At 70.5% G+C, this 55,322-nt stretch carries 56 protein-coding genes (1 of these 56 running past the window's edge); 30 read left to right on the top strand and 26 right to left on the bottom strand.

The genetic code is table 11. The features are described from left to right. Positions 1-318: hypothetical protein (locus IEX18_RS16020; protein WP_229664648.1), on the bottom strand; the 318-nt coding region annotated here is incomplete at its 3' end. Positions 319-498: 180 nt separating this feature from the next. Between IEX18_RS16020 and IEX18_RS16025 the strand changes: the two genes are divergently transcribed. The 3 genes from IEX18_RS16025 to IEX18_RS16035 are packed head-to-tail and all read left to right on the top strand — an operon-like array spanning position 499 to position 4,930. Next, positions 499-2,043 (top strand): tryptophan halogenase family protein, encoded by a 1,545-nt coding sequence (locus tag IEX18_RS16025; RefSeq protein WP_308419355.1) that lies wholly within the window; start codon positions 499-501, stop codon positions 2,041-2,043. Further along, complete coding sequence (locus tag IEX18_RS16030) at positions 2,040-3,461, top strand: tryptophan 7-halogenase (protein ID WP_188660125.1); 1,422 nt, start codon at positions 2,040-2,042, stop codon at positions 3,459-3,461. The genes IEX18_RS16025 and IEX18_RS16030 overlap by 4 nt, the downstream gene beginning before the upstream one ends. Further along, positions 3,458-4,930 (top strand): tryptophan halogenase family protein, encoded by a 1,473-nt coding sequence (locus tag IEX18_RS16035; RefSeq protein ID WP_188660128.1) that lies wholly within the window; start codon positions 3,458-3,460, stop codon positions 4,928-4,930. Before IEX18_RS16030 ends, IEX18_RS16035 begins: the two co-directional genes overlap by 4 nt. Positions 4,931-4,939: 9 nt before the next feature. On the opposite strand, the gene IEX18_RS16040 is transcribed toward IEX18_RS16035, so the two are convergent. The 4 genes from IEX18_RS16040 to IEX18_RS16055 form a co-directional block, all read right to left on the bottom strand. Beyond that, the gene (locus tag IEX18_RS16040) at positions 4,940-5,170 is read right to left on the bottom strand and encodes a BrnA antitoxin family protein (protein ID WP_188660131.1); all 231 of its coding nucleotides are present in this window, start codon (positions 5,168-5,170) and stop codon (positions 4,940-4,942) included. Beyond that, positions 5,157-5,432 (bottom strand): BrnT family toxin, encoded by a 276-nt coding sequence (locus tag IEX18_RS16045; RefSeq protein WP_188660134.1) that lies wholly within the window; start codon positions 5,430-5,432, stop codon positions 5,157-5,159. The genes IEX18_RS16040 and IEX18_RS16045 overlap by 14 nt, the downstream gene beginning before the upstream one ends. Before the next feature lie 68 nt (positions 5,433-5,500). Next, on the bottom strand, positions 5,501-6,826 hold the full coding sequence (locus IEX18_RS16050; RefSeq protein WP_188660139.1) for a glycoside hydrolase 5 family protein: 1,326 nt from the start codon (positions 6,824-6,826) through the stop codon (positions 5,501-5,503). 2 nt (positions 6,827-6,828) lie between these two features. Then, positions 6,829-7,950 carry a glycosyl hydrolase gene (locus tag IEX18_RS16055; RefSeq protein ID WP_229664649.1) on the bottom strand — a complete coding sequence of 374 codons (1,122 nt, stop codon included), beginning with the start codon at positions 7,948-7,950 and terminating at the stop codon, positions 6,829-6,831. A gap of 96 nt (positions 7,951-8,046) precedes the next feature. On the opposite strand from IEX18_RS16055, the gene IEX18_RS16060 reads away from it, so the two are divergent. Continuing rightward, entirely contained in the window at positions 8,047-9,198 is a 1,152-nt protein-coding gene (locus IEX18_RS16060) for an SGNH/GDSL hydrolase family protein (protein ID WP_188660142.1), read from the top strand. Between the two features lie 19 nt (positions 9,199-9,217). Here the strand turns inward: IEX18_RS16060 and IEX18_RS16065 are convergent, their stop codons facing one another. Together IEX18_RS16065 and IEX18_RS16070 are read right to left on the bottom strand one after the other, a co-directional pair. Further along, positions 9,218-9,844 carry an SOS response-associated peptidase gene (locus tag IEX18_RS16065; RefSeq protein WP_188660145.1) on the bottom strand — a complete coding sequence of 209 codons (627 nt, stop codon included), beginning with the start codon at positions 9,842-9,844 and terminating at the stop codon, positions 9,218-9,220. Positions 9,845-9,856: 12 nt separating this feature from the next. Beyond that, positions 9,857-10,234 (bottom strand): hypothetical protein, encoded by a 378-nt coding sequence (locus tag IEX18_RS16070; RefSeq protein WP_188660148.1) that lies wholly within the window; start codon positions 10,232-10,234, stop codon positions 9,857-9,859. Positions 10,235-10,307: 73 nt separating this feature from the next. Here IEX18_RS16070 and IEX18_RS16075 point away from each other — a divergent pair, with 73 nt between their 5' ends. From IEX18_RS16075 to IEX18_RS16090, 4 genes are read left to right on the top strand one after another with little or no spacing between them, the layout of a single operon-like run. Continuing rightward, positions 10,308-11,072: an ImuA family protein gene (locus IEX18_RS16075; RefSeq protein ID WP_229664650.1), complete on the top strand. Its 765-nt coding sequence runs from the start codon at positions 10,308-10,310 to the stop codon at positions 11,070-11,072. Then, positions 10,990-12,774 carry a Y-family DNA polymerase gene (locus IEX18_RS16080; RefSeq protein ID WP_188660151.1) on the top strand — a complete coding sequence of 595 codons (1,785 nt, stop codon included), beginning with the start codon at positions 10,990-10,992 and terminating at the stop codon, positions 12,772-12,774. Before IEX18_RS16075 ends, IEX18_RS16080 begins: the two co-directional genes overlap by 83 nt. Continuing rightward, positions 12,774-16,037 (top strand): error-prone DNA polymerase, encoded by a 3,264-nt coding sequence (locus IEX18_RS16085; RefSeq protein WP_188660155.1) that lies wholly within the window; start codon positions 12,774-12,776, stop codon positions 16,035-16,037. The genes IEX18_RS16080 and IEX18_RS16085 overlap by 1 nt, the downstream gene beginning before the upstream one ends. A gap of 6 nt (positions 16,038-16,043) precedes the next feature. Beyond that, the gene (locus IEX18_RS16090) at positions 16,044-16,298 is read left to right on the top strand and encodes a hypothetical protein (RefSeq protein ID WP_188660158.1); all 255 of its coding nucleotides are present in this window, start codon (positions 16,044-16,046) and stop codon (positions 16,296-16,298) included. A 33-nt stretch (positions 16,299-16,331) separates the two neighbouring features. Here IEX18_RS16090 and IEX18_RS16095 read toward each other — a convergent pair whose 3' ends face one another. Continuing rightward, positions 16,332-17,441, bottom strand: coding sequence for an aldo/keto reductase (locus tag IEX18_RS16095; protein WP_188660161.1), 1,110 nt, complete (start codon positions 17,439-17,441; stop codon positions 16,332-16,334). Between the two features lie 94 nt (positions 17,442-17,535). Between IEX18_RS16095 and IEX18_RS16100 the strand changes: the two genes are divergently transcribed. Further along, positions 17,536-18,420 carry a LysR family transcriptional regulator gene (locus tag IEX18_RS16100; protein WP_188660163.1) on the top strand — a complete coding sequence of 295 codons (885 nt, stop codon included), beginning with the start codon at positions 17,536-17,538 and terminating at the stop codon, positions 18,418-18,420. 36 nt (positions 18,421-18,456) lie between these two features. Here IEX18_RS16100 and IEX18_RS16105 read toward each other — a convergent pair whose 3' ends face one another. The 6 genes from IEX18_RS16105 to IEX18_RS16130 form a co-directional block, all read right to left on the bottom strand. Next, positions 18,457-19,716 (bottom strand): chymotrypsin family serine protease, encoded by a 1,260-nt coding sequence (locus IEX18_RS16105; RefSeq protein WP_188660166.1) that lies wholly within the window; start codon positions 19,714-19,716, stop codon positions 18,457-18,459. Positions 19,717-19,763: 47 nt separating this feature from the next. Then, positions 19,764-20,378, bottom strand: a complete 615-nt coding sequence (locus tag IEX18_RS16110; protein ID WP_188660169.1) for a class I SAM-dependent methyltransferase — start codon at positions 20,376-20,378, stop codon at positions 19,764-19,766. Beyond that, complete coding sequence (locus IEX18_RS16115; RefSeq protein ID WP_188660172.1) at positions 20,375-21,028, bottom strand: PIG-L deacetylase family protein; 654 nt, start codon at positions 21,026-21,028, stop codon at positions 20,375-20,377. The genes IEX18_RS16110 and IEX18_RS16115 overlap by 4 nt, the downstream gene beginning before the upstream one ends. Then, the gene (locus IEX18_RS16120) at positions 21,025-21,999 is read right to left on the bottom strand and encodes an acyl-CoA dehydrogenase family protein (RefSeq protein WP_188660175.1); all 975 of its coding nucleotides are present in this window, start codon (positions 21,997-21,999) and stop codon (positions 21,025-21,027) included. The genes IEX18_RS16115 and IEX18_RS16120 overlap by 4 nt, the downstream gene beginning before the upstream one ends. After that, positions 21,996-23,015 carry a glycosyltransferase family 2 protein gene (locus tag IEX18_RS16125; RefSeq protein WP_229664651.1) on the bottom strand — a complete coding sequence of 340 codons (1,020 nt, stop codon included), beginning with the start codon at positions 23,013-23,015 and terminating at the stop codon, positions 21,996-21,998. Before IEX18_RS16125 ends, IEX18_RS16120 begins: the two co-directional genes overlap by 4 nt. A 64-nt stretch (positions 23,016-23,079) precedes the next feature. Beyond that, on the bottom strand, positions 23,080-23,694 hold the full coding sequence (locus tag IEX18_RS16130; RefSeq protein WP_188660192.1) for a phosphatase PAP2 family protein: 615 nt from the start codon (positions 23,692-23,694) through the stop codon (positions 23,080-23,082). Between the two features lie 97 nt (positions 23,695-23,791). Here IEX18_RS16130 and IEX18_RS16135 point away from each other — a divergent pair, with 97 nt between their 5' ends. The 6 genes from IEX18_RS16135 (at position 23,792) to IEX18_RS16160 (ending at position 30,242) form a co-directional block, all read left to right on the top strand. Further along, entirely contained in the window at positions 23,792-24,046 is a 255-nt protein-coding gene (locus IEX18_RS16135; RefSeq protein WP_188660194.1) for a hypothetical protein, read from the top strand. A 318-nt stretch (positions 24,047-24,364) separates the two neighbouring features. Further along, a complete protein-coding gene (locus tag IEX18_RS16140; RefSeq protein WP_188660196.1) occupies positions 24,365-24,676 on the top strand; it encodes a hypothetical protein in 312 nt (103 codons plus the stop codon). Between the two features lie 208 nt (positions 24,677-24,884). Then, entirely contained in the window at positions 24,885-26,363 is a 1,479-nt protein-coding gene (locus IEX18_RS16145; RefSeq protein ID WP_188660200.1) for an ATPase domain-containing protein, read from the top strand. Further along, positions 26,360-28,687, top strand: a complete 2,328-nt coding sequence (locus IEX18_RS16150; RefSeq protein WP_229664652.1) for an ATP-binding protein — start codon at positions 26,360-26,362, stop codon at positions 28,685-28,687. The genes IEX18_RS16145 and IEX18_RS16150 overlap by 4 nt, the downstream gene beginning before the upstream one ends. A gap of 8 nt (positions 28,688-28,695) precedes the next feature. Beyond that, the gene (locus IEX18_RS16155) at positions 28,696-29,868 is read left to right on the top strand and encodes a winged helix-turn-helix domain-containing protein (protein ID WP_188660201.1); all 1,173 of its coding nucleotides are present in this window, start codon (positions 28,696-28,698) and stop codon (positions 29,866-29,868) included. After that, positions 29,865-30,242 (top strand): hypothetical protein, encoded by a 378-nt coding sequence (locus IEX18_RS16160; RefSeq protein ID WP_229664653.1) that lies wholly within the window; start codon positions 29,865-29,867, stop codon positions 30,240-30,242. The genes IEX18_RS16155 and IEX18_RS16160 overlap by 4 nt, the downstream gene beginning before the upstream one ends. 90 nt (positions 30,243-30,332) lie before the next feature. Here the strand turns inward: IEX18_RS16160 and IEX18_RS16165 are convergent, their stop codons facing one another. Continuing rightward, positions 30,333-31,805: a PAS domain S-box protein gene (locus IEX18_RS16165; protein ID WP_188660204.1), complete on the bottom strand. Its 1,473-nt coding sequence runs from the start codon at positions 31,803-31,805 to the stop codon at positions 30,333-30,335. 161 nt (positions 31,806-31,966) lie between these two features. Here IEX18_RS16165 and IEX18_RS16170 point away from each other — a divergent pair, with 161 nt between their 5' ends. The 3 genes from IEX18_RS16170 (at position 31,967) to IEX18_RS16180 (ending at position 33,288) form a co-directional block, all read left to right on the top strand. Further along, entirely contained in the window at positions 31,967-32,236 is a 270-nt protein-coding gene (locus tag IEX18_RS16170) for a GlsB/YeaQ/YmgE family stress response membrane protein (RefSeq protein ID WP_188660207.1), read from the top strand. Between the two features lie 17 nt (positions 32,237-32,253). Continuing rightward, positions 32,254-32,787 carry a hypothetical protein gene (locus IEX18_RS16175; RefSeq protein ID WP_188660210.1) on the top strand — a complete coding sequence of 178 codons (534 nt, stop codon included), beginning with the start codon at positions 32,254-32,256 and terminating at the stop codon, positions 32,785-32,787. A gap of 138 nt (positions 32,788-32,925) precedes the next feature. Then, complete coding sequence (locus IEX18_RS16180; RefSeq protein WP_188660213.1) at positions 32,926-33,288, top strand: hypothetical protein; 363 nt, start codon at positions 32,926-32,928, stop codon at positions 33,286-33,288. Positions 33,289-33,313: 25 nt separating this feature from the next. Here IEX18_RS16180 and IEX18_RS16185 read toward each other — a convergent pair whose 3' ends face one another. Further along, entirely contained in the window at positions 33,314-34,807 is a 1,494-nt protein-coding gene (locus IEX18_RS16185) for a hypothetical protein (protein WP_188660216.1), read from the bottom strand. A gap of 117 nt (positions 34,808-34,924) precedes the next feature. Beyond that, positions 34,925-35,266 (bottom strand): hypothetical protein, encoded by a 342-nt coding sequence (locus IEX18_RS16190; protein ID WP_188660220.1) that lies wholly within the window; start codon positions 35,264-35,266, stop codon positions 34,925-34,927. Between the two features lie 148 nt (positions 35,267-35,414). Here IEX18_RS16190 and IEX18_RS16195 point away from each other — a divergent pair, with 148 nt between their 5' ends. From IEX18_RS16195 to IEX18_RS16220, 6 genes are all read left to right on the top strand, one after another. Beyond that, positions 35,415-36,353: a VOC family protein gene (locus tag IEX18_RS16195; RefSeq protein ID WP_188660223.1), complete on the top strand. Its 939-nt coding sequence runs from the start codon at positions 35,415-35,417 to the stop codon at positions 36,351-36,353. 69 nt (positions 36,354-36,422) lie between these two features. Then, a complete protein-coding gene (locus tag IEX18_RS16200) occupies positions 36,423-36,704 on the top strand; it encodes a DUF427 domain-containing protein (RefSeq protein ID WP_188660226.1) in 282 nt (93 codons plus the stop codon). Between the two features lie 197 nt (positions 36,705-36,901). After that, positions 36,902-38,029, top strand: a complete 1,128-nt coding sequence (locus tag IEX18_RS16205; RefSeq protein ID WP_188660229.1) for an HlyD family secretion protein — start codon at positions 36,902-36,904, stop codon at positions 38,027-38,029. Then, positions 38,026-39,543: a DHA2 family efflux MFS transporter permease subunit gene (locus tag IEX18_RS16210; RefSeq protein ID WP_188660233.1), complete on the top strand. Its 1,518-nt coding sequence runs from the start codon at positions 38,026-38,028 to the stop codon at positions 39,541-39,543. Before IEX18_RS16205 ends, IEX18_RS16210 begins: the two co-directional genes overlap by 4 nt. A 6-nt stretch (positions 39,544-39,549) precedes the next feature. Beyond that, entirely contained in the window at positions 39,550-41,043 is a 1,494-nt protein-coding gene (locus IEX18_RS16215; protein ID WP_188660236.1) for an efflux transporter outer membrane subunit, read from the top strand. Positions 41,044-41,070: 27 nt separating this feature from the next. Then, positions 41,071-41,379, top strand: coding sequence for a hypothetical protein (locus tag IEX18_RS16220; protein WP_188660239.1), 309 nt, complete (start codon positions 41,071-41,073; stop codon positions 41,377-41,379). 73 nt (positions 41,380-41,452) lie between these two features. Here IEX18_RS16220 and IEX18_RS16225 read toward each other — a convergent pair whose 3' ends face one another. Genes IEX18_RS16225 through IEX18_RS16235 form a run of 4 tightly spaced genes read right to left on the bottom strand, consistent with a single transcriptional unit; the run spans position 41,453 to position 45,124 of the window. Continuing rightward, entirely contained in the window at positions 41,453-42,256 is an 804-nt protein-coding gene (locus IEX18_RS16225; protein WP_188660242.1) for an SDR family NAD(P)-dependent oxidoreductase, read from the bottom strand. An 11-nt stretch (positions 42,257-42,267) separates the two neighbouring features. Then, positions 42,268-43,212, bottom strand: a complete 945-nt coding sequence (locus IEX18_RS16230) for a GMC oxidoreductase (protein WP_373284594.1) — start codon at positions 43,210-43,212, stop codon at positions 42,268-42,270. Beyond that, positions 43,095-43,793 (bottom strand): FAD-binding protein, encoded by a 699-nt coding sequence (locus tag IEX18_RS18880; RefSeq protein WP_373284588.1) that lies wholly within the window; start codon positions 43,791-43,793, stop codon positions 43,095-43,097. Before IEX18_RS18880 ends, IEX18_RS16230 begins: the two co-directional genes overlap by 118 nt. Next, positions 43,790-45,124, bottom strand: coding sequence for an alpha/beta hydrolase (locus IEX18_RS16235; protein ID WP_188660245.1), 1,335 nt, complete (start codon positions 45,122-45,124; stop codon positions 43,790-43,792). The genes IEX18_RS18880 and IEX18_RS16235 overlap by 4 nt, the downstream gene beginning before the upstream one ends. Positions 45,125-45,277: 153 nt before the next feature. Here IEX18_RS16235 and IEX18_RS16240 point away from each other — a divergent pair, with 153 nt between their 5' ends. Next, complete coding sequence (locus IEX18_RS16240) at positions 45,278-45,415, top strand: hypothetical protein (protein WP_188660248.1); 138 nt, start codon at positions 45,278-45,280, stop codon at positions 45,413-45,415. 58 nt (positions 45,416-45,473) lie between these two features. Here IEX18_RS16240 and IEX18_RS16245 read toward each other — a convergent pair whose 3' ends face one another. From IEX18_RS16245 to IEX18_RS16260, 4 genes are all read right to left on the bottom strand, one after another. Further along, complete coding sequence (locus IEX18_RS16245) at positions 45,474-47,195, bottom strand: GH39 family glycosyl hydrolase (RefSeq protein ID WP_188660252.1); 1,722 nt, start codon at positions 47,193-47,195, stop codon at positions 45,474-45,476. A gap of 79 nt (positions 47,196-47,274) precedes the next feature. Then, entirely contained in the window at positions 47,275-48,777 is a 1,503-nt protein-coding gene (locus IEX18_RS16250) for an efflux transporter outer membrane subunit (RefSeq protein ID WP_188660255.1), read from the bottom strand. After that, a complete protein-coding gene (locus IEX18_RS16255) occupies positions 48,777-50,438 on the bottom strand; it encodes a DHA2 family efflux MFS transporter permease subunit (protein ID WP_188660258.1) in 1,662 nt (553 codons plus the stop codon). Before IEX18_RS16255 ends, IEX18_RS16250 begins: the two co-directional genes overlap by 1 nt. 2 nt (positions 50,439-50,440) lie before the next feature. Continuing rightward, on the bottom strand, positions 50,441-51,640 hold the full coding sequence (locus tag IEX18_RS16260) for an HlyD family secretion protein (protein WP_188660261.1): 1,200 nt from the start codon (positions 51,638-51,640) through the stop codon (positions 50,441-50,443). Positions 51,641-51,874: 234 nt separating this feature from the next. On the opposite strand from IEX18_RS16260, the gene IEX18_RS16265 reads away from it, so the two are divergent. The 5 genes from IEX18_RS16265 (at position 51,875) to IEX18_RS16285 (ending at position 54,711) form a co-directional block, all read left to right on the top strand. Beyond that, positions 51,875-52,252, top strand: a complete 378-nt coding sequence (locus IEX18_RS16265; protein ID WP_229664655.1) for a hypothetical protein — start codon at positions 51,875-51,877, stop codon at positions 52,250-52,252. Positions 52,253-52,360: 108 nt separating this feature from the next. After that, the gene (locus tag IEX18_RS16270; RefSeq protein WP_188660264.1) at positions 52,361-53,128 is read left to right on the top strand and encodes an SDR family oxidoreductase; all 768 of its coding nucleotides are present in this window, start codon (positions 52,361-52,363) and stop codon (positions 53,126-53,128) included. Then, the gene (locus IEX18_RS16275) at positions 53,125-54,072 is read left to right on the top strand and encodes a glycoside hydrolase family 130 protein (protein WP_188660267.1); all 948 of its coding nucleotides are present in this window, start codon (positions 53,125-53,127) and stop codon (positions 54,070-54,072) included. The genes IEX18_RS16270 and IEX18_RS16275 overlap by 4 nt, the downstream gene beginning before the upstream one ends. Before the next feature lie 65 nt (positions 54,073-54,137). Then, positions 54,138-54,416 (top strand): type II toxin-antitoxin system RelE/ParE family toxin, encoded by a 279-nt coding sequence (locus IEX18_RS16280; protein ID WP_188660271.1) that lies wholly within the window; start codon positions 54,138-54,140, stop codon positions 54,414-54,416. 4 nt (positions 54,417-54,420) lie between these two features. Next, complete coding sequence (locus tag IEX18_RS16285; protein WP_188660274.1) at positions 54,421-54,711, top strand: HigA family addiction module antitoxin; 291 nt, start codon at positions 54,421-54,423, stop codon at positions 54,709-54,711. A gap of 15 nt (positions 54,712-54,726) precedes the next feature. Here IEX18_RS16285 and IEX18_RS16290 read toward each other — a convergent pair whose 3' ends face one another. Beyond that, positions 54,727-55,322: the 3' portion of a zinc-dependent alcohol dehydrogenase family protein gene (locus IEX18_RS16290; RefSeq protein WP_188660278.1), read on the bottom strand. The gene runs 547 nt beyond the window's last position; only the last 596 of its 1,143 coding nucleotides appear in the window; its start codon lies off the right edge, out of view; the stop codon is at positions 54,727-54,729.

The raw sequence follows: 55,322 nt of genomic DNA on the forward strand, positions 1-55,322 counted from the left end.
CTGGCGCACGCCCGTCACCACGATCTCGTCGCGATCGGTGTCGGGCGGCGTGACCGCGGCCTCTTGCGAGGCGCCCGAGGTGCCGGTGGTGGCGGCGGCCTGGTCGTTCGCGGTCGGCGCGGTCCCCGCCTCCACGGCGGGGGTGCCCGAGCTCGTGCCCTGCGATCCTTCGGTCACCGGCTTGGTCGGGGTCGCGGCATCCTGCGCCAGGGCGGGCGTCGCGCAGAGGAGCGCCAGCGCGGAGACGCCGATGCTCAGGTCCGCCAGCGGGGTACGGCCGGCGGTGCGGCTCGCATGGCTCATGGCACGAACGATCATGTCTTCCCCTTTCAGTCCTCATCCCGAAACCGCCTTCCGGTGCGAGGCCGGAAGGTCTGGTGTGGCAGGCGCGTTCATTCCCTGTTGACCGCGCTGCACCGGACTATCGCGTCAAATTTCCGACGACAAGCGAAATATCGCAACTTGATATAAGTATTCTGACGACTAATCGTTTGGGCAATGGATCGCGATGCGGCATGCAGCGGCCGGACCGTTGCGGAGGGGATGGTGTCGGAGGACCTGAAGGTCAGGGTAGTCGTGCTCGGCGGCGGCACCGCCGGCTGGATGACCGCTGCGGCGCTCGTCACGCTGATCCCGCGCGCTGCCGAAGTCCATCTGATCGAGTCGGAGGAGATCGGCATCGTCGGCGTCGGCGAGGCGACGCTGCCCCATCTGCGTGCCTTCATTACCCGGCTGGGGATCGACGAGGCAGCGTTCATGGCGCAGACCCATGCGACCTTCAAACTGGGGATCGAGTTTCGCGACTTCGGCGCGATCGGCGACCGCTATATCCATCCCTTCGGCACCTATGGCCGCCCGTTGAAGGGCGTCGGCTTCCATCACTACTGGCTACGCCGACACCATGAAGGCGCGGTCCGGCCGATCGGTGACTATTCCACCGGCGTGGTCGCGGCGGAGGCGCGGCGCTTCGTCCGGCCGGCCGGCGACGCCGACGACATCGCCCAGGCCTATGGCTATGCCTATCAATTCGATGCGACCCGCTTCGCGCCCTTCCTGCGCACCCATGCAGAGGCGCGGGGGGTCAAGCGCAGCGAGGGGAAGGTGGTCGCGGTCGAACGGGACGCGCAGACCGGCGACGTCACCGCGCTGCGCCTCGAGGATGGCAGCCGCGTGGAAGGCGACCTGTTCGTCGACTGTTCGGGGTTCCGGGCGCTGCTGATCGGCGGCGCGATGGAGGAGGCGTGGGAGGACTGGTCGCACTGGCTGCCCTGCGACCGCGCGGTCGCCGCGCCCTGCGCCTCGCCGCCCGGCGGGATCGAGCCCTATACGCGGGCGACCGCGATGGCGGCCGGATGGCGCTGGCGCATCCCCCTCACCCACCGGGTCGGCAATGGCTATGTCTATTCCAGCGCCCATGTCTCGGATGCGGCAGCGGCGGACGCCTTCGTCGCCGCCCTCGAAGGCCCGCCTCTGGCCGAGCCGCGCCTCCTCCGCTTCCGCGCCGGACGGCGGCGGCGCAGCTGGGTGGGCAATGTCCTGTCGGTCGGGCTCGCCTCCGGATTTCTCGAGCCGCTGGAGTCCACCAGCCTCTATCTGGCGCAAATGGCGATCACCCAGCTGATCGAGCATTTTCCCGGCCGCCGGGTGACCGATGCCGATCGCGACGGGTTCAACGCGCTGGTCGACATGGAATATGACCGGATCCGCGACTTCCTGATCCTGCACTATCACGCCACGACCCGCGACGATTCGCCCTTCTGGGATCATGTCCGCACCATGGCCGTCCCCGACAGCCTGGCTGCCAAGATGGCGCTGTGGCGGCAGACCGCGCAGGTTTCCCACTATCGGCACGGGCTGTTCCTCGAGCCCAGCTGGATCGCGGTCTATCTGGGACAGGGTATCGTGCCGCAGGGCTGGGATCCGCGCGCCGACCTGCCCGACGCCGCCGCACTCGACGCCGCGCTCGCCGGGCTGCACGAGCGGATCGCGGCGGCGGTCGCCGCGATGCCCGATCACGCCGCCGGGCTGGCCGCGGCGGCATGAATCCGCGCACCGCGCCCGAGCGGATCCTCGTCATCGGCAGCGGCATCACCGCGCTCTGCGCCGCGCTCGCCTTCGCCCGCGCCCTGCCGCGCGCGCGCGTCACGCTGGTCGCCACACCGTTACGACCCGATGCGCTCGCCGACCGGCTGCCCGCGCTCGACACGCGCGCGCTGGCGCTCCTCGCGCGGTTCGGGGTCGACGAGCGGGTGCTGCTCGCCGCCGCCGCGGCGACGCACCGTGTCGGCCAGCGCTTCGCCTGGGGCGGCGCGCCCTTCACGGTCGAGGAAGGCGACGGGCTACCGCTGCTCGCCGGCGCATCGCTCCACCAGCTGTGGCGCGCGCACGGCGATGGGCCGCTCCATGCGCTGGTGCCGGGCGCTGCGCTCGCCGCGGCGGAGCGCTTCGTGCATCCGGACGAGGAGATCGGCGCGCTGCGCGCCCGCTTCGACTATGCGCTGCGCCTCGATCCGGGAGAGGCGCCTGCGCTGCTCGCCGCCGTCGCGCACGCGGCGGGCGTTCACATGGTCAGCGCCGGCCGGGCCGTGCCTGCGCCCGATGGCGGCGCGACGATCGACGGCGAACACGTCACCGCCGACCTGGTGGTCGATGCCGCAGGCCCCCGGGAGAGCGACGACTGGATCGACTGGCGCGAGACCCTCCCCGCGGACCGCCTGCTCCTCGCCGCCGGCCCGCCCGCGCCGTCGCCGACCGATCACTATCAGGCGGTGGCCGATGGCTGGACCGCACGCTGGCCGCTCGCCCGGCGCACGCTGACGGGCTTCGCCTATGCCGGAGCGATCACCGACGATGCCCGGGCGCGACGTGCGTTCGGCACCGGCGCGGAGGGTGTCGCGATCCGGCCGGGACGGCGCGCGACCCCGCTGACGGGCCGGTTGCTGGCGCTCGGCGACGCCGCGGCCGCGCCGGGCCCGCTCGGCTGGCACGGACTGCCGCTTGCGCTCGCCCAGCTCGAACTCGCGCTCGACCTGATGCCCGCCCGCAACGATGCGCCCGACATCGCCGCCGAATATAACCGGCGCGCAGGCACGATGGCCGAACGCGTCCATGCCTATGCCGCCGCCTTCTATCTGGCGGGCGAGGCGCGCAAGGGCGCCTTCTGGCATGCGCTGCGCGACCGGGCCGCGCCGCCGGAGCTGGCGACCGCGCGCGCGCAATTCGGGCGGCGCGGCACGCTGCCGCCGATCGAGGATGCGATGATCGCCCGCGGGAGCTGGCAACAGGCGCTGACCGGACTCGGCATCCGGCCCGAGATCGCCGACCCCTTGGCCGTGTCGGTGCCGCGGACCAGCGCGGTCGCGGCCCTGACCCAACTGCGGCAGGCGGTGGCGGCGCTGGCAGGTGCCCTGCCCCCCTATCCCGATATGCTCGCAGCGATGCGGCGGGATGAGCGGCGATGAGCGGCGAACCGATCGGGCGGGTGGTGATCGTCGGCGGCGGCACCGCCGGCTGGATGGCGGCGGCCGCCGCCGCGCGTTTCCTCGACGACGGGCAGCGCACGATCACGCTGGTGGAGTCCGACGCGATCGGCACGGTCGGGGTGGGCGAGGCGACCATCCCGCCGATCCGCGGCTTCAACGCCCGGCTCGGCCTCGACGAAGCGGAGTTCCTGCGCGCCACCGGCGGCACGCCCAAGCTCGGCATCGAGTTCGTCGGCTGGACCGATGGCACCGACCGCTACTTCCATCCCTTCGGCACCCATGGCCGCGACATCGAGGGGCTGAACTTCCACCAGCTCTGGCTGAAGCTGCGCGACCGCGAGGGGATCGGCCCGATCGACGACTATGCCATGTCCGCCGTCGCGGCGCGGGCCGGCCGCTTCGCCCCTCCGTCGCCGGACCCGCGATCGCCCCTGGCGGGGCTCGAATATGCCTATCATTTCGACGCCGGCCTCTATGCCGCCCTGCTGCGTCGCCATGCCGAGGCGCAGGGCGCGCGGCGGATCGAAGGCCGGATCGTCGGCGTCGAGCGCGATGCGCGCGGCCATGTCGCGGCGGTACGGCTGGAAGGCGACCGGCGCGTCGCGGGGGACCTGTTCCTCGACTGTTCGGGCTTTCGCTCGCTCCTTCTCGGCGAGGCGATGGGCGTGCCGTTCGACGACTGGTCGCACTGGTTGCCCTGCGATCGCGCCATCGCCGTTCCGACCGAACGGCGCGACCCGCTGCTGCCGATGACCCGCGCCACCGCCCATGACGCGGGATGGCAATGGCGGATCCCGCTCCGCCATCGCACCGGCAACGGCCATGTCTATGCCAGCGCCTTTGTCGGGCAGGACGAGGCGGAGCGGGTACTGATGGCGCATTGCGACGCGCCGCCCACCGGCCCGGCGCGCCACCTGTCCTTCACCGCGGGGCGGCGGCAGCGGCTCTGGGCGGGCAACGTCGTGGCGCTCGGCCTGTCCGGCGGCTTTCTGGAGCCGCTCGAATCGACCAGCATCCATTTGATCCAGATGGGCATATCGAAGCTGTTCGGGCTGTTCCCCGACCTGCGCTTCAGCGATGTCGAGCGCGACGAATACAACCGCCTGATGGGCGACCAATATGCGTCGATCCGCGACTTCATCATCCTGCACTATGCCGCGACCCGGCGCGACGACACGCCCTTCTGGCGCTACGTCCGCACCATGGCTTTGCCCGAAACGCTCCGCCGCAAGCTCGCGCTGTTCCGCGAGAAGGGGCGGATCTTCCGCTATGATGACGAGCTGTTCGCGATTCCCAGCTGGGTCGCGGTGATGCTGGGCCAGGGCATCATGCCCGACGGCTACGACCCGGTCGTGGACGCTCTGGACGAGGGCCGCCTCCTCACCGCGCTGCACCAGATCCGCGCCGGCAACGCCGCCATGGCGCAGCAGATGCCGGCGCTGTCGTAGGGGGCAGCCTCAGATCCGTCCGGCCGCGACCAGATCGGCGAGCGCGGCATTGACCCGTGTCTGCCAGCCGGGCCCACTGCCCCGCAGATGGTCTACCGTCGCCGCATCGAGGCGGATCTTCACCTCAACCTTCGGGGCTTCCAGCCTTGGACGCCCCCGCCGCGACGGCTTCATGCCCGCCATGAAGTCCGCATCTATCGCCGGATTGTCATCGTGGAGTTCCGGATCAAAGACTGGCATGATAATATCTCGCCTCGTGCTTCTCGGCTCTTCGCAGAGAGATCGCCCGGATGGCATCCTCATGCGAGCCCTCCGTGAAGACCAGTACGTGAAGCTGCCCATCGATCGGGCCCAGCGCCACGAACCGAACCTCGCCATAATCGAAGCGGTCGTCTTCGCGCTCCAGCGTCACGTTCCAATCGAGCCTGGCTGCGTCTGCCAATGATCGGCCGTGCTTGGCGCGATTGGCGACCTCCTTGGCAGGATCGAACTCGATCTGCATGATTTATCGTGCACCCGTTTATCGGGGTTGTCAAACCCGATGCGGTCTGCGCGATGACCCGACCCCCGCTATCGCAATCGCGCGATCGCGGCGGCGTGTTGCGCGATCAGCCGCACCGTCGAGTCGCCGGTGAAGACGCCGTACCAACCCTGCGGCTCGTGCGGGGGATCGCCCATATAGGCATGGTCGCCGGCGCGGAAGCGGAAGTCGGGATGCTGCGCGCGCGCCTCGCCGTTCCACGCCCAGAAGTTGGTGCCCGCGATCGGGCCGCCTTCGGCCATGTCGCGCTCCGCCGCCGCATAGATCAGCCCGTAGAAGCGGTCGCGATAGACGGTCGTCGCCGCGGGATCGTTGCTGCCGCCGTCGCGCGGATAGCCGAACTCCTCGATGATCAGCGGCTTGCCGAGCTGGCGCGCGAAGCCGACATGCTGGGCCAGATACGCGCCGCTCAGTGCCTCGCCGCGCTGGAAGGTGCCGGGCAGATCCGCCTGCCGCACCCAGTCCCAGTTGTTGGGCCAGATATGCGCGGTGAGATAGTCGATCTCGGCGATGCCATGTTCGGCCAGCACGATATCGGCCTGCTCCAGCGACCCCTTCAGCCCTTCCGATCCGGTACAGATCAGATGGTTGGGATCGAGCGACCGGATCAGCCGCGCGCTGTCGCGCACCCAGGCGTAGAAGGCCGGCAGGTCGGCATGCGCCGCGTCGCCCGCGGGCCGCGGCTCGTTGGCGAGCTGCCACGCCATGATCGTCGGATCGTCGGCATAGCGCAGGCCCGTGACCGTATTGGTGCGCGTCACCGTCGCGCGGATCCAGTCGTGATAGAGACCGATCGCGGCGGGGTTGCGGTAGAAGGCGGCGTTGGCGTTGGCGAAGGCGGGCCAGGGATGCGCCGGATCGTTCATGTCGATGTAGCGGCCGCCATCGACATAGGAGAGATAGGTCATCATCCCGCCCGACCATTCCCAGAAATTGGTCAGGTACAAGACGGCGCGCATGCCCCGCCGCCCGATCTCCGCCAGCGCATGGTCGAGCCCGCCGAGCAGCGTCTGGTTATAATCGCGCCCCGGACCGCGAAAGCCCGGGCGGATCGCGTTGCGCAGCGGTCCCTCCTCCGCCGAGGCCAGGATACGCAGATTGGTCACCCCCATGGCCTTGAGCGCATCGAGCTCCCGGCCCAGCCGGGCGCGATCGCCATAGGGGGCATCCGCGCCGAGATAGGCGGCGTACCAGATGTTCGCGCCGGCGAAGCGATAGGGCTCGCGGCCCGCCATCAGCCGCATGCCGTCGCGCCGCACGAAGAGACGCGGCGCGCTGCCGGGCGCGCCTCCCAGCGTCGCGCACCCGGCGAGCAGCGCGGTGGAGCCCAGCAGGGTGCGGCGGTCGAAGTTCATGGTCATCGTCCTGTCCGGGCGCCCCGCCGGCCGGACCCCGGACGGTCGGCGACCGCGTCCAGCGTCAGGTAGCGGGGAGCGTTGTAGGCGGCCCGCAGGGTCTCGGGCGTGTTCTGATTGCCGCCGGTCAACCAGCGCGTGTGCCAGGTCATGAACCAGAGCCACTCGGAATCGGGGCCGAGCGTCGCGGGATCGGGGATCGGCCCGTTCTCGTGCAGGCAGATCGGCACGGTCCCGCCGACGATCCGCTTCACCGCGGCGAACATCGGCGCCAGATTGCCATGGTCGGCGGCATAGATGTCGGCGCCGGCGATATCGACAGTCTCGCGGCCGGGATAGTAGCGCGGATCGACGTTCTGACCCGCCCAGCCCAGCACCCAGATCAGATTGTCCAGCCGGTGGCGTACGGTGAAGCGCGTGAACATCGTCGTCCAGAGCGCGCGGAAAGCGTCCGGGCCGTGCTTGCCCCACCAGAACCAGTCGCCGCTGAACTCGTGGTAGGGCCGCCACAGCACCGGCACGCCGTGGTCGCGCAGCCAGGCGAGTTCGCCCGCCACCGCGTCCATCTGCTCGACCATCGCGCGGTTCTCCGCCGTTCCCTCGCGCAGCGCCGCATCCACGTCGAAGTCGCGCTTTGAATTCTCATAGCCGGTGCCGATGGTCGGCACGCCCCAGTGCCAGCAGAGCGTCACCACGCCGCCGCGCCGGTGCCAGTCCAGCGCCCGCTCGCGCACGCCGGTCCAATCGGCGGGATGGATGTAATCGAGCCCGAGCAGCGCCGGCTGTCGCCCCGTCACCCGCGCGATATAGGCCAGCTCGTCGCGCGGCGGACCCGGATTCTCCTGCTGCCCGGTCAGCGTGCGGCGTCCATATTGGGACCATAGCCACGCATAGAGCGCCCGCGCCGCCGCACTTGCCTGCGGCACGGCGAGCCGGCGCGACGGGTCCGGCCCAGCGAGGGCGGCGGCGGGCGTCAACGAACAGGCGGCGGCCGCCGCAAGGGCCTGGCGGCGGGTCCATGCCGCGGCACCGCTTCCGGCCATGCTCCGCTCACCCGTCATCATCGCCTCTCCCGCCGCTTCGTTGCGCGGAACGTGGCAGTGCCGAGGATAAAAGAAAATCATTTTCTTTGTAATTGCCCTAAGCACCGCAAGGCTTTACCCGCCGGACCGAGCGGCTAGTCTGTACGGGCGGCGGTCGGTTGCCGGGAGGAGGCTGCGATGCCGGGCTATCATGCGACGATCAGGCTGGCGCTGGTGCCCTGTGCGGCCCTGATGCTGGCGGCGGGCGATGCACCGCCCGCGCGGGTGCGGATCACGCCGGTGCCGCAATCGGCCGACGAACGCGGCGGCACCTGGCTCGACCTGCATCGCGGCGGTCGCCAGGTCGTGGACGCGGCCAGTCCCCATGGCGCCTTGCGGCAATGGCCCGGCAGCTATGTCGAGGGTCGGTTCCGCGGCCCTGCGGTCGATCTTGCCATCGGACCCGGCGAAGTGGCGCTGCACGTCAGCATCGACGGAGCACCCCCGGTGGCGCTCGTCCGACCCGCACCGGGTCGCTACCGCGTCGCCGCCGGCTCAGGCACGGAAGTCCATCGCATCCGGGTCGACGTGGTCAGCGAGAGCCAGTCCGGGCCGACCCGTTTCGACGGTATCCTCGCTCCCGCCGGCACCAGGGCGCTGCCGCCCCCGGCCCCGCGCTCGCGGCAGATCGAGTTCATCGGCGATTCGCACACCGTCGGCTATGGCAACACCTCGCCGGTGCAGGACTGCACGCCCGACGCGGTCTGGCGCACCACCGATACCGCCGCCGGTCCGGCGGGGCAGCTCGCCGGCCGCTACGCCGCCGACTATCGGGTCAACGCGATCTCGGGGCGCGGCGTGGTGCGCAACTATGGCGGCTTCGACGCGCCCACCCTGCCCCGCGCCTATCCCTTCGCGCTGCTCGACGGCACCACGCCGGACCGGTCGCCGGGCTGGCACCCGCAGGTGATCGTGATCGGACTGGGCACCAACGACTTCTCGACCGCGCTCAAGCCCGGGGAGCGCTGGCCCGACCGCGCGGCGTTGCATGCCGACTATGAGCAACGCTACGCGGACTTCATCGCGTCGCTCCGCCGCCGCGACCGGCAGGCGCTGATCGTGATCTGGGCGACCGACATCGCGGAGGGCGAGGTTGCCACGGAGGCCGCGCGCGTCGTCGCCCGCCGCAACGCCGACGGCGATCGCCGGGTGGTCTTCGTCCGGGTCCCCGGCCTGGGGTTCCAGGGCTGTCACGGCCATCCCGACCTGGCCGACGATCGCGCCATCGCCCATGCGCTGGCCGGCGCGATCGACGCGCGCGCCGATACATGGACACGCGGCCGGCGGTGATCCCCGAGGGCCCGGACGGTCAGCGGACCGCCATCAGCTGCGACGGATAGGGTTGCAGCAGCGCTACGGCCTCGTCGATCGGTGCGGTCAGCCATCGGTCCTGATCCTCGGCGAGCAGGATGACGGGCATCGCCTTGGGATGCCTGGGCGCGACCAGGGGATTGGGCTCGGTGGTGCAGAAGGCGTAGACGCGGTCATGGTCCTGGTCGAACTTCCACAGGCCGGCGAAACACGGCGTCTCCTGGTCGGCGACCGTGAACCACCAGTTGGTGTCGCCGGGACCCTGCCGGTCGACGGCGGCCTTGGGCTCGGCGAAGCGGGTGAAGGGCACGAGGCAGCGGTGCTCGGCTTTCAGCAGCCATGGCTTCCACATGTTGCTCTGCATGTTCCGGGCGTTGGTCCACCAGTCGTAGAGAAAGGGCATTTCCCCCTCCCGCGCCGGGCGCTTGCGCGGCTTGCGGGTCGGGAAGCCCCAGCGCATCGTGCTGAGCACGCGGCTCCCGGCCTCCTGCCGCACGACGAAGCCGGGCTTGCCGGGGGCGGCATAATCCTTGTCCACGGTAAGGCTGTTGGCTTGGTCCTCCACCGCCGCGAGCGCGTCGAAATAGCCGCGCGGATCGGTCTTGATGCTGTAAAGATTGCACATTCTGCCGTTCGATCATGAGCGGTAGCGCGACACAAGCTTCTTCCAGCTGGCCGCGTCCGGATAGGGAAACTGCGCGCCGGTCGGCGGGTCCCGCCCGACCGTAAGCCGTGGGCGGACGGCCGCGCCGCCGCGCCCGCCGCAGGACGAACAGCGCAGGCGGCCGATGACGGCGGGCAGCGCATCGTCCCATCCGCGCCGCTGGAACAGCCACCAGAGCGGCACCGCGTCGAGGATGCGGACATGGCGGCAGCGCGGGCAGGTCAGCCGCAGCGTCCGCTTGTGCAACGCGCATTGCTCCAGTGTCCGGAGGCGCCGGCCGACATGGTCGTGCTCCGCATCGGCGGTGCGCGCCGACAGGGCTTGGCGACCATCCTCATCCGCTCGGTTCATCGATTCGACTCCGCAACGCCTTGACCCCTTGATCGAATCTCTGGAACATAAAGCGAACAGATGAGTCGCTGCAATGATGTCCGCCACCGCTCGCCGCCATGAAGCCGAGGCGCTCCTGAGGGAGAGCGGCGGCGACTCGCGCGCCGGCGCAGCGGGGGTGCTGCCGTTCGGAATCGCGGCGGTGGACGACCGGCTCGCCGCCGGCGGACTGGCGCTGGACGGGCTGCACGAGGTGTCGCCAGCGACCCCGACGCTGAGCGACGATGCGGCGGCGACGCTGTTCGCGGTCGGGATCGCCGCGCGGGCGGCGGCGGCGCAGGGCCGGCGGGTGCTCTGGGCGCTGACCCGCTTCGACCTCTATGCGCCCGGCCTCGAACAGGCGGGGCTCGACCCGGCGACGCTGCTGTTCGTCGAGGCGCGCGAGGACAAGGACGTGCTTGCCGTCATGGAAGACGGGCTGCGCCATGGCGGGCTCGCCGCGGTGGTCGGCGAGGTGAAGCGCGCCGACATGGTCGCCACCCGCCGGCTGCAGCTCGCCGCGATGACCGGCGGGATCCCGGCGCTGCTCTCCCGCCGCTGGCGCAAGGCGGGCGTCTGCCCCTTGGGCGAACTGTCGGCGGCGATGACGCGCTGGCGGATCGTCTGTGCGCCCTCGGCGCGGCTGCCCGCACAGGGCGTCGGCCGGCCGCGCTGGACCGTCGAGCTCGCCCGCCAGCGCGGCGGGCCGGGCTTCACCCTGGAACTGGAGGCTTGCGATGCCACGGGTCGCCTCGCTCTACCTGCCGCACCTCGCGATCGAGCGGTTGCGGCGGCTGGAGCGGCCGCGCGCGCTGCCTGACGCGCCCGCGCTGCCGCTGCTGCCGGTCGACGACGATCCCGGCGCCTGTTCGGTGCCACGGGGCGGCGGCTGGCGGCCGGGCGCGCGCTGGGCGCAGGCGGAGGGCGCACGCGCCGCGATCGCCGAGGAGGCGGCGGCGCTGCCGCTCCACCAGCAGCCGACGATGCGCGAACTCGGCCGCCGGTCGGAGGCGGCGGAGCATCCGTTCAAGCGGGCACCCGTCGCTGTCGCCCGCCAGCCGGTGCCGGCGGCGCCAGTTGTTCACGCGGTGCCGCTGATCCTCGCCGAGGCGATCGGCCAGCGGCAGCTGATCGCCGCCGCCTGCCCGGCGGCGCTGGCGCTGGGGCTCGTGCCCGGCATGGCGATCACTCAGGCGCGCGCGCTGGTGCCCGATCTCGACATCCGCCCCGCTGATCCAGCGGCGGACGGGGCGGTGCTCGACGGCCTGACCCTCCACGCCATGCGCTACTGGACCCCGACCGCCGCGCCGAGCGGGGCGGACGGGCTGTGGCTCGACCTGACCGGCGCGGCGCATCTCCATGGCGGCGAGGCGCGCTTCTGTGCGGGGCTGGTCCGCTTCTGTCGGCGCTTCGGCTATACCGCGCGGGTCGCGGTCGCGGGGACGCCGGGCGCGGCCCATGCGCTGGCGCGCTACGGGCGCGAGGCGGTGACGCTGGTCCCGGCCGGCGGCGAGGCGCAGGCGATCAGCGCGCTGCCCCCCGCCGCCTTGCGCCTGACCTCCGACGCGATCACGGCGGCGCAGCGGTTCGGCTTCGACCGGATCGCCGACCTCCTGCCGCTGCCCCGCGGGCCGCTGGCGCGGCGGCTGGGCCTCGCCAGCGTCACCCGGCTCGACGCGGCGCTCGGCCGGGTGGCGGAGCCGATCGTGCCGGTCGTGCCCGAGGAGACGCCGGTCGCGAAACGCCGCCTGCTCGAACCGATCGGAACCGCCGAGGCGATCGAGCAGGTGATCGCCGACCTGCTCGCCGACATGATGCTGCTGTTGCAGGCGCGCGGGCGCGGCGTGCGCACTTTGGTGCTGCTGCTCGAGCGGATCGACGGCAGCGAGCAGCGCCTCGCGATCGGCACCGCGCGCGCGACCCGCGACGCCGCGCATCTCGCCCGCCTCTTCCACCTGCGCATCGAGCGGATCGAGCCGGGCGACGGCATCGAGACGATGCGCCTCGCCGCGACCCGCACCGATCCGCTGGGGGCGACCGCGGTGGCGGGCGATCTGACCGGCGAGGCGGCGGTGCCCGACGTCGCGACGCTCGTCGACCAGATCGCCGGCCGGGTCGGCGAGGCGGCGCTGTTCACCGCCGCGCCGGTCGAGAGCGACGTGCCCGAACGTGCGGTGCGCCGCGCGCCCCCGCTCGCCGCGCCGACCGGCTGGCCGGCCTGGCGACGGCCGGTGCGGCTGCTCGGCCGGCCCGAGCCGCTGACCGGCGTGCTCGCGCTCCTCCCCGATGCGCCGCCGCGCCGCTTCACCTGGCGGGGGCAGGTCCATGCCGTGGTCGCGGGCGACGGGCCGGAGCGGATCCATGGCGAATGGTGGCGGCGCGACGGCGAGGTCTGGGCGGTGCGCGACTATTTTCGCGTCGAGGACGAAAGCGGCGCGCGCTTCTGGCTGTTCCGCCGCGGCGACGGCGTCGAGCCTGCGACCGGCGATCTCAGCTGGTATCTCCACGGGCTGTTCGGCTGATGGGCACTTACGTCGAACTTCAGGTGACGAGCCATTTCTCGTTCCTGCGCGGTGCTTCGTCCCCTGACGAGCTGTTCGCCGCCGCCGCGTTGCAAGGCCACACCGCGCTCGGCATCGTCGATCGCGGCAGCGTCGCCGGGCTGGTGCGCGCGTGGGAGGCGCAGAAGGCGACGGGCGTGCGGATGATCGCGGGGGCGCGGGTCGATCTCGACGACGGCCGCGCGCTGCTGCTCTACCCGACCGACAAGCCCGCCTGGTCGCGGCTGACCCGGCTGCTGACCCTTGGCAAGTCGCGCGCCGGCAAGGGCGGCTGCACGCTCGGCTGGTCGGACGTCGTTGCTTGGAGCGACGGGCTGGTTGCAATCCTGCTGCCGGATGAGGCGGATGCGGTGACCACGGCGCGCCTCGCCGAATTGCGCACGACCTTCGGCGCACGCGGCTATTGCGGTCTTACCTTCCGCCGCCGGCCCGACGATGCGCTGCGCCTGCACGACCTCGCCGCACTGGCCGGAGGGGCGGGCGTCCGCGCTGTCGCCCTTGGTGACATCCTCTATCACGCCCCTGAGGCGCGGCTGTTGCAGGACGTCGTCACCGCGATCCGCGAGAAGTGTACGGTCGATACGCTCGGCTACCGACGCGAACGCCATGCCGACCGGCACCTCAAATCCCCGGCCGAGATGGAACGGCGCTTCGCCGCCTTCCCCGATGCGATCGCCGCCACCGCCGCGATCGCGCGTGCCTGCACCTTCGACCTCGGCGAACTCAGCTACCAATATCCGCACGAGCGGGTGGTCGAGGGGCTGACCGCGCAGGGCGCGCTCGAACAGCTGACCGAGACCGCGGCGGCGCGGATGTTCCCCGACGGCGTGCCGCAAGCCTATCGCGACCAGATCGCGCACGAGCTGAAGCTGATCGGCGAGCTCGGCTATGCGCCCTATTTTCTCACCGTGAACAGCATCGTCGCCGAGAGCCGGCGCCGCGGCATCCTCTGCCAGGGCCGCGGCTCGGCGGCGAACAGCTGCGTCTGCTTTGTGCTCGGCATCACCAGCATCGATCCGATCCAGCACGAACTCCTCTTCGAGCGCTTCGTCTCCGGCGAGCGCCGCGAGCCGCCCGATATCGACGTCGATTTCGAGCATGAGCGGCGCGAGGAGATCATCCAGTGGATCTATGAGACCTATGGCCGCAACCATGCCGCGCTGACCGCCGTCGTCACCCGCTATCGCGCGCGCGGCGCGGTGCGCGAGGTCGGCAAGGCCCTGGGTCTGCCCGAGGATCTGACCAAGGCGCTCGCCGGCCTCGTCTGGGGCTGGAGCCAGGAGGGCGTCGGCGAGAAACAGGTCGCGCAGCTCAACCTCAACATGAACGACCGGCGGCTGCGCCTGGCCTTGCAGCTCTCCCGCCAGCTGATCGGCGTGCCCCGCCACCTGTCGCAGCATCCCGGCGGCTTCGTGCTGACCCACGACCGGCTCGACGATCTCGTCCCCATCGAACCCGCCGCAATGATCGACCGGCAGGTGATCGAATGGGACAAGGACGATATCGACGCGCTGAAATTCATGAAGGTCGATGTGCTCGGCCTCGGCATGCTCGGCTGCATGAACCGCGCCTTCAACCTGCTGGAGGAAGCCAAAGGCATCCGGGTCAGCATGGCCGACCTGCAGGACGACGACCCGGACGTCTATGCGATGATCCAGAAGGCCGACACGCTCGGCACCTTCCAGATCGAGAGCCGCGCGCAGATGTCGATGCTGCCGCGGATGAAGCCCGCTCGCTTCTATGACCTCGTCATCGAGGTCGCGATCGTCCGTCCCGGCCCGATCCAGGGCGACATGGTCCACCCCTATCTGCGCCGCCGCGAGGGGCGCGAGAAGCCGGACTATCCCCGCCCCGAGCTACGCGCCGTGCTGGAGAAGACGCTGGGCGTGCCGCTGTTCCAGGAACAGGCGATGAAGGTCGCGATCGTCGGCGCGGGCTTCACCGCGGTCGAGGCCGACCAGCTGCGCCGCGCCATGGCGACCTTCAAGTTCACCGGCGGGGTCAGCCATTTCTACGACAAGCTGGTCGAGGGGATGGTGTCGCGAGGCTACCCCCGCGATTTCGCCGAGCGGACCTTCAAGCAGATCGAGGGCTTCGGCTCCTATGGCTTTCCCGAGAGCCACGCCGCCTCCTTCGCCAAGATTGCGTACGCCAGCTGCTGGATGAAGCATCATCATCCCGACGTCTTCTGCGCCGCGCTCCTCAACGCGCAGCCGATGGGCTTCTACGCCCCGGCGCAGGTCGTCCGTGACGCACGCGAGCACGGCGTCGAGGTGCGCCCCGCCTGCATCAATGCCAGCCGCTGGGACTGCACGCTGGAGCCGGCCAAGGGCCGCTATCGCGCCGTCCGGCTGGGGCTGCGGCAGGTGCGCGGGCTCGCCAATGCGCATGGCGCGGCGATCGTCGCGGCACGGGGAGTCGCGCCCTTCCATTCGGTCGAGGAGGTCTGGCGGCGTGCCGGCGTGCCCCGCGCCGCGATCGAACGGCTCGCCGAGGCCGATGTCTTCCACACGCTCGGCGAGGACCGCCGGCAGGGCTTGTGGAAGGTGAAGGGGCTGGGCGAGGCCCCCCTGCCGCTCTTCGCCGCCGCCGATGCGCAGGCCGCGGTGTTCAGCCCTGAGGGGCTGGAGCCAGACGTGCCGCTACGCCCGCTGACCGAGGGCCGCGAGGTGGTGGAAGATTATCGCGCGCTCCAGCTCTCGCTCCGCGCGCATCCGCTCGCCTTCCTGCGGCAGGAGTTCACCCGCCGCGGCATCACCCGCTGCGCCGACCTCGCCCACATCAGGGACGGCCGCCATGTCGAGGTCGCCGGCATCATCCTCGTCCGCCAGAAGCCGGGCAGCGCCAAGGGCGTCCTCTTCATCACCATCGAGGACGAGACCGGCATCGCCAACGGCATCCTCTGGCCCGACCGGTTCGAGGCGCAGCGCCGCACCGTCATGTCGGCGGCGATGATCGGGATGAAGGGGCGGGTGCAGAAGGAGGGGCAGGTGATCCACGTCATTTGCGACCGGATCATCGACCATGGCCCGCTCCTCGCCCAGGTCGGCCAGATGGACTTCCCGCACGCGACCGGCCGTGGCGACGGCGCGCGCCATGCCGGCAGCCCCGACCGCGGCGACGCCGGCTGGCGCCCCGGCCCTCGCGACAGCTATTGGCCGCCCCACGCCAACGGCATGGATCCGGAGGCGGTCGTGCGGATCAAGTCCCGCGACTTTCACTGATCCCGCGTGTCACGCCACCATCGGATCATCATCGAGCTCTCCCTCCACATCCTGCGCGCCGCCGCCGCCCGCTCGGGAAAGGGCAAGGTCGACACGATCGAGGTCCGCCTCGCGCTGCGCTGCCTGATCGCGCATTGCCCGGAGCGCTGGCCGCTCGACATGTTCTGGAACTCGGCCGGCACCGATCACGATATCGGCCGCGCGCAAGGCTGCACCGCAGCCCTCAACGGCATCGTCCGGCAGCTGCGTCCCGGATCCTGATCCCTTGGAGTGTCTGACGGCACAGGCTCATCCTCATGCCGGTCCGCGCTCACGCCAGGGCTCGACGGCAGTCCCGCCGAAGATCTGCGCGCGCGGCAGGTCGAAGATGAAATAGGGGTTCAGCGAAGGCGGTGCGCCCGCAGCGTCCAGCCGTTGGCGTTGCTCGGGGGACAGCAGGATATCGAGCGACGCGACATTCTCGCGCAGCTGCTCCGGCCGGCTCGCCCCGACCAGCACCGACGCGATGCCCGGCCTGCCGGCCACCCATGCGAGCGCGACCTGCGCCATGGGCCGGCCGACCTCCTCCGACACGCCGCGCAGAACGTCCACGATGGTGAAGTTCGCTTCGGTGAACAACATGCCGCCATAGGGATTGTCGCCGTTGAGCCGACCGTCCCGGCCGCCCGCCCCGGTGTCGCGCGTGTTCGGCAGGCTCCCGGCCGGGCCGAATTCGGCCAGCTTCTCGCGGCCGTACTTGCCCGTCAGCATCCCGAAGGCGAGCGGGCTCCAGGCTACCAGCCCGAGCCCCAGCGCCTGCCCGGCGGGCAGCACGTCCAGTTCGACCCCGCGATCGATCAGCGAATAGCTGTACTGCAAACCGACCGGCTCCGGCAGGCCATGCGCGCGCGCCAGCGTCGCGATCTGCGAAGCATACCAGGCGGGAGCGTTGGAAAAGCCGTAATAGAGGATGTCGCCCCGGCGCACCGCATCGGTCATCGCGCGCAGCACCTCCTCGGGCGGGGTCGTGCGATCCCAGACATGCGTCCAGTACATGTCGATATGGGAGGTGCCGAGCCGCCGCAGCGATCCTTCCAGCCCATCGCGGATGTTGCGCGCCGAATTGCCGCCCGCGAGCGGATTGCCCCCGCCGCGGGGAAAGCCCGACTTGGTCGCGACCACCAGCCGGTCGCGGCCGCCCCGTTCGCGCAGGAAGCGGCCGATCATTGCCTCGCTTTCGCCTCCGGAATAGACATCGGCGGTATCGATGAAGTTGCCGCCACCTTCGACATAGGCGTCGAAGATCGCACGCGAGCCGGCCTCGTCGGCGCCCCAGCGGCCCGCCCCGAAGGTCATGGTGCCGAGCGCGAGCGGGCTGACGGCGAGGCCAGAGCGGCCCAATGTGCGGTAGTTCGTCATGTCCACGGCAAGTCACTCCTGTTCGCACCGGGACCTAAGGCCTGCCGGCGCGCGCGATTAGCCGTTGCGAGCCGCAAGGGCTTGTGAGCATGATGCAACAATGCGCCGCGGCGACCTCGACGATCTCGCGGCGTTCGCCATCGTCGCCCGCCAGCGCAGCTTCACCCGCGCCGCAGCCGAGCTGGGGCTGTCGCCGTCCGCGCTCAGCCATGCGATGAAGGCGCTGGAACAGCGGCTGGGGGTCCGGCTGCTCGCGCGCACCACGCGGTCTGTCGCGCCGACGGCGGCCGGCGAGCAGTTGCTGCAGTCGCTCGATCCGGCGCTGGCACAGCTGAGCCAGGGCCTCGCCTCGCTCGCCGACTGGCGGGATACGCCCTCAGGCACCGTGCGGCTGACGACCTTCGGCTATGCGGCGCGTACCATCCTGGCGCCCAGGCTTCCGCGGTTCCTGCTCGACCATCCGGACGTCGCGGTCGAGGTGATCGTCGAAGACCGGCTGATCGATCTCGTGGCGGGCGGATTCGATGCCGGCATCCGCCTGGGCGAGTCGGTCGAGAAGGACATGGTGACCGTGAAGGTCGGCGACGACCTGCGCACCGTCGTGGTCGGCACCCCCGCCTATTTCGCGCGCCACCCGCAGCCCGAGACGCCGGCCGACCTCGATCATCACGTCTGCGTCAACTATCGCCTGCTCGGCGGCGGCGGCCTCCTGCCCTGGGAGTTCGAGGAGGCGGGTCGCGACCTGCGTCTGCGCGTATCGGGGCAGCTCATCGTCAATGACGAGGTGCTGGCGGCGGCGGCGGTCCGCGCGGGCGCGGGGCTCGGCTATATGATGGAGCATGACGTCGCCGCGGAGATCGCCGACGGGCGACTGGTGCAGGTGCTGGCGCCCTGGTGCCCCCGCTACCCCGGATGCCGCCTCTATTATCCCGACCGGCGGGTCACGCCGGCGCTGCGCGCCCTGATCGGCGCGCTGCGGGTCTGACCGGATCCGCGACGCGACCCCAGGCGCTCCGCCGTCCTAATGGCGGGGCAAGGCCGGATCGCCGGTCGCCGGATCGGGCGGCAGCGCCGCCATGCTTTCGGCGGTGAGCAGGCGCCAGGGCGCCGGCAGATAGTCGGTCGACATGTAGAAATAGAAGGCGCAGCTGCCGTCCGGCCGGTAGCTGCCCCCCTTGACCAGACCGAGGGCGACCGTTCCCAGGAACACCGGGCCGCCGCTGTCGCCGCCCTTGCAGGCGGGCCCCGCGACCGTCGTCCAGGTCGGCAGGCACGCGCCGCCGCACAGGTCGCCCGCTGGCGCGAAATCGGTCAGCTCGACGAGCGAGCAGCTATATCCCGTCCGCTCCCCGCGATGGCAGACGACGTCGCCCGCCCTGATGCTCGCACGCGACCGCGCCCCGGTGACGGGGCGCAGGATCGATCGATCGGCATCGCCGGCGAAAAACGGTGCGAGCGGCGCGGGACTGAGGTTGATCTGGACGTCCTGGTTTCCCCAGCCCCACTGGCCTTCGAACGGCAGGTCCTCGACGATCCCGGCCGCGTCGCGGACTTGCAGCGTGTCCGGGCAATGGGCTGCGGTCGCGAGCGCGCGGCGCGCACCGTCGGTCACGACGAAGCCGGCGGTACAGACATAGCGGCGCGGGTCGCCCGGCACGCCGCCCATCATCCGCATGCCGCCGACGACACCTTCGCCCTGGCCGCCGAAATCGAGTGCCGGTTCCTCGACGACCCGCAGGCGCACCGGCACCCCGGTCATCACCGACAGACGATCGCGCAACGCCTGCTGCCCCTCGCGGGCGACATCCGCGCGCGACACGACCGCCACGATCTCGCCGCTCCGCTGGTCGATGCCGAGCCCGGGGGGGCTGATCAGGCTCGCGCGGATCGCGGCCTGCTGGGTGGAGATCGCCTCCACCATCGCCGCATGGCTCACGCTCGCGCCCACGACATACACCAGGTCGATCCGCTGCCCCTCGAGCTCGACCTGCTCCGTCGCGACCGGCTCGGTACCGGTCAGCCGCACGACGATCCGAAAGGCCGGGACATGCTCGACTGCAATCCCGACAAGCCGATCCGCGAACCGCGCCGCGACGGCATCGGTGATCGGAACGCTGGCCTCCTGCAGGCGCAGCTGGCGCAGCGCCACCGCAGGCGCGATGCCGAGCCGCATGGCGATGGTTTCGGCGTCGCGATCGAGTCCCGGCTCGACCGGCGGCGCCGCTGGCACCGGCGGCGCGTCGGCACGCTGCGCGAACGCCGGCACCGCCGCTATCAACATGGTCGCTGCGGCCGCCGCAGCTTTCAGCCACCCACTCACCCCTCGGATCATAGCGAGGCGCGGTGGATGCGAGGTGAACGACCGAATGCGATGGGGCGGCAGGCGATCACGCTCCAGCGCCCGGTACGCCGCACCACGCGCACCTGCCAGCGGCCGCGCGTCGCCCGCAGGAAGGATCGGTGCAGATGCGCGGCGTGCTGCGCGAAATCGGGATAGTCCACGCGGTGATGCGCCAGCACCAGCACGCCGCCCGGCCGCAGCGCCGCGGCGACGTCGCGGGCGCACCGCGCCATGGCGCGGGCGTCGAGATAGTAGAGAAGCTCCGCCACCAGCGCGCTGTCATAGCGCGGGCGCGGCAATCGCGCAGGCACGACCAGCCGCAGCGCCCGTGCGCGCCTGCGCCCTTCCAGCGCCCGGGTGACGAGCGCAACGCCACTCGCCGTCGCCTCGGTGGCGTCGAGCCGCCGTGCGCGCGGCGCGATCGCGGCGCTGTTCGAACCATTGCCGGCGGCGATCTCGAGGATGCGCCCCCAGGGACCGGCTCCCATCGCATGCAGGATGGCGCGCCGCTTCAGCGCTTCGTCGCGATCGGTGAAGGTCGACCAGGGGTCGGCGTTGTCGGCGAACTTGCGCTCGAACCCGGCAAGGGTGATCGGCCTCACGGGCGCACCTCGAGGAACAGCTCGCGCGGGCGGGTAAAGGCAGCGATCTGCGCGCGCGTCATCGCGAAGCCGCGGGGATCGTCGGTGATCCGTCCCGATTGGGTGCGATAGCTGCGCACCGCAAAGCGCTTCGCGAGCCGCTCCTGCGCGGTCAGGCAGAGCGCCCGGGCACCCGCCAGCGGTCGGCCTGCGGGCCAGACGGGATAGGCCAGCCTGCGCAGGCCGGGCCGGCGCAAGGCCACGATGCAGGCTGCGACGGTGCGATGATCCCGATGGTCGTCACGATCGAAGGGGGCGACGACCAGCATCGCACCGTTATGACCGAGCACGCGCGCGAGGCTTCGCCGTGCCGCACCGCTATGAAGGTGGAGTCCCCCGTCCGGCAGGCCGAGAAAGGTCACCGCGCCCGCCGCCACGCCGACCCGGCGCAGGACGCGACGGCTCTCGCGCTGCCGCTCCGCCACCAGCCGCGCGCGCGGCCAGCGCGGACTGGACGGATGGGAGGCTGCGCCGTCGGTCACCACCACCACCCGCACCGGAACCCCGCGCCGCCGCGCGCGGCTGATCAGGCCATAGGCGCCGATCGCCTCGTCGTCCGGATGCGGCGCGACGACGAGGAGACGCGGCGCCGTCGTGAAACCCCGCGTCACAGGCCGGCGGTCAGCAGGCCCGACGCGACCGCCGCGCCCACGTGCATGCGCTGCGCGTCGGGCGCAGGCTGGCGCAGGTACATCGACAGGTCGGCGATCGTGGCGGCAAGCGGGTGCGCCGCGAACAACGACTGGACGCCCACCGCCTGCTCGGCGAGCTCGATCGCCGGTCCGCCCGCCGCATAGACGGCGGCGCGGGCGGCGGCGACCAGCGGCAGGCGCGCGGCCTCGTCGCCGAACCAGCCTGCCGCGGCGGTGCGGATCGCGCCTGCGGCCGCCTCTGCCAGGCCGTACAGGGCGGCGAGGCGGCCGGCCTGGTGCGGATCCCCGGCGCGTCCGGCCGCGACCAGATGCGCGGCACTATGATCGAGCAGGGCGGCGATGCCCCCCGCCTGCACCGCCGCGAAGCGCAGCGCGCCGCCGCTGAACCACGGCTCGCGCACATAGTCGCCGGGCGCGCCGATCAGGTCGTCCTCGGCGACGGGCGCGTCCCGCCACCGCACGACATGCGTTTCCGACCGCTGCATCCCGGTGACCCGCCAGAAGGCGCGGTCGATCGACGGCGGCGTGCGCGCAAGGTCGAGCAGCAGCAGCTGTCGTCCCCCCACGCCGTCGATGCCGATCAGCGCGTGGGACAGCAGGCCCGCGCCACTGGCAAAACTCTTGCCGCCGGTGAGCCGCATCCCGGTCAGGCCGAGCGGCTCGCCCGCCAGGTCGGCATTCCACACCCCGAACGCCGCTCCGTCCGCCACGGCCGCGGCCACCCGCTCCCGCTGCGCCGCCGTCCCGTAGCGCAACACGATCTGCACGGCATCGACATGGCCTTCGAACAGGCGGCCGAGCGGCAGGTCGGCGCGACCGGTTTCGAACAGGAGCCGAAGCAACTGCAAGAGCGCATCCCGGTCGACGGGATCGCCCAGCCCCGGCAGCAACGTCGATCGGGCGGCGATGGCGCGGCGCAGGTCGATCATGCCGCCCGCCGCCCGGCGGCCATGCTCGCCAATGCGGCCTCGGCCTCCGCGAGCGTCACCTGCCGCATCCCGGCTGGCGGGGTCGGGACGACGCACATGGCGAAGGCCTCGGCATTGGCGCAGTCCCGCGCCACGCCGCGAACATGGTCGGTAGTGAGACCGATCGCCGCGGCGAGCGATGGATAGTCGCCGCCCGCAAAGGCGTGGCGGGCCTCGGCGTGGCGGCGATACTGCCAGGCGACGTCCTCGGGATGAGCGACCGCGATCGCGTCGCTGTCGCGATCGAGCGCCCGCAGCGCACCGGCGAGGCCCTGCGCGACGCGGCCGAGGCGGCGGTCGGAGGTGTGGACGACGCTGGCGGCGTCGCGCCGCACGCGCAGCCCCGCCCGCGCCGCATCGTCGACCAGCCGCGCATCCTCGCCGTGCGACAGCGGCAGGAACCCTCCGAGCGTGCGATAGGCGGCGGTCGGAAGGCCGAGATTCGCGCCGCTCGCATGGTGGTGGCTGGTCGTCGCCTCCCAGGCGACGGGATCGAGCACGCGCCGGATTGCGTGGAGTGCCTCGTAATAGCGTTCGATGCGATCCTGGAGCGGGTTCGGCCGGGTGACGGTGCGCACTACCTTGCCCGCGACGATATCGGCACGGCGCGCGCCCGCCACCATCGCCTGCAACCAGTCGGGAGCGGGGGTGCTGTCGGCATCGGTGCTGAGCAGCAGACCCTCTCCCCCCAGTGCCGAGAGGCCGAGGAGCATGGCCGCATGTCGCGCCCGGCCGGCATTGGCACCGGGCTGGACCATGTGTTCGACCATGACCGGCAGCGATGCGCGCGCGCCATAATCGCGCACGACGTCCGCGCTCGCATCCTCGCAACTGTCGAGCAACAGACAGAGCACCGGTGAGACATCCCGCCGGTCGAGCAGCTCCAGCGCCGCGAACAGGCCGGGAAGCGATGCCGCCTCGTCGCGGGCGGGCACGCAGATGGCGACCGGAACCACGCCCGCGCGCGATTCCGTCACCACTTCAAACCTGTTTGCATAAACTATGTGTAGCGGAGTGTCGCGCCGGCGACGTTGATGCGGATCAAGCTGCCGATGGCGGGGCCATGATCTCCCGTGTCGCGGCCGTCCTGCCGATCCGGCGCTCCGCGAACCGGATGGCGCCGTCGCTCAGCCGTTCGGCGACGACGCCAATGGCGATCCCGGCCAGGACGTCGCCGGCATAGTGGGTGCCGCGCGGAACCTGCACGATCGATACCGCCAGCGCCGCGCCGCGCGCGGCCGTCCGCCGGTCGGGATAGGCCCGGGCGAAGGCCTCGCCGACGGCCATGGCCCCCGCGCTATGGCCGGAGGGGAAGGAATTGTCCTCGTGCCGGTCGCTCCGCCCCGGCCGCATGTGCGGATCATCGCCGCTCTCGGGGCGGGTGCGGTCGATCGTCGCCTTGATCCGGCTCTTGACCCAGGTGGCGAGGCTGTGCGCCGCCAGCATCTTCAGCCCCGTCGCGGCAAGCCGCCGATCGCGCTGCACCATGCCGACCAGGGTCGTGGCGACGCAGACCGCGCGCATCTGGGGCTGGTCGCCGATCTCGCTCGCTACTCCGAGCACCCGGATCGGCCAGCTGTCGCTGCGGGTGTTGACCCTGTCCGTGATCCGGTGATCGGTCTGCTCGACGGCGGTGACCGTGCGTTTGGCGCTCATGGCGGATCAAACACCTGCATCATAGCTTTGGCTCCGCCGGAGCTAGCGATCGTCGCGCCCACTCCCCTGCGCTCCGCCGTTGCGCTATCGCCGGGCGATGGCGAGGAAGAAGCGCTACCTCACGGCGACCATGGCCGACGGTTATGTGAAGACGATCGGCCCCACCACCGCGCCCTTCACCCACTATTGGCGGATCGTCGCCCACCTCCACGACGGCCGGACCGAGGTCTTCTGGGGCCACGCCACGTCGGCGAGGGAGGCCGCTGGCAAGGCGGCGCTGACCGAGCAGGCGGCGCGGCGCCATGGATGGAAGCGCTTCGACTTCGAGTTCGTCCCGCTGGCTGAGCATTGACCCCGCGGACCCGCCACAAGGGCGGTCGCCATCGTCGTCACTTGGCCCTATGTACCCTTCACCGCTGCCGAACCGACCGTAGGCCGCAGCGGCTGAGAGACCATCGCGCTCCCGCTTACGACCGGGAGCAGCGCTATCGAGTACGAACCCGCGCATCCTTGCGCCCCATCGTCCCGGTACCGGCTCTCGGACGCGCCGTCCGATGATCGGCCCGGCCTCTCGTCCATCGCAACTCCGCGGCCGGCCCGGGACGCACTGCTGCGCGGCGCCGCCTTCGTCCGGACGCGCTATCCGGGTGATCAGGCCGGGCCGAGCGCGATGATGGTCTTCAACATCCTGCGCGAACTGGACGTCCTGTTCGGATTGGCGATCAGCGAAGCCGTCGCCGACCGGGGTCTGCCGCCAGTCGAATCCGGGTCGAATGTGGCCCGTCTCGAGTGGCTGCAACCGCACGTCCGGCTCGCACCGCAGGAGCGCTCGGCGTTGCGCAGGCTCGACGGCCGCCGGAAGTGGATGGAGCGGCACGCGTCCGATGCTTCGGCGGCGGCACGGCAGATCCACTTCGCCGCCGACCAGTTGGCGCCGGCTGCCCGGCTCTATTCCGGCCTCGCCGAAAGATTATGCGGTTAGCGCCGCCCAGCAACGGAAAGTTTTGCATCAGCTTTGCCTGCATCAACCAAGCTCGCTCGAAACGCGGCTATGCTCCTGAAACCGAGGGGACGGTGGACGAGGAACGTCCGCCCGATTTGTGCTGGCCTCGCTCCTCGGTGTCTTTATTGAGATCGCTGTCCGTCCTCACGGTCGAACAGCGGCGCGGCAGGTGCGGGAGTGGGTCTTGATGGTTTCGAATGACGCGCGCACGGGCATTGCGGGCCTCGACAATGTGCTTCGGGGCGGCTTCGACCGGTCGCGCTCCTTCCTGCTGGAGGGCAGTCCGGGCACGGGGAAGACGACGGTCGCGCTCCAGTTCCTGCTCGCGGGCGTCGCAGAGGGCGAACGCTGCCTCTACGTCACGCTGTCGGAAACCGAGGACGAGCTGCGCGCCTCCGCGGCCTCGCATGGCTGGGACCTTGCCGGCATCGACCTTTACGAGCTGATCCCGCCCGAAAACCTGCTTGACGAGCATCAGCAGCAGAGCCTCCTCTATTCGTCGGACCTGGAACTCGGCGAGACGACGAAGCGCATCTTCGAGGTCTTCGAGCGCGTTCGGCCCGATCGCGTGGTGCTCGACAGCCTCTCCGAGATCCGGCTGCTGGCGCAAAGCTCGCTCCGCTACCGGCGGCAGATCCTCGCCCTCAAACATTATTTCGCGAAGAGCAGCGCGACGGTGCTGATGCTCGACGACCTCACCACCGACACCAACGACAAGACCGTTCATTCGGTCGCCCATGGCGTGATCCGCATCGAGGAACTGACGCCCGAATATGGTGCCGAGCGCCGCCGCATCCGCGTCATCAAGTACCGCGGACGACGGTTTCGCGGCGGCTTCCATGATGCGACGATCCAGGAAGGCGGCTTCCGCGTTTTCCCGCGCCTGGTGTCGGCCGAGCACAGGGCTGATTTCGCCCGCGATCTCGTGATCACCGACAAGCCGGAATTCAACGCGCTGCTGGGCGGCGGCATAGAACGCGGGTCGAGCGTCCTGGTGCTTGGGCCGGCCGGTACCGGCAAGAGCTCCGTCAGCCTGACCTTTGTCCGGACGGCGATCGAACGGGGCGAGCGCGCCGCCATGTTCGTGTTCGACGAGGAAATAAGTCTGCTCGTCCAGCGTGCGCGCGGCATCGGCATCGATTTGCAGGTGATGATCGACGCCGGCGCGCTCCATTTGGAGCAGGTCGACGCGGCCGAGCTCTCGCCCGGCGAGTTCGCCGCGCGGGTGCGGGACTGTGTCGAGACGCGCGGCGCTCGGACTGTCGTCATCGACAGCCTCAACGGCTACCAGGCGGCGATGCCGGGCGAGCAGGCCCTGGTGCTCCACCTGCACGAGATCCTCCAATATCTGAATCGGCAGGGCGTCACGACCTTCCTGACCGTCGCCCAGCACGGGCTGGTCGGCGACATGCAGACGCCGGTCGACGTCACCTATCTGGCCGACACCGTCATCCTGCTCCGCTATTTCGAGGCGCTGGGCCAGGTCCGCCGGGCGATCTCGATCGTCAAGAAGCGAACCGGCCCGCACGAGAACACGATCCGCGAATATCGGATCGATCAGAAGGGCATCACGCTCGGCGCACCGTTGACGAAGTTCCAGGGCGTGTTGCGCGGCGTGCCGGTCATGCTCGGCGAGGATGGATTGCTGGAGGGCGACGGCGCGTGAAGCGGACGACCGTTTCCGAACGGGCACTGGTCCTCGCCCCGGTCGGGCGCGACGCGGCGATCGCGACCGGCATCCTGCGGGAAGCGGGACTCGAGAACGAGGCCTGCGACACGCTGCCGCTGCTCGTGACGCGGCTGGACCATGGCGCCGGCCTCGTCGTGATGACCGAGGAGGCGATCACCACGGCCGATCTTGCACCCTTCGCGCGCTGGATCGCCGAGCAGCCGGAATGGTCCGACCTCCCGATCATCCTGCTGACCAGCCGCGGCGGCGGACTCGAGCGCAATCCCGCGGCCGCGCGGCATCTCGAGATCCTCGGTAACGTCACCTTCCTCGAACGCCCCTTCCACCCGACGACGCTCGTCAGCCTCGTGCGCGCGGCGATCCGGGCGCGGCGGCGCCAATATGATGCGCGCGCACGCCTGCTGGCGCTCCAGGACAGCGAAACGCGCTACCGCACCCTGTTCGAGAATATCGAAGTCGGCTTCTGCATCATCGAGATGCTGTACGATGCCGAGGGGCGTCCGGTCGACTATCGCTTTCTCGAGGCGAACCCCGCCTTCGAGCGTCAGGCGGGCTTCGACCCAAGGGGGCGGCGCGTGCGCGAGGTCGTGCCCGAACACGAGCAATTCTGGTTCGACCTCTACGGCCGCGTCGCGGCGACCCGCGTGGCCGATCGCTGCGAGCAGGGTTCCGCCACGCTCGGCCGCTGGTGGGACGTTCATGCCTTCGCCGTCGGCGATCCCGGCCAGAACCGCGTCGCGGTGCTGTTCAGCGACATCACCGCGCGCCGGAACGCGGAATTGCGGCTGCAGGAAATGAACGAGACGCTGGCGACGCTGGTCGCCACCCGGTCCGCGGAGCGCGACCGATTGTGGAACCTGTCGCAGGACATGCTGGCGCGGGCGAGCTACTCCGGGATGATGTCGGCGGTCAGTCCGGCCTGGGAATGGGTGCTCGGCTGGAGCCCGGAAGAGCTGCTCTCGCGCGGCTATGCCAGTTTCATGCACCCGGACGATGCCGGACCGACGCTGGCCGCGATCCAGCGCATGTCGGAGACCGGGCAGCCCACCCGCTTCGAGAACCGCATCGCCATGCGCGACGGGGGATGGAAGTCGATCGAATGGACGGTCGCGCCCGAGGCGGACAATCTCAACTTCATCGCGATCGGCCGCGACCTCAGCCATATGAAGGCGCGCGAGATCGAACTCGAAGCCGCGCAGGAGGCCCTGCGCCAGAGCCAGAAGATGGAGGCCATGGGCAGCCTGACCGGCGGCGTCGCGCATGACTTCAACAACCTGCTCACCCCCATCATCGGCTCGCTCGACATGCTCCACCGCAAGGGGCTGGGCACGGATCGGGAGAGAAGGCTGATCGACGGCGCGCTCCAGTCGGCGGAGCGGGCCAAGACGCTGGTCCAGCGGCTGCTCGCCTTCGCGCGCCGGCAGCCGCTCCAGCCGACTGCGGTCGATCTGGCCGAGCTGGTCGGCGGCATGACCGGCCTGATCGGATCGACGCTGGGGCCCGCGATCGACGTTCGCGTCGCGCTGGATCCCGACCTGCCGCCGGCGCAGGCCGATCCCAACCAGCTCGAGATGGCACTGCTCAATCTGGCCGTGAACGCGCGCGACGCGATGGACGGCAGCGGCACCCTGACCATCGCCGCCTCGCAGGTCAGCACGCGGGAGGCGACCGCCACCCTTCCCCGCGGCCGTTTCGTGCGGCTCAGCGTGATCGACACCGGCAAAGGCATGGACGAGGCCACCCGCCAGCGCGCGATCGAGCCCTTCTTCTCGACCAAGGGGATCGGCAAGGGGACGGGTCTGGGCCTGTCGATGGTGCACGGCCTTGCCGCCCAGCTCGGCGGGGCGCTGACGATCGCCAGCGAGCTCGGCAAGGGCACGAGCATCGAATTGTGGCTGCCCGTCAGCACCGGAACGGTGGCGGCCGATCCCGAACTCGCCGAGCGCGAGACCACCCACAAGGGCAACGGGGTCGCATTGCTGGTCGACGACGAGGATCTCGTGCGGATGAGCACCGCGCACATGCTGGGCGATCTGGGCTACAAGGTCGTCGAGGCGCGCTCGGCCGAAGAGGCCTTGCAGATGCTCCGCGACGGCTTCGAACCCGATGTGGTCGTGACCGATCACCTGATGCCCGGCCTGACCGGCGCCGAGCTGGTCCACATCCTGCACGACGAACACCCCGCATTGAGGACGCTGATCGTCTCCGGCTATGCGGAAGCCGACGGCATCGACCCGGACATGCCGCGCCTCACCAAGCCCTTCCGTAGCGCCGACCTGGCGATGAGCCTGTCTGGCTGACAGCCCGGATGAGCCTCTCGCTGGCCGAGGCGCGACGCATCGCGCTTGCGGCGCAGGGCTTCGGCCGCCGCATGCCGGCGCTGGCCACGGAGGCGCAGGTGCGCGCGGCGGTCCGGCGCGTCGGGCTGCTCCAGATCGACAGCGTCAACGTCCTGGCCCGGGCGCACTATCTGCCGCTCTTCTCCCGCCTCGGCGACTATGACCGGTCGATCCTGGAGCGCGCCGCCTGGGGTGTGCGGCCGCAGCGGCGCTATTTCGAATATTGGGCGCACGAGGCCTCGCTGCTGCCGCTCGCGGACCATCCGCTGCTGCGGTGGCGGATGGACCGGGCCGCGCGAGGCGAGATCGGCTATCACGCGCTCCGCCGCTACGCGACCGAGCACCGGCGCGAGGCGGAGGCGGTTCTCGCCCGGATCGCCGCCGACGGTCCGCTGACCGCCGCCGACTTCGAGAACGGCGCGAGCCGCAGCGGCTGGTGGGAGTGGAGCGCCGTCAAGCACGCGCTTGAATGGCTGTTCTGGTCGGGCCGGATCACCACGGCGACGCGGCGCGGCAGCTTCGCACGCGTCTACGACCTGCCCGAGCGGGTCCTGCCGCCCGCCATCCTCGCCATGCCCACGCCCGCAGCCGCCGGCGCGCAGCGGGCGCTGGTCGAGCGGAGCGCGCGGGCCCTGGGTATCGCGACCGCCGCAGACCTGCGCGACTATTACCGGTTGAAGCCCGAGGAGGCGGACCATGCCATCGCCACGTTGGCCGAAGATGGAACCCTCGCGCCGGTGCGCGTCGAAGGCTGGAGACAACAGGCCTGGCTGCACTGCGAGGCGCCCCCGCCTCGCCGGGTCGGCGGGGCGGCCTTGCTGGCGCCGTTCGACCCGCTGATCTGGGAGCGCGGGCGCACCGAGCGGCTGTTCGGCTTCCGCTACCGCATCGAGATCTATGTGCCGCAGCCGCTGCGGACCCATGGCTATTACGTGCTGCCCTTCCTGCTGGACGAGGCGCTGGTCGCGCGGGTCGACCTGAAGGCGGACCGGCAGGCCGGCAGGCTCCTCGCCCACCGGATCGCGATCGAGCCGGGCGCACCACAGGATACGCTGCCCCGCCTGCGGATCGAGCTGGACCGCATGGCCCGATGGCTCGGCCTTTCGGATGTCCACATCGGCGGGATCGTCGATCCCGAATGATCCGGCGCGCGGCGGCCGCCGTGCAACGTCCTGCCCGACGTGCGTCGGGCTACCATGCCACCACCGCGCGCGCGGCGCGTTCGGCAGCCATGCCCAGCGGAAAGAACAGCGCCGTCACCGAAGATTACGCCCGCGGCCGACGCGACGGGCTCAGGCTGGCGCTCGCCGTGCTGGCCGCGGAGGAGGCGAAATGGGCCGCGCTCCTCGGCGAGAGCCGCTCGTGGCGCACCAATGCGACGCGCGAGGTGCGCCACAAGGCGTTGCAGGTCGCGCAGACCCGGGTCCGCACCGTCCTGAACCGGATGTCGCCGAAGGCGGAAAGCCCGGCACTCGACGCAGAACTGGAAGATGCGCTCGAGGCGATCGGCCTGTAGAGCATCGAGACCCCTCTTATCGCCTGCCCCGGGGCCCAGTCGAAAGGCTCGGGACCCACCTCTGCCTTGACGTCGCCCAGCGCGAACGGGTCAGTCCAGTTTCGAACCCATGCCCCGCTCGCGGCCCCAGATCACCGCCCCGCTGCGGCGGTTGGTGCCGGTCTTGGCATAGATGCTGGCGACGTGATTGCGCACGGTATTGCGCGAGATCGTCAGGCGCGCGGCGATCGCCGCGTCGTCCAGATCGTCGCAGATCAGCTCCAGTATCTCGCGCTCGCGCGGACTGAGCTCGACGGGCGCCGCATGCGGGGCGGGGCTGCGAAGCGTCGCCAGCCGGTCGAGGATCGAGCGACTGAGCCAGCTCGCATCCTTCAACGCCTCCTCGATCGCGCTGCCCAGCTCCGCATCGCCGCGGCGCCGTTCGGTGACATCCTGGAACACCCACAGCCCGCAGGCGTCGCCCTGCACGCGGATCGTCTCGGCGGAGACGAGGCAATCGACCACGGCGCCCGAACGCGACACGATCCGCGCGTCGCGATTGCGCAGCCCTCCTTCCCGCGCCAGGTCCGCCGCCCATTGGCGATGGAGCTCCGGTGCATCCCACAGGCCGATCGCGCTTGCCTCGCGGTCGATCAGCGAGCCGGCATCATAGTCGGTCAGCGCGCAGAAGGCGGCGTTGACGCTGGTCATGCGCTGATCGGCCATGCGCGTGATGGCCATCGCGACCGGCGCCATGTCGAAGACCGCGCGCAGATGTACCTCGCTGGCGGCGAGCGACCGCTCGGCATCCTGGCGCGGCTGAAGATCCGCGAAGGTGAGCAGCAAGGCGTCCTCGCCGGTCACGTCGATCGGCTGTCCGGCGAACAGCACCCGCCGCCGCGAGCCATCGGCGACCAGCAGGTCGGCCTCGGTCTGGGGCACGACCGCGCCGTCCTCCATCTGCCGCTGCATCGCCGATCGATCGGCCAGGCCGCCCAGCAGATCGAGGCCGAACAGCGATCGGCCCAGCAGGTCGTCCGGCCGGAAACCGGTCAGCGCAACGAAGCCCGGATTGGCCGCGACGAGCCGCAGGTCGCGCTGGCGGACGATGATCGCGGGGGCGGGGTTGGCGCGGAACATCGCCTCGAACCGCACCTCGGCATCGACGCGCGCCGACACGTCGCTGAGCACGATCGCCAGATAGTCCGCGTCCCCGCCATCGACGTCCATGACGACGTCGCGCACCTGATGCACCCAGCGCGCCTCGTCCTCGCCGGCCGGCGCGACCTCCACGATCATGTCGGGTATGTCTTCCCCGGCCAGCAGCCGGAAGATCGGATAGTCCCGCCGCCGCAAGGCCTTGTGCCCCGCGGTCCACAAGGTGAAGCGCGCGGCATAGTCCTCCGCCGTCGCGCCCAGCGCCTCGATCCGGTCGACGCCGTGCATGGCGAGCGCGGCCGCATTGGCGCTGAGGATGACGCCGGTCGGGTCGAGCAGGATCACGCCGTCGAGCAGTTGCGCCATCAGCTGTTCGAGATGCCGCAGATTGGGGCGCGTCTCGGCGGCGGGGGAGGTCTGCGGCATCGGTCCTCAACCCGGCACCCCGCCAAGCCGTTCCGCAGGCCGCTACCATGCGGCCTAGTGCAATCATACTAGGGCGCGGGCCATCGTCGGGGCGCGGATTTGAACGCGGAGCCCCGCCCTCTCGTTTCAGCAGCCTCATCCACCAGACGGAAGGACCAGCCATGGGCCTCATCATTCTTCTCATCGTCGGCGGCCTGATCGGCTGGGTCGCCAGCATGATCATGCGCACCGACGGTCAGCAGGGCATCCTGCTCAACATCGTCGTCGGCATCGTCGGCGCGGTGCTCGCCGGCTTCCTTGTCACGCCCCTGATCGGCGGCGCGCCGATCACCAGCGGCGTGATCAGCATCCAGTCGGTGCTGGTGTCGCTGCTGGGGGCGATCGTGCTGCTCGCGATCATCAACCTCTTTCGCCGCGGCACGGTCCGCTGAGCACGGGAGTGACGGACATGACCCAGCAAACGGCTTCGGCCATCTTCGATACGCAGGCGGAGGCGGAACGCGCCGTCGCCGACCTGCGCGACGCCGGCGTGCCGCATCACGCCCTGTCGGTCGTTACCCAGCGCGGCGGCACGACGACGACGGCCGACGCGGCCGGTGAGGTCACCGACGAGGAGCATGGCAGCGTCGCCCGCGGCATCCTCGGCGGCGGCGCGCTCGGCGCCGGTCTCGGCGTCGCGGCGCTGGCGATACCCGGCGTGGGTCCGCTCGTCGCGGCGGGCGCCATCGCGGCCTCCGCAGTGCCGGGCGCCATGGCGATCGGCGCCGCTGCCGGCGCCGCGGCGGGGACATTGAACGAGACGCTGGGCAGGCACGGCATCGATCGCGACGACGCCGACTACTATGGCGATCGTCTGGGCCGGGGCGGCGTGCTGGTCACGGTCGATACGGGCGAGGGCGCGGTCTCGCCCGACGTCGCATCCGACATCCTCTACCGCAACGGCGGTCACAACGCGCGACGGTCCCGCCTGTCGACGTTCTGATCGCAAGGATTCCGGGCGCGCCGGGGTCGCAGGCTGCGACCCCGGCGTGTGCCGCGGGCGAAATCTGTCGCCGGACCGCGACGGATCGGGCTAGACGGCCCGCATGGACCCCGAAATACCCAATAGGGACACGGCCGCATGACCGACGCTCCGGCGCCATGGAGCGGCGACGCCGTCCGGACCTGGCTGCAACGCCGTGCCGCCGCTGCCCGGCAGGACCAGGCGGTTGCCGATCGGCGCGGCCATGGAGCGGAAGGCGACTATGACGCCGCCGCCGCCGAGGAGTGGGTCTGCCGGACCTTGCAGGCCGGTCCCCATGCCGATGACCGCACGGCCTTCGCCGCACACATCAAGGCTTTCCTCGCCAGGGACGAGTTCTGGATCGCCGGCATCCACGACGAGCGCCGCTTCGATCGCGGCGTCCGCACCCATCTTCGAAAGCTCGCCAGGATGACGAAGACGGGCGAGGGCTTCGCGAACACCCTGCGCTATCAGGACTGAGCCGCGCCGGCCCTCCCGACCTCGCTCACCCCGTGATCCGCAGCCGGGTGAACAGCATGAAGCTCGTCGGGTCGGCGCCGTAGCGCGGCTGGATGTCCCGCGGCAGGTCGTACCGGCTCACCAGACCGCCCAGGTCGAACGCCACCTTCCCCAGGGGGATCGAATGGTACCCGCCGAGGCTCAGCTTGCCGACGGTGAAGACGCGCCCCGCCAGCGGATCCCCGTCATGCGCGTCGCCGAACAGCTCGTCCTTGTCGACCCGCTCCGCCCGGCCGAAAACCGTCCAGCGGCCGAGCTGCACGGCGCTGTCGAGCAGAAAGGCGTCGGTGACATGGCCGTGTTCGCCGCCCGACGGATCGTTGCGCCCCCAAGCGAAGGTCGACTGCCAGTTGCGGTTCGCGCCGAGCGGCAGGTTCCAGGTCACCGATGCCGAGGTGCGGCGCACATTCTCCTCGGGGTGCAGCCCTTCGGGGCTGTGGAGGTATCCATGGCTTACCTGCGCCGAAAGATTGGCGGTCGGGTTGACGGTCGCCCGCAGCGACCAGCTGTCCATCCGCGGCCGCTCGATGTTCCAGCGATACTGGTCGGGCTCGCGCCCGGTGAAGAGCGAACCCTCCAGCTTCAGCCCGCGATAGACGATGCCGGCCGTCGCGACACCGAAGGTGACATGGGTGCTGTCGAGCCAGTGATGCGAGATCGGCGCCTCGGGGTTCGTCATGCCCGAGAAGCGGTGCATATAGGTGGCGGGTCCCAGCGCGGGCTCGCCGGGCAGGCCCAGATAGACGAAGCCGGACAGGTCCTTCGCGAGCGGGCGGCTGTAGGTCGCGGACAGCTCCATGAACGCATCATGGGGATGCTGCCGGTCGACGAGTTCGGTGCGCCCGTCCGCCGTCTCGCCGGTGGCGAGCAGCAGCGGGTAGCCGGCCTTCCCCATCAGCGGGTCGAGGCTGCCCATCGCCTTCAGCGTCAGCGTGCCCCCGGCGAGCGGCCGCTGCCCCATCCCCATCAGCATCGAGGTCGAGAAGGTCTTGGTATCGCCGCGCGGACCACCCTGATCATCGTGGATCAGCGTGACGAAGCCGTGCACCATGGTCGACCAGTCGCCCGACCGCCCCATGATCGCCCACATCGGCGACGTATCGGGTTGCCACGCGGTGCCGGACGCGTCGCGCATCATGCTATAGTCGCCGAGCGCACCCTTCATGCCGTGCATGTCCATGCCCTGATGGCCCGCGCCGCGATGATCCATCGCCGCATGACCCATGGCGGCGTGATCCATGGCGGCGTGGTCCATGCCCGGCATTGCGTCGTGGTCCATGCCCGGCATCGTGTCGGCATGGGGCGGAGAGTTTGGCGGGCTGGCAGCGGTTGTTCCGTGCGCCTCCTCGGCGGGGTTCGAGGCGGCGGGCGGCGGCGCATGGCCCGCGTGCTGCGCCATGTCCATCGCGGGCATGGACTGGGCATGGGCCGCTGCCGGCGCGCTGAGCGCCGTCGCGGCCAGGAAGGTCCTGATCAACATCGTCTTTCCGATCATCCGGGTCCGGCCGCGCCCATACGCGCCGATGCGCGCACGGCGATGGCCGAACGGTACAAGAGGCGGAGCGGCCGGCGCCTCGCCATCATTCGGTTCGAAGCGTCAGGCGATCCGCGGAGGCGGCGGGGCCGGTCCCTTGTCGCGGCCGGCCAGACTGTTGGCCGAACCGGCAGCGATCTCCATTGGGGTGAAGACGAATGCCCCAGCCGGAGCTGTGATGTCGACGGGGAGCGCTGCACAGAGCGCGCATTCGATCGACACCGCTCGCAGCGGCTTGTGCTCCCCGGCCGGCATGTCGGTGCAGGCAATATGCCCGATCGTGGGCACCGGCGTGGCGGCCATGGCCTCGCACGCACTGCCCAGCCGCAGGACGAGCCCGAGCGCGAGCAACAGCAGCAGAAAACGCCGGACATTCGCAACGGACAGGGCCAGGGGGCGCGCCATGCCCTTCCTGTAGAGGGCGCAGCGCCGATCGCCAACTCTTCCCGTGCTATTCTCCGCGCCGAGCTGACAGGATCGATCGCTCGCCCATCGCCGCAAAACGTCATACAGACCCGTCACATAGCAGAGAGTATCGGTGGGAGGGCGACAAATGGGCAGCTTCGATGGGGTGCGGTGGGCCGCTGTCCTGCTCGGCGCGGCTCTGGCGGGACAAGGCGTCGCGCAGGAACCGGCGCGACCGCCGCTTGCCAGCGTCTCGCATATCGCCGTCTATGCGACCGACCCCGCCAAGGCCGAGCGCTTCTACGTGCACGATCTCGGCGCGGTGAAGCTGCCCGATCCCGAGGACCCGCGCGGGATGCGCTTCCATTTCGCTCCGGCCCAGTTCGTCGAGGTGCTGCCGCTGCCCGCAGGCGAGACGTCGATCAACCGGCTGGCCCATGTCGCGCTCAATACCACCGATGCCGAGGCGATGCGCCGCTATCTGGCGGCCAGCGGAGTCCGCGTACCCGAGCGACTGAACAGGGGCGCGGACGGCAGCCGCTGGTTCTCGGTAGTCGATCCGGAAGGCACGCCGGTGCAGTTCGTCCAGCCGCCGGCGACGCTGCCGGCGATCCCGGTCAATCCCCTGTCCAGCCACATCATGCATGTCGGCTTCATCGTCCACGACCCCGCGCGCGAGGACCGCTTCTACAAGGATGTGCTGGGCTTCCGCGCCTATTGGGAGGGCGGGATGCGCGACGACGAGCGGACCTGGGTCTCGCTCCAGCTGCCCGATGGCCGCGACTGGATCGAATATATGGTCGTCGGCACGCCCGATGGCAGGGGCATTCCGTCCGGTATGACGGCCGCCAATCTCGGCGTGCTCAACCACTTCGCGCTGGGCATGGCGGACGCCCGCTCGGCCTATACGCTGCTGTGGAACGGCAATCGCCTGAGGGGACAAAGCGAGACCCCCAAGATCGGCCGCGACGCCAAGTGGCAGCTCAACCTGTACGACCCGGACGGCACGCGGGCGGAGCTGATGGAGTTCCACGCCATTGGCACACCCTGCTGCTCCCCGTTCCGCGCGCCCGACCCGGAGCGGTGAGGCCGCCCACCGCCTGACTTGATCCGGGCCCGTGCCGCACCGACCTATCGCCGCGAAGGAGACGGCATCATGGTTCAGGCACGATGGAACGGCGCGGTGATCGCGAGCAGCGACGACACTGTGGTGGTCGAAGGCAACCACTATTTTCCGACCTCGGCCGTCGACGCCAGCCTTCTCCGCCCGAGCGCGACCACGACCATTTGCCCGTGGAAGGGAACGGCTCATTACCACAGCCTGCAAGTCGACGGGGCCACGAACCCGGATGCGGCCTGGTATTATCCCGACCCGAAGCCGGAGGCGGAGAATATCCGCGACCGCATCGCCTTCTGGAAGGGCGTCACCGTCGGCTAGGCTGCGACCCGGCCGGCGCCGGGGCGAAAGTTCGGGACAGGCGATCGTGGTGGGGCTCTGCGCGCTTTAGGTCAGGATTGCTGCACCATAGCTTTGATGATACTGGCTTTGCCCGATAGAGGGTCATGGCAGGGGCGGTGACGCGGGCGGCCGTCCGGGTCGTCTTCGCCGAGGCAGGAACGGGTTAGAGCAGGGCTATGAGCAGGACGGACGACACGGCAGGTCTGGACGAAGCCGTGCCGGTAGTGGAGCCCGCCCCGGTCGTCGCCGGGAGCGACCCGACGCCGCCGCGGCGCCAGCGGCTGCGCAAGCCCCTGCTGCTCGCCGCCCCCGTCGTCGCCCTCGTCCTCGGACTCTTCTTCTATCTCAGCGGCGGCCGGTACCAGGAGACCGACAACGGCTACATTCAGGCCGGCCTGGTCCCGGTCAGCGCGAGCGTCAGCGGGCCGGTGGTCGCGATCGCGGTGGTCAACAACCAGCACGTCAAGGCGGGCGACATCCTGTTCCGCATCGATCCGGCCCCCTATCAGGCCGCGGTCGCCGAGGCCGAGGCGGAGCTGGCGAGCGCCCGCACGCAAGTGTCGTCGCTGCGCGCCAATTATCGGGAGGGCGAGGCGGGGTTGCAGGCGGCGCAGGCGCGGCTCGCCTATGCCACGCGCGAGGCGGCACGGCAGAAGGCGCTGCTGGCCGAGGGCATCTCGTCGCAGAACCAGTATGAGCAGGCGCTGCTCGCCGCCCAGACTGCGCGCCAGCAGATCCAGACCTCGGTGCAGCAGAATGCCGGGGTCGCCGCGACGCTGACCGGCAGCGTCGATGCGCCGACCGAGCGCCAGCCGGCGGTGCAGCGGGCGCAGGCGGCGCTGCAACGGGCGCGGCTCAATCTCGGCTATACGGTGGTACGCGCGGCACAGGACGGGATCGTCACCAAGGTCGATCAATTGCAGCCCGGCAGCTACGTCACCGCCGCCAAGCCGGTCTTCACCCTTGCCGGGACCCGTCTGTGGGTCGAGGGCAATTTCAAGGAAGACCAGCTCGACCATATGCGTGTCGGGCAGCGCGCGACCTTCCATGTCGACGCCTTTCCCGACCTCGTGCTGACCGGCCGGCTGACCAGTTTCAGCCCCGGCACCGGCAACAGCTTCTCGCTGCTGCCGCCGGAAAATGCGACCGGCAATTGGGTCAAGGTCGTCCAGCGCCTGCCCGTCGAGTTCAGCATCGATCGGCTGCCCGCCGACGTGCCGCTGCACGCAGGGCTCAGCGTCGAGGTGAAGGTCGACACGGGCCATCGCCGCCATCTGTTCGGCGGTGACGCTCCCGCGCGATGACCGGCTCCTATCCCGATCCGGTCTCGCGGCGCTTCATCACGGCCGCGGTGATGGCGGCGACGGTGATGAATTCACTCGACAGCACGATCGCCAACGTCGCGCTCCCCCATATCCAAGGCAGCGTCTCGGCCTCGGGCGAGGAGATCACCTGGGTACTCACCTCGTACATCGTCGCTGCGGCGATTATGACTCCGCTGACCGGCTGGCTGGCCGGGCGGTTCGGGCGCAAGCGGCTGATGCTGTGGTCGATCGTCGGCTTCACCGTCGTTTCGGGCCTGTGCGGCGTCGCCAACAGCCTGGGCGAGCTGGTCGGCTTCCGCCTGCTCCAGGGCGTGTTCGGCGCGGCGCTGGTGCCGATGAGCCAGGCGATCCTGCTCGACATCAACCCGCCCGAACGCCACGGCCCGGCGATGGCCGTATGGGGGATGGGCGCGATCCTCGGTCCGATCATCGGCCCGGCGCTCGGCGGCTGGCTGACCGACAATCTGTCGTGGCGCTGGGTCTTCTACATCAACCTGCCGATCGGCGCGCTCGCCTTCGCCGGCCTGTCGGGCTTCCTCGCCGAGACCAAGGACGCTGGTCGGCCGCGACTCGACCTGTTCGGCTTCGCCATGCTCGCGCTCGCGCTCGGCTCGATCCAGCTGATGCTCGATCGCGGCCAGACCAAGGACTGGTTCAGCTCGACCGAGATCTGCCTGGAGGCGGCGCTGGGCCTGTTCTTCGGCTATCTGTTCGTCGTCCATACGCTCACCGCGCGTCGCCCGTTCATCGACATCGGCATGTTCAGGGACCGTAACTTCCTGACCGGATCGATCTTCGGCTTCTTCCTCGGCACCGTGCTGTTCGGCGTGCTCGCGCTGCTGCCGACGATGCTGGAGACGCTGATGGGCTATCCGGTGGTGCTGACCGGGCTGGTCACAGCGCCGCGCGGCATCGGCACGCTGATCTCGATGATAATCGTCGGCCGGCTGATCAAGACGGTCGATGCGCGCGTGCTGATTTTCGCCGGCTTCGCCATCGCCGCCTATTCGCTCCACATCATGTCGGGATTCACGCTTGGCATGGACGAGCGGCTGGTGATCGTGTCGGGCTTCATTCAGGGGATCGGCACCGGCCTCGTCTTCGTGCCGCTGACCACCATCGCCTTCGCCACGCTCGATCCGCGCTATCGCAACGAGGGCGCGGCGATGTTCACCCTCACCCGCAACATCGGCTCGGCGGTCGGCATCTCGGTGTTGCAGGCGCTGACCATCCGCAACGGCGCGACCGTCCATGCCAGGCTGGTCGAGGGGATCCGGCCGGACAATCCGGTGCTGCCCTCCGCCTTCGACTTCGACGCGCCGGCAACGGTCGCCGCGCTCAATGCGCAGATCACCCGCCAGGCGGCGATGGTCTCCTATATCGACGCCTTCTGGCTGCTGTTTCTCCTGACCCTCGCGGTGATCCCGCTGCTGCTGCTGATGCGCCGGCCGCGCGCCGGGGGCGGCGACGGCCCGACCATCCATATGGACTGAACGCCGATGCGACGCCCTCCGCCCCTGTTCCTGGCCGCCGCGCTCGCCGCCCCGATCGCCGGCTGCACCGTCGGCCCGGACTTCGCCCGGCCGCAGCCGCCCGGCGCCCTCGCCTATCAGCCGCCGGGCGAGACGGTCTCCCCCCGGGCTCAGCTCGGCCGCGGGCCCGCGCAGCGCTGGTGGACCGCCTTCGGCTCGCCCGAGCTCGACGCGCTGGTCGACCGGGCCCTCGCTCATAATGCGACGCTGGAGGCCAGCAATGCGACGCTGTCCGCCTCGCTCAACGAACTGCGCGCGGTGCGCGGGCGCCGGGCGCCGCAGATTGACGCCAATGCGCGGATCGACCAGCAGCAGGTCAACCTCGCAGCCTTCGGCTTTTCGGGCAGCAACCCGCTGGCGCCCGGCGGCAATCCCGAATTCCACCTCTATTCGGTCGGTGGCGGGGTCAGCTATGACCTCGACCTGTTCGGCGGGCTGCGCCGCCAGGCCGAACAGAGCGCCGCGCTGGCGGAGTCGCAGCAGCGCCAGACCGAGGCGGCGCACCTCACCATCGCCGGCCAGGTCGTCGGTCAGGTGCTGACGATCGCCGCGCTGCGGGCGCAGATCGCCACCGCCAATGCGCTGCTGGCCGACGATCAGCGCAACGTCGTGCTGACGCAGAAGCGCCGCGCCGGCGGCGAGGGCACGCTCGTCGAGGTGCTTAACGCGCAAAGCCAATATGCCGCCGATCGCGGCGACCTGCCCCAGCTCGACCAGCAGCTCGCCGAGGCGCGGCACCTGCTCGCGACGCTCCTCGGCATGGACCCCGCCGCACTGCCGCCGACCGAGATCGACCTCGCCCGGCTGACCCTGCCCGCCGCGATCCCGGTGGCGCTGCCCTCCGAACTGGTCCATCGCCGACCCGACATCCTCCAGGCGGAGGCGGAGCTGCATGCCGCCGCCGCCGCGGTGGGCGTCGCCACCGCGCGCCTCTATCCCGACATCACGCTCGGCGCGACGCTGACGCAGGGCGCGCCCGCGGTCGACGGGCTGATCCGCAACGCCTTTCGCGGCTACGACCTGTTCGCCGGGCTGACCGCCCCGATCTTCCACGGCGGCACGCTCAAGGCGCAGCGCGCCGCCGCGATCGACCGCGCAAGAGCGAGCGAGGCGCGCTACCGCCAGACCGTCCTGTCCGCTTTCGGTCAGGTCACCGATCTCCTCTCCGCGATCGGCAGCGACGACCGGTCGATCGGCAACCAGCAGGAGTCGGTGGCGGTCGCGCAGCGCTCGCGCCAGCTGTCGCGGCGCAGCTTCGAGGTCGGCAATTCGGGCATCCTCCAGGTGCTGGAGGCCGAGCGCCTCTACCAGCGGGCCAGCAACGGCCTCGTCCTCGCCCGCACCCGTCAGTTCCTCAACGTCGCCCGCCTCTATGTCGCCACGGCCGGCGGGTGGATCGAGACACCGGGCGATGCTTCGCCTAAGCTGCCCGTCCCGGGAAGCGGTTCCGCCACGAAGTAAGGACCGCACGACGAACAGGAGAGTGGCATGAACGGCACCGACAAGCAGAAACGGCTGCACTTCGAGCTCATCAATGTCGGGCTCCGCGCCCAGGCGACGGCGGTCGGGCTCGTCCAGCTCTGCATCGAGCTGCGCGAGGCGGGGGTGATCGAGGACGCGGCACTCTGCCGGATCAAGGACGCGATCGCCGACGAGGTCTCGATGACCGGCCCGCGCCGCCGCAACCAGCAGGACCTGCGCACGGAGGTCCGCCACCGGCTCGACCAGCTCTTCGCCGGCGAGAAGAAGGTCGGCCCCGCCGAGGCGCTGGCGTTCGGCGACGAGGTGGAAGCCTGATCGCAAAGCGACACGGCCGGATTGCGCTTCCAAATCGTCATCCCGCGACGGCTCAGGACAGATGGACCGGTCGCTAGCCGGCGATGGTGAACACCGAGCCGGAATCGACGCGGATGCCCGCGCCGTTGATGAAGCTCGCCCGTTCGGACACGAGGAAGGCGACCGCCGCCGCGACCTCTTCCGGCTTGCCGCGGCGCTTCAGCACCATGCCCGGGCGTTCTTCCGCCAGGAAGCTGTCGATCGCCTCGTCGAAAGACGTGCCCTTCTCCTCGGCACGCTTGCGCATCATCGCATCGGTCATCGGCGTCGCGATGAAGGCGGGCGACACCGTGTTGACCAGCACGTTGTCGCATCCATAGGCCTTGGACAGGCCTTTCGCGAGGCTGAGGATCCCGGCCTTGGACGCGCAATAGGCGAGCTCGTCCACATAGGGCTGCACCGCATCCTCCGACGCGAACAGCACGATCCGGCCCCATCCCTTGCTGCGCATCGCCGGGATCGCCTCGCGGCACATCCGCACCGCGCCCATCAGATTGATGTCCAGCGTCTCCAACCAGCCCTCGTCGTCCACCTCCAGGAAATCGCCGGTCGCGCCGGTGACGCCCGCAGCGTTGACGTAGATGTCGGGTACGCCCAGCGCCTCGCGCACCTTCCGCCAGATCGCGGCGACCTCGTCGACCCGGGTGACGTCACCCGTCACCGCGATGATCTCGCCGAGCGGCGACAGCTCGGCCACCGCCTCGTCGAGCGTCCCGTCCGGCTTGTCGGTGATCGCGACGCGCACGCCCGCCTCCAGCAACAGCCGCGCCGTCTCCTTGCCCATGCCCGAATCCGCGCCGCTGATCAGCGCGATGCGCCCGTCGATACCCAGGTCCATATCTCTCTCCTTTACTCTCGCGTCGCGAGGAAACGCTCGGCGGTGCGCAACGACAGCGCCATGATCGTCAACGCCGGATTGGCCGCGAGTGCGCTCGGAAAGACCGAGTTGTCGCAGATGAAGAGGTTGTCGACGTCGAAGCTGCGTCCGTCGCGGTCGACCACCGCGCGGTCGCCGTCCGTGCCCATCCGGCAGGTGCCGATCGTATGGGCGGAGCGATCGAGCGCGAGGATGTCGCGCGCGCCCGCCGCCTCCCAGATCGCGGTCATCGTCCGGCGCGCATGAGCGTCGATCGCCCGCTCGTTGGCGCCGTAGCTGAAGTCGACCCGCGCCTTGTGCAGGCCAAAGGCGTCGGTCTCGTCCGCCAGCGTCAGCCGGTTGGCGTCGGACGGCAGGCACTCGCCGTTGATGCCGATCCCGCCCAGCCGGTTATAGTCGTCGAGCAGGTCGACCAGCGCCGCGCCCCACAGCCCCGCGCCGCGTGCCAGATTGGCGGCCAGCGTCACCGGCAATACGCCCAGGCTCTGGATCAGATAGCCGCCGGCATGGTCGACGCCGGCGGCGCGCACCATGTCCTCGCTGATCAGCGAGGAAGGATAGCCCCGGTTCATCCGCATATCGGCGTCGAACCGGCCCCAGACCTGCGTCGCGACATGCGCCATGAAGTTCCGTCCGACCTGCCCGCTCGAGTTGGCAAGGTCGAGATTGAGCAGCAGCCGCGGCGTCTCGATCCCACCGGCGCACAGGAACAGCGCGCCGCAGCTCTGCCGCCGGCGCTCCCCGCGATGGACATAGACGACGCCGGTCACGCGGCCCCGGCCGTCGCGCTCGATGTCGATCACGCGGCACTCGGCACGAACCTCCGCGCCGTGCGCCTTCGCGAGCGGCAGCCAGCTCGTGTCGGTCGTCGCCTTGGCGCCGGTGCGGCAACCCTGGTGGCAGGTGCCGCAGTTGATGCACGCGTGTCGCTCGCCCCAGTGCGGCTGGGCGCGGTCGCGCGACACCAGCGCCGCCGGCGCGTCGGTCGCGGCGATGCCGAGCGCGGAGCAGCCGCGCGCCATGGCGTCGGCCGACGCATTGCGCAGCACCGGCGGAAAGGCGTAGCGCCGGCCGGCGTCCCAGGATAGTCGGCCGGGCCGGACACGCCGACGAACCGCTCGACCGCCTCGACATGGCCGATCAGCTCGTCATGCGCGATCGGCCAGTCTTCTCCCTGTCCGCTGTCGCTGCGCAGCCTCAGGTCGCGCGCGTCGGGACGCGGACAGAAGGCGCCCCAGTGCAGGGTCGAGCCGCCGACGCCCATGCCCGAATTATTGGCGCCGAATGCGGTCGGATCGCTCCCGCCGCTCAGCCGCTCGTCCATCCAGTAGATGTCGGCCGCCAGCTCGTCGGCGACATGGTCGTCGGGCCTGAACGCGCGACCCGCCTCGAGCACGACCACCGACACGCCCGCCTCCGCCAGTCGGGCGGCCAGCGGCGCACCGCCCGCGCCGCTGCCGACGATCACGACGTCCACGGCCTCCGCCGCGCCGTTCATGCCCTCACCGCCGTCGCCTGTTGCCAGGGCTCGATCACGTCCGCCGCGGTCACGCGATAGCCCTGTTTGCGCGGCGCATCGCCACCGACCGCGAAGCCGTCATAGCCGATCCGCGCCATCGTCGCGGGCAGCGCCATCCACTGGCGCGCGATCTCGGCGCGCGCGTCCGCGAACCACAATCGCATCCGGCGGGCGTCGAACCCGCCGCCGCCCGCCCCTGCATCGCCATCGGCGATTGCCCGAAGCGCCTGCTCACGCTCCGCCGCGGATGCCCGGAGGAAGCCGCCGGCTTCCCGGTCGAGCGTATCGAGCGCCAGCCTCCAGCTCTCGGCATCGGGCGGCAATGCGGCGTTGCGCCAGCCGTCGCCGCCGGTCAGCACCGCATCGATCCGGCAGGCTAGATCGCACGGGTCGGCGGCACCCGGCAGCACCGCTTCGACCAAAGCCGCGAGCACGGCGCGCTGATGGTCGGACAGGATCCTGCCCGGTGCCGGCGCGGCGTGTCGCTCGGTCATCACCGCCCTTGTCCGGCGGCTCACCCGGTCGGACGCGAGCAGGGCGGCGAATGGCGCCGGCAGCGCACGGGCGAAGGGCGCGGCGACGTGCTGGCGGATCAGCGCCGCGACCGCCTCCGGCTGTTCATAGGGCAGCAGATGGGCGGCGTCCGCGACTACCTCGACCCGGGCGTCGCGATAGTGCGGCAGGTTGAGCCGCCGCTGCGCGTCCTCGCCCAGATCGCCGTCCTCGCCGCCCGCCAGGATCAGCGCCGGGACCGAGAGCGTCCCCGCTGCCGCCTGCCAGTCCTCGCGGCTGCCCCGCTCCAGCCAGCCGGTCCAGGCGAGGCGTCCGGACCGCTCCACGTCGGCGAGCGCCTGGGCGCGCACCGGCCCGGACAAGGGTTTGGCGGTGTTGGCGTCGAGGAAGGTCGATGCCTCGTCCGGACCGATGCTCCCATCGGCGAACCAGCCGATCATCTCGGCGCGGCGCTCCTCCGCCATCGGTTCGGGCGCGGGGGGCGAGGCGGCGATCAGCACGACCGCCGCGAGGCCGGCAAAGGCCGGTTCACCGTCCCGCGCGCGGGCCGCCGCGAGCGTCGCGATCTTGCCGCCCATGCTGTGACCGACGGCCGCCCAGCTCTGCGGCTGCCGCGCCGCCACCTGACCGGCGAACCAGTCGACCAGCCCGGCGACGTCGAGATCGGCATCCGCGCTTCCGCCGAAGCCGGGCAGTTCGAGCGCTATGCACTCACCGACGCCCTCAAGTCCGGCGACCACGCCGTCCCACTCACGAGCACTGGCGCCTAATGCGTGGAGAAAGAAGAGATTTGCCACCACGCACCTTCACCTCGATCATAGACGCGGGATAAAGGTCAGCGGCTCTTCTGTGTTCCGATGCCGGTGAAATTTAGCATCCGAGCGCGCCGCAGCTGACTGCAACCAACCCCCCGCCCCCACGTTCGAAATCTAGTAGAGAGAGGATCGGACATGAGCGAGAAGAAGGGCCACGGCAGCGCCACCGCGCAGAAGGCCAATGCCAAGGCGGCCAAGGAGGGCGAGAAGAACCCGCGCAAGTCGTCGGCGGCGCAGGCCGAACTCGGCAAGAAGGGCGGCAAGGCGAAATAGCCGGGCGTATCGGCGGGCGCAGGTCCGCCGAGGTCCGCGTCCGCACGGCTCGCCTCGCCTATCGCGCTGATCGCGCCCTTTCGGCCGGCGTCAGCTCGATCAGCGTCACGCCGGTTCGCGGCAGGCCGAACCGCACAGTCGCTACGCCCTTCGTCACCACGGTCCGCTCTCCCGCGTGCACCGGGTCCAGGCGCGCCGCCGCCATCAGCTTCGCCCGCTGTTCGTTCGACGGTGCCTCGGGTGAACCCATCGCCTTCCAGGCGGCATAGCTGTTCGCATGTTGCGGATCGACGCGCAGTTCGGTCACCGCGGCGCCGTCGCGAAAGGCGGCGGGCAGGCCCTTCAGCCTGACCGTTACGGCAGCCTCGGGTCCAGGCACGTCGTCGTCATGATAATGCCAGACCAGCACGGACACCCGGTCGCCGTCGCGGGCCGCCACGGCGCCGATGTCCGCCGCGGCCCGCACCCCGTCGCGCAATACCGTGTCGAGGGGGCGTTCGCCGTCGGACGTCGCCGGCACCGTCCGACCCTTGATCCGCGCGAACAGCTTGAACACGTTGATGACCGGCAGGTCGATGCCTGCAGAGGTCAGCTGGCGGAATCCGGCAAAGGGCCGCTGGTCCTCGAACTCGAACGCCCAGCTCAGCACGCCGTCGAGCGTCAGGCCGCGCCGCATCGCCAGCGCCTGCAAGCGGGGAATGACCGCCGCCGTGTAGCTCGAATACATGGTGCCGTTGCGATAGGCATTGGCCGGACCCTGGCAGGCGGCGCAACCCTCCGGATCCGACTCACCGATGACGATCGGTGTTCGCCGGAAACGCGGATCGGCGGCGATCTGGCCGAACTCGTGATCCGCCGCGCGCAGATGGGTGGCGATCCCCATCCGCACATGGCTCCCGCCGGCGTCGGCGACCACGCTCGGGCTGCCCTTGGCATGGAAGGAGAGGAAGTCGGTCGGAGTCCCCGCGGCCTTCACATGCTGCAGGAAGGCGGTGAGGAAATCGTCCCCCGCCCCGGCGATGTCGGGGCCGCCGACCCGCGCCCGCGGCAGCGCGCGGCGCACGCCCCGGATCGCCGCGTCGTGCAGCCGGAAGAACTCCTCCCGCGTCCCGCCCCAATAATATTGCGGCAGGTTCGGCTCGTTCCAGGTCTGAAAATACCAGCTCGCAACCTCGTCCGCGCCATAGCGCGCTACGCAGTGGCGCACCCATTGGTAGACCAGCTCCTCCCATTTGGCGTAGTCCTTGGGCGGATAGGCCCAGCCGGTGCGCAGCTCGCCGCTACCCGGCCGCCAGTCGTGCTGATAGGGTTGCGGCCGGCTCGACAGCGCTTCCGGCATGAAGCCGATCTCGACATAGGGTTTGATCCCGCGCGCGCGATAGGTGTCGAAGATCCGGTCGACGATCGTCCAGTCGTAGATCGGCCGTCCCGCGGCATCCTCGCGATAGGCGTTGGTCGAGCCCCATTTGAGTGCCGGCGTCCCGTCTCCCGACGTCAGCAGATTGTGCGCACGGAAATAGACGCGCTCCGGGGCGAGCTGGCCGAGCGTCGCCAGCGTCGTGCGCCCGTCCTTCATCGTGGCGTAGTTGGGCTCGTCCGCGCCGAAGAAGCGCCATACCGGATTGACCGGCTCGCCCGGCCGCCCCGCATCGACGGTCACGTTGACCGGGATCGGCGCCGGCCCGTCCTGCGCCGCCAGGGGCGCCGCGCACGCCGCCCAGCCGAGGACCGCGTAGCGGGCACCGTCCACGGCGCTGCGCCGTATCCGCCTGGCGATCATGACCGAACCCTCCCCATCGCTGCGCGCGATCACCCGGCGATCGTCGTCCTGCCCCTTCTTCGCGCTTTCACCCCCCGGATCAAGGACGTGGACGCTCCGCCGCGCCCGGCTCCGGCGACCAGCCCCCGCCCAGCGCCTTGAACAGCGCCACCGTCTGCTGGCGCAGCCGCGCCTCGCTCAGCACGCGCTGCTCGTCCGCGCTGAGCGACTGCGCCTGCGCGTTGAGCACCGCGTCCTGCGCCACGAAGCCCGAACGATATTGCGCGGTGATCGCCCGCTCGCTCGCCGCCGCGTCCGCAAGGGCGCGGGTCAACGTGGCGTAGCGGTCGCGCTCGGCGGCGATCTGCGACAGCTGATCCTCGACGTCGCGCAGCGCCTGCAGCACGATCGCGCGATATTGCAGCACCGCCTCGTCGCGCTGGGCCTCGCGCAGCTTCACCGTCGCACGGCGGCGGCCGCCGTCCAGCAGCGGCAGCTGCACCGCGCCCGTCCCGGTCAGTTGCAGGCTGTCGCGGCTGATCAGGTTGGACAGGGCGGTGGAGATCAGCTGCGCCATCCCGGTCAGGCTGACATGCGGGTAGAGGTCGGCGGTGGCGACGCCGATCTCCGCATTCGCGGCCGCCAGGTTGCGCTCCGCCGCCCGCACATCGGGCCGTCGGCGCAACAGGTCCGACGGCAGGCCTGCGGGGATCGCCGGGGTCGGCGGCAGTGCCGCGGCGGGCCGCGCCAGCTCGGCGTCGAGCGCAGCGGGCGGCTGCGCCAGCAGGATGGCGAGCGCGTGGCGGCGCACGTCGATATCGGCGCGGATCGGTGCCAGCCGCGCTTCGGTACTGGTGATGTTGCCGCGCTGCCGGGTCACGTCGATCGGCGGCACCAGCCCGACCTTCGCGACATCGCCCGCGATCGCCAATGCGCCGCGCTGCCGCGCCAGCTCGCCTTCGATCGCCGCGACCTGCGCCTCGTCGGTGCGCAGCGCCAGATAGGCCTGGGCGACCTCGGCCGCGATCATCACCGCCGCGTCGCGCCGGTTCCACTCGGCCGCTTCGGTCCGCGCCGTTGCCGCCTCCACCCTGCGGCGCACGCCGCCGAAGATGTCGAGCTCCCAGCTCGCGTCGAAGCCGGCGGCGAAGGTCGTGATGCCGCTGCCGGGCAGTGCGATGCCGCCGCTCGAGCCACCGGCGCTGCCGCCCCCTCCCGCCCCGCCGTTCTGCCCGCCGAACAGCCGCGCCAGCGAGGAGAAGCCGGCATTCTTGCTGAATTCGACATGCGTCGCGTTGGCGCTGGCGTTCAGCTGCGGACCGCCGCTCGACCGCGCCACGATCTCCTGCAGGCGCGCCTCCCGCACCCGCGCCGCGGCGAGGCCGATATCGGGATTGTCGCGCAGCGCCCGCTCGATCAGCCCGGTCAGCCGCGGATCGCCGAACGTCGTCCACCATCGCGTCACGTCGACGCCCGTGCCGGCCGCCTGCGGTCCGGCAAAGGTAGCGGGCACGGGTACCGGGTCGGCGGGGCGGTAGTTCGGCCCGACCGTGCAGCCGGCCAGCGCCAGCAGCAGCGGGATCGCCCGGGTCAGCCGTCGCATCAGTGCATCCCTCCCTGTCCGCCGCCCGTCTTGCCCGCGCGCATGAACAGCACCAGCGGCGCCACCACCAGCACCACGATCATCAGCGTGCGGAAGACGTCGAGAAAGGCGAGCATCGTCGCTTGGCGCTGCACCTGGCTGTACAGGACGGCGAGCGGAGTCGTGCCGGGATCGCCCTGCCCGGCAAAGGCCCTGCCCGCGGTCGCCAGCCAGTCATTGTAATTGGGCTCGAGCGGGTTGAGCGGCTGGACCAGCTCGCTCTGGTGCTTCTGCAAGCCGTTCGACAACAGCGTCTGCGACAGGCTGATCCCGATCGTGCCGCCCAGGTTGCGCGCGACGTTGAGCAGGCTCGACGCTTGCGCCGTCTGGTTCTGGCGCAGCCCGACATAGGCGATCGCGTTGATCGGCACGAACAGGAAGGGCAGCGCCATCGCCTGGTAGAGGCGCGCGGTCGCCGCATCCCAGAAGGTGATGTCGGCATTGAGGTGCGACATGTTCCACAGCGCCGCGGCCTGGACGAGCAGCGCGGGGAAGAGCAGGAAGCGCACGTCGACCACCCCGGCCAGTCGCCCGGCAAAGGGCACCGCGACCAGCGTCGCCACCCCGCCCGCGGTCAGCGCCAGACCGGCGTCGAGAGACGAATAGCCCAGCACCTGTTGCAGCATCTGCGGGATCAGCTGCGTCGTGCCGAACAGGATCATACCCGTGATCGCCATCACCCCGATCGTCAGCGCGAAGTTGCGGTTCTTGAGCAGGCGCAGGTCGACCACCGGGTCCTTGTGGTTCAATTCCCACACCACCAGCGATACCAGCGACGTGACCGCGATGACCGCCGAACCCAGGATCAGCGGGCTGGAGAACCAGTCCTCGCGCTCGCCGCGGTCGAAGGTGATCTCCAGAAAGCCGAGCCCCAGCGCGACCAGCGCCACCCCGATATAGTCGATGCGCAGCCCGTCCTTGAACTTCTCCTTGCGGTCCTGCTGGACCTGTTCCGGCTCGTCGACGAAGATCTCGACCAGGAACCAGGCGGCGATGCCGACCGGCACGTTGATCAGGAACACCCAGTGCCAGGTCGAATATTCGACGATATAGCCGCCCAGCGTCGGCCCCAGCACCGGGCCGACCACGACGACGATCGCGAAGGCGGCGAAGGCCATGCCGCGCTTGGCGGGCGGGAAGGTGTCGGCGAGGATCGACTGTTCGACCGGCGCCAGCCCGCCGCCGCCGATCCCTTGCAGGATCCGCGCGAGCACCAGCGTCGACAGATTGGGCGCCAGCCCGCAAAGCAGCGACGACAGGGTGAACAGCGCGATCGAAATCAGGAAATAGCGCTTGCGCCCGATCGCGTCCGACAGCCAGCCGGAGATCGGGATGACGATCGCGTTGGCGACCAGATAGCTGGTCAGCACCCAGGTCGCCTGGTCGTTCGACACCGACAGGCCGCCGGCGATGTGATCCAGCGCGACATTGGCGATCGAGGTGTCGAGCACCTCCATGAAGGTGGGGATCGAGATGATCGCGACGATCAGCCAGGGCGAATAGCGGCCGGCGGCCGATCGGCTCGGGCTCCACTCGCCCGCGCCGCCGCCGCCGGCTCCGCCCTTCCCCCGTCCCTTGCCGGAGTTGCTGCCCGATCGGCGCGCGGCGGCCGCCTCCGCCACCGTCAGCGGACCTTGACGGTCGGCACGACCGACATGCCCGGTCCGATCGGATAGCGGCGCGGATCGGGACGGCCGTCGCCGGTATCGAACAGGATGCGCACCGGCACCCGCTGCACCACCTTCACGTAATTGCCGGTCGCGTTTTGCGGCGGCAGCAGCGCAAAGGCCTGGCCCGCGCCGCGCTGGATCGAGTCGACATGGCCGACGAACTCGACATCGGGATAGGCATCGACCTTGATCGTCACCGGCTGGCCGATCCGCATCAGCGTCAGCTGGGTCTCCTTGAAGTTGGCGGTGACCCACATGGCGTCGGGCACGATCGCCAGCACCTGCGTGCCCGCCTGCACATAGGAGCCGAGATTGACCTGGCGGTTGACCACCTGCCCTGCCACCGGCGCGCGGATGCGCAGATCGCCCAGGGTCGTGTTCGCCTGCGACACCTGCGCGCGCCGGGCGCCGACCACCGCCTCCGCCGACTTCACCTGGCGGCGCGCGACGCCGACCTGCGCATCGGCGGCGCCGATCTGGCGGCGGGCGGCGGCGGCATCGGCGGCGGTGACCCGGACCTGCGTGCGGGCCTGGTCGAGCTGCTGGCCTGCGACCGCGCTGGGGTCGATCCGCAGCAGCGTCTCGTACCGCGCCAAATCGGCCTGTGCCTTCAGCGCCTGCGCCAGCGGCACCCGCGCCGCGGCAGCGGCCTGTTCGCGATTGGCGATGGCGGCCGCGACCTGCGCCTCGGCCTGCTGAACCTGGGCCTCGGCCTGGGCGACATTGGCCTGCGCCTCGGCGAGCTGCGCTGCGGGACCGGAAGGCTCGATCACCGCGAGCAGCCGTCCCGGCCGGACATGACGGTTGTCGAGATCGGCGACCTGCACCAGCCGCCCCGCCGACTGGGCGGAGATGCGCACGATATGCGTGTCGACAAAGGCGTCGTCGGTCGATTCATACTGTCGCGCATGCAGGTAATAGAGCGTGCCGCCGACGATCAGCGCCGCGGCCACGACGATCAGGATGATCCAGAAGAGCGGGCGCTTGAAGATCGACGGCTTTTTCTCCCCGCCATTGTCCTCGTCTTCCTCGTCGTCGTCCGACGGGTCGTTCCTGCCCTCGCCCTCGTTCTGGTCGTCCTTCGCGGCATGGTCGTGTTCGTCACGGTCCGGCGCATCCTGCTGCGCCCGGTCGCGCGGTTCGTCGTCGCTCATGCAACCCCTTTTCTGGGCCCGCTCATGTCCCGACCGCGCGGTGCCGCGGGCTAAGACGCAGCAGCGCTCGAAAAGTGCCTTTGTTGCTCGGCGCTTATGCGGGCAAACGCGACGATCGATCCGGCTGCGATACGATCGGCCCGAATCAAATTATTGAAATACATTGGATTCCTTTTTCCAAATGCCTCGTTGACGCCCGCCGGCTCGGACCGGTGTCTGACAAGGGATCATACGATGGCCGTCAAATTCGCCGGAACGATGAACGCGATCAACCGCGGGCTGGACAGCACCAAGCCCGCCAGGGGTGCGACCATGGTCGAGGATTGGGAAGCCGCGCTGGCGGATGTCGACGTGCCGGGCGCCAAGGGCATCCTGCGCGACCTCGGCTCGCTGCGCAAACAGCTCGAGAAGGACACGCCCGATGCCGATCGCATCCACGATCTGCTGCATCGCCTCGGCGCTGCCACCACCAAGATCGCCGACCGCGCCGACGGCTCGCAGGAAAAGCTGAAGGCGCTCGGCGAGGCGCTGACCGAGGCGGGCGAGGAGCAGCCCGACGAGGACGAAGACACGGAAGCCGCCGCCGCCCCGAAGCGCGCGCGCAAGAAGTAAGCGGAGCGGGCGGGGGCGGGGTCCAACCCCGTGCCCCGCCCTTTCCCATGAAGCCAACCGCGCCACCGGACGTTTCCCCGCAGCAATTTCGGTCGAGGGACAGGACGGATGAGCGGGCGGACGGTCGTGGTGACGGGCGCGGAATCGGGGATCGGGGCAGCGTGCGCGGCGGCCTTCGGGGCGGCGGGCGACCGGGTCGCCATCTTCTATCATGCCGATCGCGACGCCGCGGAGGCCTCCGCCGCGGCGGTGCGCGGCGCGGGCGGCGAGGCGATGACCGTTCAGGCGCAGGTCGAGGACGAGGCCTCGGTCGACGCCGCCTTCGCCGCGGTCGAGCAGGCCTGGGGCGCGGCGGCGGTGCTGGTCAATTCGGCCGGGCTCAACATGACCGGCGTCACGGTGCGCGACATGGCCCTCGACCAGTGGCGCCGGTTGATCGACACCGACCTGACCGGCGCCTTCCTCGTCTCGCGCCGCTTCCTGACCGGGCGCGGTACCGCGGCCGGCGACGCGGCGATCATCCATATCTCCTCGATCCACGCCTATGCCGTGCGCGCGGGCGGGGCGGACTATTGCGCCGCCAAGGGCGGACTGACCACGCTCGTCGAGACGCTGGCGGTCGAGGAGGCGGCCCGGGGCACCCGCGTGAATGCGATCGAACCGGGCATGATCCTGACCCCGATGAACGCCCGCGCCCAGACCGACATCGACTATCGCCACGCCCTCGAGCGCAACATCCCGATGGGCCGCGCCGGCAAGCCCGAAGAGGTGGCGGACCTCGCCGTCTTCCTCGCCAGCGACCGCGCGCGCTACATCACCGGTGCGCGCATCGTCATCGATGGCGGCCTGTCGCTGATGCAGGCGCTCGGCGCATGACCGCCAGCGTCGCCGATCCGCATCGCAAGGATGCGGTCGCCGCCGCGGACGAGCCGCTCGACTTCAACGTCAAGCGGATCGAGACGGTGACGCTCGACGGCCCCGCGGCGCTGATGGCCCGCGACCTGATGAGCCCCTATGTCTGGCGCGAGCCGGACGGGCGCTGGGGTATCATGGTCCGCGCGGTGGTGCGGCAGGGCGAGCCGCTGGTTGATACCGGCCGGATCTGGGCCGGGTGGAGCGACGACGGCCGGCACTTCACGATGCTCGACGCGCCCTCGATCGTGCCCGGCCCGGGCGACCACGACGCCGGCGGGGTGGAGGATCCCACCGTCGTGCGGACGGCGGACGGCTATGTCGTCTATTATTCCGGCGTGCTCGCCGACCATGCCCATGGCGAACTCTCCTATGCCAGCGGCCCCGCGCTGGACCGGCTGGTGAAGAGTGGGGTCGCCCTCGCCTCCTCCAAATCGGAGGGGAATACCAAGGAGGCGACCGTCGACCGCACCGCCGACGGACGCTGGCGGCTCTTCTACGAATATGCCGCCGACCAGGCGTCGCGCATCGGCCTTGCGATCGGCCCGGATGTCGGTGGTCCCTGGACCGAGCAGCCCACCCCCTTCATGCCGCGCGAGGACAGCTGGGACGACTGGCACCTGTCGACCGGCCCGCTCCTCACCGACGATCCGGCGCGGCCGGTGATGTTCTATAACGGCGCGACCCGCGACGCACGCTGGCGGATCGGCTGGGTGGCGTTCGACGCCGACTATGCGCGGGTCGTGGCGCGCGGGATCCAGCCGCTCCTCACCCCGCCCCCCGCGGACGACCGCGGCGCCACCGACATCGCCTTTGCCGCGTCCGTGGTGGTCGAAGACGATCGGATCTGGCTGTATTACTCGCTGGAAGACCGCAAACTCGCCCGCGCGCTGATCCGGCGATCGTGATCCGAGCCATTCGGTAAACCGGTCCCTGATCTTGTATCGTGCGGCGATACGCAATACAGTGAAGTGTGATCGTCAGCTTCCGGCACAAGGGTCTCGAAGCCTTCTACGACCGTGGCACAATGCGGGGCATCCAGGCGAGCCATGCGAAGAAGCTGCGGAACATCCTCGGCCTTCTCGATGTCGCGGCGGCTCCGGGCGATATGAACCTGCCCTCCTTCCGGCTTCACGCGCTGAAAGGGGATCTGAAGGGGCATTGGTCGGTCTGGGTCAACGGCAACTGGCGCGTCACCTTCCGCTTTGTCGGCACCAATGCCGAGCTGGTCGATTATCAGGATTATCATTGAGGGCATGACGACGATGCACCACCCCCCGCACCCCGGCGAACTGCTGCGCGACGAGGTCATCGCCGCGTTGAACCTGTCGGTGACCGAGGCCGCCAGCCGCCTCGCCATGTCGCGCGTCGCCCTGTCGCGCGTGCTGAACGGCAAGGCGGGCATCAGCCCGGACCTTGCCCTGCGCCTCGAACAGGCCGGGGCCAGTACCGCCCGCGCCTGGCTGGCGATGCAGGCGAATCATGATCTCTGGTGCGCTCGTCAACATGCGCAGCCGCCTGTGCGCCCGTTGCAGGATGCAGCCTGACCGCCGCGGGCGTCGCTACCGATCGAACCGCACGATCTGCCGCACCGCCCGCCCCTCTGCCAGCGCGTCGAAGCCCTGGTTGATCTCGGCCAGCGAGAGATAGCCGCTGACCAGCCGGTCGACCGGCAGTCGCCCGGCGCGGTACAGCGCGACGTAACGGGGGATGTCGCGCATCGGCACGCAGGTGCCGATATAGCTGCCCTTCAGCGTCCGTTCCTCCCCGACCAGCGCGACGATATTGACCGGCAGCGCGGCATCGGCCGGCGGCAGGCCGGCAGTGACGGTGGTGCCGCCACGCCGCGTCATCGCCACGGCGCTTTCGAGCGCGCGGACCGATCCCGCCATCTCCAGCACCACGTCGCACCCGCCGGCCGTGAGCGCACGCACCTGCGCCGCCGCATCGGCACCGGCGAGCACCGTCGCGCTCGCGCCCAGACCGCGGGCGAGCGCCAGCTTGTCCTCCATCAGATCGACCGCGATGACCTGCGCCGCGCCCGCCGCGATCGCGCCAAGGACCGCCGCCAGCCCGACCCCGCCCAGCCCGACCACCGCCACTGTCTGCCCCGCGCGCACCGCGGCGGTGTTGATCACCGCCCCCACGCCCGTCAGCA

The organism is Sphingomonas metalli (genome assembly GCF_014641735.1).
In the GTDB taxonomy this organism is placed as follows: Bacteria; Pseudomonadota; Alphaproteobacteria; order Sphingomonadales; family Sphingomonadaceae; genus Sphingomonas; species Sphingomonas metalli.

Bases quoted from the DNA above. Each gene is read 5' to 3' on its own strand.
- IEX18_RS16025 (WP_308419355.1), top strand. From the start codon at position 499: ATGGATCGCGATGCGGCATGCAGCGGCCGGACCGTTGCGGAGGGGATG.
- IEX18_RS16030 (WP_188660125.1), top strand. From the start codon at position 2,040: ATGAATCCGCGCACCGCGCCCGAGCGGATCCTCGTCATCGGCAGCGGC.
- IEX18_RS16035 (WP_188660128.1), top strand. From the start codon at position 3,458: ATGAGCGGCGAACCGATCGGGCGGGTGGTGATCGTCGGCGGCGGCACC.
- IEX18_RS16040 (WP_188660131.1), bottom strand. From the start codon at position 5,170: ATGCCAGTCTTTGATCCGGAACTCCACGATGACAATCCGGCGATAGAT.
- IEX18_RS16045 (WP_188660134.1), bottom strand. From the start codon at position 5,432: ATGCAGATCGAGTTCGATCCTGCCAAGGAGGTCGCCAATCGCGCCAAG.
- IEX18_RS16050 (WP_188660139.1), bottom strand. From the start codon at position 6,826: ATGAACTTCGACCGCCGCACCCTGCTGGGCTCCACCGCGCTGCTCGCC.
- IEX18_RS16055 (WP_229664649.1), bottom strand. From the start codon at position 7,950: ATGATTTTCTTTTATCCTCGGCACTGCCACGTTCCGCGCAACGAAGCG.
- IEX18_RS16060 (WP_188660142.1), top strand. From the start codon at position 8,047: ATGCCGGGCTATCATGCGACGATCAGGCTGGCGCTGGTGCCCTGTGCG.
- IEX18_RS16065 (WP_188660145.1), bottom strand. From the start codon at position 9,844: ATGTGCAATCTTTACAGCATCAAGACCGATCCGCGCGGCTATTTCGAC.
- IEX18_RS16070 (WP_188660148.1), bottom strand. From the start codon at position 10,234: ATGAACCGAGCGGATGAGGATGGTCGCCAAGCCCTGTCGGCGCGCACC.
- IEX18_RS16075 (WP_229664650.1), top strand. From the start codon at position 10,308: ATGATGTCCGCCACCGCTCGCCGCCATGAAGCCGAGGCGCTCCTGAGG.
- IEX18_RS16080 (WP_188660151.1), top strand. From the start codon at position 10,990: ATGCCACGGGTCGCCTCGCTCTACCTGCCGCACCTCGCGATCGAGCGG.
- IEX18_RS16085 (WP_188660155.1), top strand. From the start codon at position 12,774: ATGGGCACTTACGTCGAACTTCAGGTGACGAGCCATTTCTCGTTCCTG.
- IEX18_RS16100 (WP_188660163.1), top strand. From the start codon at position 17,536: ATGCGCCGCGGCGACCTCGACGATCTCGCGGCGTTCGCCATCGTCGCC.
- IEX18_RS16105 (WP_188660166.1), bottom strand. From the start codon at position 19,716: ATGTTGATAGCGGCGGTGCCGGCGTTCGCGCAGCGTGCCGACGCGCCG.
- IEX18_RS16120 (WP_188660175.1), bottom strand. From the start codon at position 21,999: ATGATCGACCTGCGCCGCGCCATCGCCGCCCGATCGACGTTGCTGCCG.
- IEX18_RS16130 (WP_188660192.1), bottom strand. From the start codon at position 23,694: ATGAGCGCCAAACGCACGGTCACCGCCGTCGAGCAGACCGATCACCGG.
- IEX18_RS16135 (WP_188660194.1), top strand. From the start codon at position 23,792: ATGGCGAGGAAGAAGCGCTACCTCACGGCGACCATGGCCGACGGTTAT.
- IEX18_RS16140 (WP_188660196.1), top strand. From the start codon at position 24,365: ATGATGGTCTTCAACATCCTGCGCGAACTGGACGTCCTGTTCGGATTG.
- IEX18_RS16145 (WP_188660200.1), top strand. From the start codon at position 24,885: ATGGTTTCGAATGACGCGCGCACGGGCATTGCGGGCCTCGACAATGTG.
- IEX18_RS16155 (WP_188660201.1), top strand. From the start codon at position 28,696: ATGAGCCTCTCGCTGGCCGAGGCGCGACGCATCGCGCTTGCGGCGCAG.
- IEX18_RS16160 (WP_229664653.1), top strand. From the start codon at position 29,865: ATGATCCGGCGCGCGGCGGCCGCCGTGCAACGTCCTGCCCGACGTGCG.
- IEX18_RS16165 (WP_188660204.1), bottom strand. From the start codon at position 31,805: ATGCCGCAGACCTCCCCCGCCGCCGAGACGCGCCCCAATCTGCGGCAT.
- IEX18_RS16170 (WP_188660207.1), top strand. From the start codon at position 31,967: ATGGGCCTCATCATTCTTCTCATCGTCGGCGGCCTGATCGGCTGGGTC.
- IEX18_RS16175 (WP_188660210.1), top strand. From the start codon at position 32,254: ATGACCCAGCAAACGGCTTCGGCCATCTTCGATACGCAGGCGGAGGCG.
- IEX18_RS16180 (WP_188660213.1), top strand. From the start codon at position 32,926: ATGACCGACGCTCCGGCGCCATGGAGCGGCGACGCCGTCCGGACCTGG.
- IEX18_RS16185 (WP_188660216.1), bottom strand. From the start codon at position 34,807: ATGTTGATCAGGACCTTCCTGGCCGCGACGGCGCTCAGCGCGCCGGCA.
- IEX18_RS16190 (WP_188660220.1), bottom strand. From the start codon at position 35,266: ATGGCGCGCCCCCTGGCCCTGTCCGTTGCGAATGTCCGGCGTTTTCTG.
- IEX18_RS16195 (WP_188660223.1), top strand. From the start codon at position 35,415: ATGGGCAGCTTCGATGGGGTGCGGTGGGCCGCTGTCCTGCTCGGCGCG.
- IEX18_RS16200 (WP_188660226.1), top strand. From the start codon at position 36,423: ATGGTTCAGGCACGATGGAACGGCGCGGTGATCGCGAGCAGCGACGAC.
- IEX18_RS16205 (WP_188660229.1), top strand. From the start codon at position 36,902: ATGAGCAGGACGGACGACACGGCAGGTCTGGACGAAGCCGTGCCGGTA.
- IEX18_RS16210 (WP_188660233.1), top strand. From the start codon at position 38,026: ATGACCGGCTCCTATCCCGATCCGGTCTCGCGGCGCTTCATCACGGCC.
- IEX18_RS16215 (WP_188660236.1), top strand. From the start codon at position 39,550: ATGCGACGCCCTCCGCCCCTGTTCCTGGCCGCCGCGCTCGCCGCCCCG.
- IEX18_RS16220 (WP_188660239.1), top strand. From the start codon at position 41,071: ATGAACGGCACCGACAAGCAGAAACGGCTGCACTTCGAGCTCATCAAT.
- IEX18_RS16225 (WP_188660242.1), bottom strand. From the start codon at position 42,256: ATGGACCTGGGTATCGACGGGCGCATCGCGCTGATCAGCGGCGCGGAT.
- IEX18_RS18880 (WP_373284588.1), bottom strand. From the start codon at position 43,793: ATGAACGGCGCGGCGGAGGCCGTGGACGTCGTGATCGTCGGCAGCGGC.
- IEX18_RS16240 (WP_188660248.1), top strand. From the start codon at position 45,278: ATGAGCGAGAAGAAGGGCCACGGCAGCGCCACCGCGCAGAAGGCCAAT.
- IEX18_RS16245 (WP_188660252.1), bottom strand. From the start codon at position 47,195: ATGATCGCCAGGCGGATACGGCGCAGCGCCGTGGACGGTGCCCGCTAC.
- IEX18_RS16250 (WP_188660255.1), bottom strand. From the start codon at position 48,777: ATGCGACGGCTGACCCGGGCGATCCCGCTGCTGCTGGCGCTGGCCGGC.
- IEX18_RS16260 (WP_188660261.1), bottom strand. From the start codon at position 51,640: ATGAGCGACGACGAACCGCGCGACCGGGCGCAGCAGGATGCGCCGGAC.
- IEX18_RS16265 (WP_229664655.1), top strand. From the start codon at position 51,875: ATGGCCGTCAAATTCGCCGGAACGATGAACGCGATCAACCGCGGGCTG.
- IEX18_RS16270 (WP_188660264.1), top strand. From the start codon at position 52,361: ATGAGCGGGCGGACGGTCGTGGTGACGGGCGCGGAATCGGGGATCGGG.
- IEX18_RS16275 (WP_188660267.1), top strand. From the start codon at position 53,125: ATGACCGCCAGCGTCGCCGATCCGCATCGCAAGGATGCGGTCGCCGCC.
- IEX18_RS16285 (WP_188660274.1), top strand. From the start codon at position 54,421: ATGACGACGATGCACCACCCCCCGCACCCCGGCGAACTGCTGCGCGAC.